Annotated in this window: 46 protein-coding genes and 1 pseudogene (2 of these 47 cut by a window edge); 11 read left to right on the top strand and 36 right to left on the bottom strand. The window is 36.3% G+C overall.

Annotated features, from left to right (window positions below; all coding sequences use genetic code 11):
• On the top strand, positions 1–1,585 hold the 3' portion of the coding sequence (locus IPM14_06515) for a copper-translocating P-type ATPase (protein ID MBK9097775.1). The gene continues 662 nt to the left of window position 1, outside the view; only the last 1,585 of its 2,247 coding nucleotides appear in the window; the start codon falls outside the window, past its left edge; it ends in the stop codon at positions 1,583–1,585.
• Positions 1,586–1,593: 8 nt separating this feature from the next.
• On the opposite strand, the gene IPM14_06510 is transcribed toward IPM14_06515, so the two are convergent.
• The 7 genes from IPM14_06510 to IPM14_06480 all read right to left on the bottom strand — a co-directional run bounded on the left by IPM14_06510 (position 1,594) and on the right by IPM14_06480 (position 8,134).
• Complete coding sequence (locus tag IPM14_06510) at positions 1,594–2,145, bottom strand: hypothetical protein (GenBank protein ID MBK9097774.1); 552 nt, start codon at positions 2,143–2,145, stop codon at positions 1,594–1,596.
• 134 nt (positions 2,146–2,279) lie between these two features.
• Positions 2,280–2,792, bottom strand: coding sequence for a bacterioferritin (locus tag IPM14_06505; GenBank protein MBK9097773.1), 513 nt, complete (start codon positions 2,790–2,792; stop codon positions 2,280–2,282).
• Between the two features lie 49 nt (positions 2,793–2,841).
• A complete protein-coding gene (locus IPM14_06500) occupies positions 2,842–3,858 on the bottom strand; it encodes a guanosine monophosphate reductase (GenBank protein ID MBK9097772.1) in 1,017 nt (338 codons plus the stop codon).
• Entirely contained in the window at positions 3,855–5,690 is a 1,836-nt protein-coding gene (gene pepF, locus IPM14_06495) for an oligoendopeptidase F (GenBank protein MBK9097771.1), read from the bottom strand. Before pepF ends, IPM14_06500 begins: the two co-directional genes overlap by 4 nt.
• A gap of 110 nt (positions 5,691–5,800) precedes the next feature.
• Positions 5,801–6,211: a hypothetical protein gene (locus IPM14_06490; protein MBK9097770.1), complete on the bottom strand. Its 411-nt coding sequence runs from the start codon at positions 6,209–6,211 to the stop codon at positions 5,801–5,803.
• A 66-nt stretch (positions 6,212–6,277) separates the two neighbouring features.
• Positions 6,278–6,616 carry a DUF4286 family protein gene (locus IPM14_06485; GenBank protein ID MBK9097769.1) on the bottom strand — a complete coding sequence of 113 codons (339 nt, stop codon included), beginning with the start codon at positions 6,614–6,616 and terminating at the stop codon, positions 6,278–6,280.
• 21 nt (positions 6,617–6,637) lie between these two features.
• Entirely contained in the window at positions 6,638–8,134 is a 1,497-nt protein-coding gene (locus IPM14_06480) for an SLC13/DASS family transporter (GenBank protein ID MBK9097768.1), read from the bottom strand.
• A gap of 151 nt (positions 8,135–8,285) precedes the next feature.
• Here IPM14_06480 and IPM14_06475 point away from each other — a divergent pair, with 151 nt between their 5' ends.
• Together IPM14_06475 and lepB are read left to right on the top strand one after the other, a co-directional pair.
• A complete protein-coding gene (locus IPM14_06475) occupies positions 8,286–9,560 on the top strand; it encodes a peptidoglycan DD-metalloendopeptidase family protein (GenBank protein ID MBK9097767.1) in 1,275 nt (424 codons plus the stop codon).
• A gap of 157 nt (positions 9,561–9,717) precedes the next feature.
• On the top strand, positions 9,718–10,689 hold the full coding sequence (lepB, locus tag IPM14_06470; GenBank protein MBK9097766.1) for a signal peptidase I: 972 nt from the start codon (positions 9,718–9,720) through the stop codon (positions 10,687–10,689).
• A gap of 52 nt (positions 10,690–10,741) precedes the next feature.
• Here lepB and IPM14_06465 read toward each other — a convergent pair whose 3' ends face one another.
• Both IPM14_06465 and IPM14_06460 read right to left on the bottom strand, forming a co-directional pair.
• Positions 10,742–12,820 carry a TonB-dependent receptor gene (locus IPM14_06465; GenBank protein MBK9097765.1) on the bottom strand — a complete coding sequence of 693 codons (2,079 nt, stop codon included), beginning with the start codon at positions 12,818–12,820 and terminating at the stop codon, positions 10,742–10,744.
• Positions 12,804–13,496, bottom strand: a complete 693-nt coding sequence (locus IPM14_06460) for a TonB-dependent receptor (protein MBK9097764.1) — start codon at positions 13,494–13,496, stop codon at positions 12,804–12,806. The genes IPM14_06465 and IPM14_06460 overlap by 17 nt, the downstream gene beginning before the upstream one ends.
• Positions 13,497–13,773: 277 nt before the next feature.
• Between IPM14_06460 and IPM14_06455 the strand changes: the two genes are divergently transcribed.
• Together IPM14_06455 and IPM14_06450 are read left to right on the top strand one after the other, a co-directional pair.
• Entirely contained in the window at positions 13,774–15,048 is a 1,275-nt protein-coding gene (locus IPM14_06455) for an insulinase family protein (protein ID MBK9097763.1), read from the top strand.
• Positions 15,038–16,405 carry an insulinase family protein gene (locus IPM14_06450; protein ID MBK9097762.1) on the top strand — a complete coding sequence of 456 codons (1,368 nt, stop codon included), beginning with the start codon at positions 15,038–15,040 and terminating at the stop codon, positions 16,403–16,405. The genes IPM14_06455 and IPM14_06450 overlap by 11 nt, the downstream gene beginning before the upstream one ends.
• A 7-nt stretch (positions 16,406–16,412) precedes the next feature.
• Here IPM14_06450 and IPM14_06445 read toward each other — a convergent pair whose 3' ends face one another.
• Together IPM14_06445 and IPM14_06440 are read right to left on the bottom strand one after the other, a co-directional pair.
• Positions 16,413–17,414 (bottom strand): hypothetical protein, encoded by a 1,002-nt coding sequence (locus IPM14_06445; protein ID MBK9097761.1) that lies wholly within the window; start codon positions 17,412–17,414, stop codon positions 16,413–16,415.
• A gap of 17 nt (positions 17,415–17,431) precedes the next feature.
• The gene (locus tag IPM14_06440; protein MBK9097760.1) at positions 17,432–18,214 is read right to left on the bottom strand and encodes an enoyl-CoA hydratase/isomerase family protein; all 783 of its coding nucleotides are present in this window, start codon (positions 18,212–18,214) and stop codon (positions 17,432–17,434) included.
• 483 nt (positions 18,215–18,697) lie between these two features.
• Here IPM14_06440 and IPM14_06435 point away from each other — a divergent pair.
• Positions 18,698–18,793, top strand: a pseudogene (locus IPM14_06435) (hypothetical protein).
• 49 nt (positions 18,794–18,842) lie between these two features.
• Here IPM14_06435 and IPM14_06430 read toward each other — a convergent pair.
• The 3 genes from IPM14_06430 to truA are packed head-to-tail and all read right to left on the bottom strand — an operon-like array spanning position 18,843 to position 20,827.
• Complete coding sequence (locus IPM14_06430) at positions 18,843–19,310, bottom strand: DUF2231 domain-containing protein (protein ID MBK9097759.1); 468 nt, start codon at positions 19,308–19,310, stop codon at positions 18,843–18,845.
• A 24-nt stretch (positions 19,311–19,334) separates the two neighbouring features.
• On the bottom strand, positions 19,335–20,090 hold the full coding sequence (locus IPM14_06425) for a 3-oxoacyl-ACP reductase FabG (protein ID MBK9097758.1): 756 nt from the start codon (positions 20,088–20,090) through the stop codon (positions 19,335–19,337).
• Positions 20,091–20,092: 2 nt separating this feature from the next.
• Entirely contained in the window at positions 20,093–20,827 is a 735-nt protein-coding gene (truA, locus tag IPM14_06420; GenBank protein ID MBK9097757.1) for a tRNA pseudouridine(38-40) synthase TruA, read from the bottom strand.
• Between the two features lie 125 nt (positions 20,828–20,952).
• On the opposite strand from truA, the gene IPM14_06415 reads away from it, so the two are divergent.
• A complete protein-coding gene (locus IPM14_06415) occupies positions 20,953–24,516 on the top strand; it encodes a PAS domain S-box protein (GenBank protein MBK9097756.1) in 3,564 nt (1,187 codons plus the stop codon).
• Positions 24,500–24,754 carry a response regulator gene (locus IPM14_06410; protein MBK9097755.1) on the top strand — a complete coding sequence of 85 codons (255 nt, stop codon included), beginning with the start codon at positions 24,500–24,502 and terminating at the stop codon, positions 24,752–24,754. Before IPM14_06415 ends, IPM14_06410 begins: the two co-directional genes overlap by 17 nt.
• Here IPM14_06410 and IPM14_06405 read toward each other — a convergent pair whose 3' ends face one another.
• From IPM14_06405 to IPM14_06375, 7 genes are all read right to left on the bottom strand, one after another.
• The gene (locus IPM14_06405; GenBank protein MBK9097754.1) at positions 24,755–26,119 is read right to left on the bottom strand and encodes an NAD-dependent succinate-semialdehyde dehydrogenase; all 1,365 of its coding nucleotides are present in this window, start codon (positions 26,117–26,119) and stop codon (positions 24,755–24,757) included.
• Positions 26,120–26,143: 24 nt separating this feature from the next.
• The gene (locus tag IPM14_06400) at positions 26,144–27,376 is read right to left on the bottom strand and encodes a serine/threonine-protein phosphatase (protein ID MBK9097753.1); all 1,233 of its coding nucleotides are present in this window, start codon (positions 27,374–27,376) and stop codon (positions 26,144–26,146) included.
• A 9-nt stretch (positions 27,377–27,385) separates the two neighbouring features.
• The gene (locus tag IPM14_06395) at positions 27,386–28,654 is read right to left on the bottom strand and encodes a peptidase M64 (GenBank protein MBK9097752.1); all 1,269 of its coding nucleotides are present in this window, start codon (positions 28,652–28,654) and stop codon (positions 27,386–27,388) included.
• Positions 28,655–28,839: 185 nt separating this feature from the next.
• Positions 28,840–29,415, bottom strand: coding sequence for an orotate phosphoribosyltransferase (locus IPM14_06390; GenBank protein ID MBK9097751.1), 576 nt, complete (start codon positions 29,413–29,415; stop codon positions 28,840–28,842).
• A gap of 2 nt (positions 29,416–29,417) precedes the next feature.
• On the bottom strand, positions 29,418–29,699 hold the full coding sequence (locus tag IPM14_06385) for a 4a-hydroxytetrahydrobiopterin dehydratase (GenBank protein MBK9097750.1): 282 nt from the start codon (positions 29,697–29,699) through the stop codon (positions 29,418–29,420).
• 91 nt (positions 29,700–29,790) lie between these two features.
• Entirely contained in the window at positions 29,791–31,677 is a 1,887-nt protein-coding gene (locus tag IPM14_06380) for a right-handed parallel beta-helix repeat-containing protein (GenBank protein MBK9097749.1), read from the bottom strand.
• Positions 31,678–31,802: 125 nt separating this feature from the next.
• Complete coding sequence (locus tag IPM14_06375) at positions 31,803–34,310, bottom strand: ATP-dependent Clp protease ATP-binding subunit (protein MBK9097748.1); 2,508 nt, start codon at positions 34,308–34,310, stop codon at positions 31,803–31,805.
• Between the two features lie 398 nt (positions 34,311–34,708).
• Here IPM14_06375 and floA point away from each other — a divergent pair, with 398 nt between their 5' ends.
• Genes floA through IPM14_06360 form a run of 3 tightly spaced genes read left to right on the top strand, consistent with a single transcriptional unit; the run spans position 34,709 to position 38,261 of the window.
• Complete coding sequence (floA, locus tag IPM14_06370) at positions 34,709–35,689, top strand: flotillin-like protein FloA (GenBank protein ID MBK9097747.1); 981 nt, start codon at positions 34,709–34,711, stop codon at positions 35,687–35,689.
• Positions 35,690–35,694: 5 nt separating this feature from the next.
• A complete protein-coding gene (locus IPM14_06365; GenBank protein ID MBK9097746.1) occupies positions 35,695–36,267 on the top strand; it encodes a hypothetical protein in 573 nt (190 codons plus the stop codon).
• Positions 36,264–38,261, top strand: a complete 1,998-nt coding sequence (locus IPM14_06360) for an ATP-dependent helicase (GenBank protein MBK9097745.1) — start codon at positions 36,264–36,266, stop codon at positions 38,259–38,261. Before IPM14_06365 ends, IPM14_06360 begins: the two co-directional genes overlap by 4 nt.
• A gap of 168 nt (positions 38,262–38,429) precedes the next feature.
• Here IPM14_06360 and IPM14_06355 read toward each other — a convergent pair whose 3' ends face one another.
• From IPM14_06355 to IPM14_06285, 15 genes are all read right to left on the bottom strand, one after another.
• Positions 38,430–39,800: a DUF1028 domain-containing protein gene (locus IPM14_06355; protein ID MBK9097744.1), complete on the bottom strand. Its 1,371-nt coding sequence runs from the start codon at positions 39,798–39,800 to the stop codon at positions 38,430–38,432.
• Positions 39,801–39,849: 49 nt separating this feature from the next.
• Positions 39,850–40,791 (bottom strand): hypothetical protein, encoded by a 942-nt coding sequence (locus IPM14_06350; protein ID MBK9097743.1) that lies wholly within the window; start codon positions 40,789–40,791, stop codon positions 39,850–39,852.
• On the bottom strand, positions 40,736–42,151 hold the full coding sequence (gene pbpC / locus IPM14_06345; GenBank protein MBK9097742.1) for a penicillin-binding protein 1C: 1,416 nt from the start codon (positions 42,149–42,151) through the stop codon (positions 40,736–40,738). Before pbpC ends, IPM14_06350 begins: the two co-directional genes overlap by 56 nt.
• Before the next feature lie 120 nt (positions 42,152–42,271).
• Positions 42,272–43,135, bottom strand: coding sequence for a hypothetical protein (locus tag IPM14_06340; protein MBK9097741.1), 864 nt, complete (start codon positions 43,133–43,135; stop codon positions 42,272–42,274).
• Entirely contained in the window at positions 43,096–44,106 is a 1,011-nt protein-coding gene (locus tag IPM14_06335; protein MBK9097740.1) for a hypothetical protein, read from the bottom strand. Before IPM14_06335 ends, IPM14_06340 begins: the two co-directional genes overlap by 40 nt.
• A gap of 41 nt (positions 44,107–44,147) precedes the next feature.
• Positions 44,148–47,375 carry a hypothetical protein gene (locus IPM14_06330; GenBank protein ID MBK9097739.1) on the bottom strand — a complete coding sequence of 1,076 codons (3,228 nt, stop codon included), beginning with the start codon at positions 47,373–47,375 and terminating at the stop codon, positions 44,148–44,150.
• Positions 47,308–47,688, bottom strand: a complete 381-nt coding sequence (locus tag IPM14_06325) for an Ig-like domain-containing protein (protein ID MBK9097738.1) — start codon at positions 47,686–47,688, stop codon at positions 47,308–47,310. The genes IPM14_06330 and IPM14_06325 overlap by 68 nt, the downstream gene beginning before the upstream one ends.
• 136 nt (positions 47,689–47,824) lie before the next feature.
• The gene (locus tag IPM14_06320; GenBank protein MBK9097737.1) at positions 47,825–48,397 is read right to left on the bottom strand and encodes a hypothetical protein; all 573 of its coding nucleotides are present in this window, start codon (positions 48,395–48,397) and stop codon (positions 47,825–47,827) included.
• A 29-nt stretch (positions 48,398–48,426) separates the two neighbouring features.
• Positions 48,427–48,990 (bottom strand): hypothetical protein, encoded by a 564-nt coding sequence (locus IPM14_06315; GenBank protein ID MBK9097736.1) that lies wholly within the window; start codon positions 48,988–48,990, stop codon positions 48,427–48,429.
• 29 nt (positions 48,991–49,019) lie between these two features.
• Positions 49,020–49,613 (bottom strand): hypothetical protein, encoded by a 594-nt coding sequence (locus IPM14_06310; GenBank protein ID MBK9097735.1) that lies wholly within the window; start codon positions 49,611–49,613, stop codon positions 49,020–49,022.
• 30 nt (positions 49,614–49,643) lie between these two features.
• Entirely contained in the window at positions 49,644–50,126 is a 483-nt protein-coding gene (locus IPM14_06305; protein MBK9097734.1) for a hypothetical protein, read from the bottom strand.
• 268 nt (positions 50,127–50,394) lie between these two features.
• Positions 50,395–50,823 (bottom strand): hypothetical protein, encoded by a 429-nt coding sequence (locus IPM14_06300; protein MBK9097733.1) that lies wholly within the window; start codon positions 50,821–50,823, stop codon positions 50,395–50,397.
• A gap of 258 nt (positions 50,824–51,081) precedes the next feature.
• A complete protein-coding gene (locus tag IPM14_06295) occupies positions 51,082–53,520 on the bottom strand; it encodes a T9SS type A sorting domain-containing protein (GenBank protein MBK9097732.1) in 2,439 nt (812 codons plus the stop codon).
• A 10-nt stretch (positions 53,521–53,530) separates the two neighbouring features.
• Positions 53,531–56,290, bottom strand: a complete 2,760-nt coding sequence (locus IPM14_06290; protein MBK9097731.1) for a choice-of-anchor D domain-containing protein — start codon at positions 56,288–56,290, stop codon at positions 53,531–53,533.
• Between the two features lie 112 nt (positions 56,291–56,402).
• Positions 56,403–57,671, bottom strand: partial view of a M28 family peptidase gene (locus tag IPM14_06285; GenBank protein ID MBK9097730.1) — the 3' end only. Its footprint extends 1,305 nt past the window's final position; only the last 1,269 of its 2,574 coding nucleotides appear in the window; the start codon falls outside the window, past its right edge; its stop codon occupies positions 56,403–56,405.

Here is a 57,671-nt window from a genome sequence, read left to right as displayed (position 1 = left end):
GGGAAGATGGCTCGAAAGTAAAGCAAAGTCAAAAACTAATCTGGCAATTAAAAAGCTGATAGAACTAAAACCACAAAAAGTTGTAGTCTTAAAAGATGGAGTCGAAAAAGAAATTTCAATTGAAGATTTATCTGTAGGAGATGTTGTAATTATTAAACCCGGTGGTAAAATCCCTGCAGACGGAAAAATTATGTCTGGTTATTCTGTTGTGGATGAATCAATGATTACAGGTGAATCGCTCCCGATCGAAAAAAGTGAGGGTTCAAAAGTAATTGGCGGAACAATTAATAAAACCGGAACATTCGAGTATAAGATAACTGCTATTGGTGATAATTCAGTTCTCGGCCAAATCATAAAAATGGTTGAAGAAGCTCAAGGCTCGAAAGCACCGATTCAAAAACTGGCTGATAAAATTGCAGCTGTATTCGTTCCAATGATAATTCTTACTGCGATAATTACATTCATCGGCTGGTTAATGTTCAGTTCAGAAGGATTTAACACAGCACTTATGAATTTTGTGGCTGTTCTGATAATTGCATGTCCGTGCGCACTTGGACTTGCAACTCCAACTGCAATTATCGTCGGGACAGGAAAAGGAGCCCAAAAAGGAATACTTATAAAAAATGCTGAAAGCCTGGAACTTGCACACAAAATTGATACGATAATATTTGATAAAACCGGTACCATCACAACCGGAAGGCCTGTTGTCAGTTCAATCCACACAAATGATTTAGATGAAAATGAAATTTTAAGATTAGCAGGTTCACTTGAACAAAGATCGGAACATCCTATTGCGAGTGCAATTGTACGATACGCAACAAGTAAAGGTATTGTATTGGATAGTGTCGACGATTTCACAAGTCTTACCGGTTCAGGATTGATGGGAAAAATCGACAGTAAAGAAGTGCTCATCGGTAACAAATCGCTGATGGAAAGCTATTCATTGAGTACGCAGAAACTTAGTTCTTTAATTGATGAATCAGTCAACCACAATAAGATTCAAGTTTTCATTGCTGTAAATAAAAGAGTTGAAGGATTAATTTTTTTGGAAGACGAATTGAAAAGCAATGCGAGTGAAGTTGTTAATAAATTAAAAGAGATGAAATTAAAGACGGTTTTACTCAGCGGTGATAATGATTCTGCTTCTAAAAATATTTCAGAAAAGGTTGGATTTGATCGATACAAAGCAGAATTACTTCCTGATGATAAACTTCATGTGATTACGAATCTTCAGAATGGAGGTAAAATTGTTGCAATGGTAGGCGATGGAATTAATGATGCACCCGCGCTGACAAAAAGCGATATTGGTATTGCCATAGGAACAGGAACTGACGTGGCTATTGAATCGGGCGATCTTGTTCTGATGAGTGGTGATTTGAACGGAGTTGTCAATTCTATCAAACTTTCCCGATTGACATTAAAAACGATTAAACAAAATCTTTTCTGGGCATTCATTTATAATATTATAGGAATACCACTTGCAGCATTTGGCTTGCTTAATCCAATGGTAGCCGCGCTTGCTATGTCATTCAGTTCTGTTTCTGTGGTGAGCAATTCTTTAAGACTTAAGAATAAGAAACTCTAAAAAAAATTTTAATCAATTCCGTACAGTGTGCAAAGATCAAAATAAGTTTTACCTGCAAATAGTTGTGAGAATCCTGCCGACAATTGAACCAAAAATGAATCGCCGGACGCAACACTAAAAGTATCCTGAATACTATAACTCTGCCAAATAATATCTTCAACTGTTACACTCGAAGATTGTACAATTGAACCATTTCTAACTAAAGATAGAATTGCCTTTCCATACACGTTGTTTGTAACTGCTGTGCTTTTGGACCAGAAAGTAAGTTTAAAATTATTATACTGTGTTTTTACTGGAACTGTAATTTGAGCATAAACTTCCGGAGGTTCAGTAGCTTCTAATACCAGCGAAAAATTTCCACCGCCGGAAGGAACAGCACTTGAAGAATCGCTAAGAGCAGGTAGAGTCCATCCGTCAGCAGAAAATCTTCCGTTGTTCTCAAATGAAGTATATAGCAGTGTATTCTCCTCAGTTGGTTCCGTTGGATCTTCTGTGCAGGAGACTACGATGAATGTCATGAGTAAAAGACTAAGTCCGGTGAAAAATATTTTCGTGTTCATATAAAACCTTTTTTAAGCAGTTAAAAATCGATATCAAAAACAGCATGTTATTTGAATATTATTCGTTTATAATCTATTCAGTTTCAATTAAATAAAAAAGGTCGGTTACCCGACCTGAAAATTTTTTGAATATCTTATTCCGAGGCCGGACCTCGTGCAGAAACGACTTTGCTTCTTTCAATTGCCTGGAGTGCAAAATAATTTTCTCCAAATCTTACCATATTTTCCATTTCAGTATCAAACTGGTCGAAGTGAGTTTCTTCATCAAGCACTAAATCTTCAAATATTTTTTTGGAAACAGAATCAGCATTTGCGGCACATTCATTCGCCCAGATATTATATTCCTTTGCACTTTCGTTTTCCATATCTGCAGCACATTTTAACATCTCTTTCGGATCTTTTATTTTCTTTACGCTGCCAATGATTTTCATCTCCACATCACCCTTCAAGAATAAAATTCTTTCCGAAAGGACTTCAACGTGACCCATTTCCTGGATAGCGGTTTTTTTAAATAAGCTGGCAAGCAAATCGTATCCCTGGTCATCACAATGAAAATGAAAGTACATATACTGGTGAATTGCAAGAAGTTCATCTGCGACTGCTTTATTTAACAAATCGATACTTTTGTTAATATTTTTTTTAGCCATAACATCTCCCTTTTTTTAAATATTGTTAACATAAATTTACAAAATATTACTATGGTTTTGGCAGACGTTCGAGAAATGATGAATTGCTGAGGACTGCAAATGTTTCAATTTTTCTCAAGTCTTCAATAGTTCGGCAATTCATATAGCTCATTGAACTTCTCAATCCATCTGAAATTGCGTTCACAACATTCTGCACCGCACCTTTATATGCAACCATTGTTTCCTCCCCTTCAATGAATTCGTTTTTCATTTTTACACCAAAGGAAGCTGAACCACGATATTTTTTCCAAAGTTGATCACTATATCTGATTACTTCGCCGGGTGTTTCTCTTGTACCTGCAAGCAGTCTTCCGAGCATAACTGCATCTGCACCGAGTGCAATTGCTTTCGCTACATCGCCGGCACCTTTAATTCCACCATCAGCGATGATCGCTATTTTTAATTTGTTTTCTTTTCGGGCAAAGAGAACATTCAGTATTGAAGAAACCTGCCCGATACCTATTCCTGTTTGAATACTTGTCGAACAAACACTGCCGCTTCCAATTCCCACTCTTACTCCGTCAGCTCCCGCATCAACGAGTTGTTTAAGTGAAGCACCGTGAGCAATGTTTCCAACAATCACTTTTATGCTAACATTCTTTTTAACTTGTTCAGTCTTTTTCAACACTTGACGGTTGCTGGCATTAGCAGTATCTATACAAATTATCCGCCTTCCCTCAGCAAGTTTTTTGACTGTATCGATTGGTGTATTGAGAGCGATCGATATGGCTGTAATTTTTCTGATTCCATTTTTATTCTTTAATAATTCATCGAGCGAGGAATCAAAACGATTTACAATTCCAATGCATCCGAGATTGTAAAGCTCTTTTGCCATCTCGATTCCGGTAACTGATTCCATTGGACTTGAGATTATTGGGACAGAAAGTTTTATCCCTAAAAAACTAGAAGTTGTATCAACTTCTTTTCTTGATTTTATTCCGGATATCTGAGTCGGAATAAGACTTATATCATCATAAGTTAACGATTGATGATAATCATTGAGTGTCTGTTTGCTGTATATTTTCATAAAAGTTCTTCCATTTCATTGAGGACTTTATTCATCCTGTCACTGACAGCCTGAACCGGCTCAGGAGAATTCATATCCACACCTGCCTTTGTTAGTATATTAATTGGATAATCTGAACTTCCCGCTTTAAGGAAATCAAGATATTTATTAACCGCTGATCCACCCTCTGTCTTTACTTTTTTTGCCAGCACTTCAGAGGCGGCAAATCCTGTTGCATATTGGTAAACGTAAAAGTTATAATAGAAATGAGGAATTCTCGCCCATGTGAATTTTTCTTCCTCAGTAATGAACATATCCGGGCCCCAATATTTCTGATAAATGTTCTTGTACATATCGCTAAGAATCTCTGCAGTTAATGATTCACCATTTTCAGTTCTCTGGTAAACTATCATTTCAAATTCGGCAAACATAACCTGTCTGTAAAAGGTTGCTGTGAGGTTGTTCAGATATCTCTCAAGAAGAAATAGTTTTTCTTCTCTTGAGTCTGCTATTTCAAGAAGATGATCTAGAAGAAGTGATTCATTAAATGTCGACGCAACTTCAGCCAGGAATATTGAATAATTTGCATACGGATAAGGCTGGGACTCGCCTGTATAATATGAATGCATATTATGTCCCATTTCGTGGGTTAGAGTAAAAACATCATTTAAAAGATCAGTCCAATTCAGCAGAACATAAGGATGAACTCCGAATGTCGTGCCGGAAGAGTAAGCGCCGCTTCTCTTCGATTTAGTTTCGTAAACATCTATCCACCTGTTACTAAATGCTTTGTTGAGAGATGAAAGATAATCATCTCCCATAATTTGAAGTGAGTTGCGAACTATATCTACTCCTTCCTCGTATTTATATTTTTTTTCATTTTTCGAATTAAAGATTGTAACATATACATCGAACGGACACAACTTGTCCAGACCGAGAAGTTTTCTCTTTAATGACGCCCATCGGTACATTGGCTGAAGATTTTTATTTGCAGATTCAATCAAGTTGTGATATACAGAGACAGGAATATTATTTCTGTGTAAAGCAGCTTCGAGAGCAGAATTAAAATTCCTTGCACGTGCATTAAAAATATTAGTCTTTAAATTTCCATTGAACAGAACCGAGAAAGTATTGATGTAGCTTCTGAAAGAACCAAGATATGCTTTAAACACTCTTTCTCTGTAATCTCTGTTTTTTGAATACATTGCAGAATAATATCTTCCATGAGAAAGTTCCGTCATCTCTCCATTTTCATCCTCGACCATTGGGAGCTTTAAATCAGCATTGGTAAAAATTGAAAAAGTATTATAAGGAGTTTGTGCCATCTCCGAACTCATCGCGAGGATTTTTTCTTCCTGGTTCGAAAGAGTGTGTTTTTTGGATCGGAGAAGATCTTCGATTGAGTGTTTATAAATTTTTAATTCTGTATTTGATTCAATCATCTCTAATAATTTTTTATCGGGGATTTGCAGTAGTTCCGGACGGATGTATGCACTTGCTGCACCGACTTTTGCATAGAGTGATTTTATACGATCATCCATTGAATGATATTTGCCTACTCTCATGTCGCTGTCTTTTGAAAGCATGGCATAGAGATGCAGCCTGTCGAGCTGAATGTTAATCTGCTCATCAAACTTGAAGCATGCTAATAATTTTTCCGAACTCTCTGCCAGTTTTCCTTCAAACTTTTTATACTCATCGATCTGCACAGATACAGAGTTGAAAGTCTTCTCCCAATCATCATCACTTTTATAAATATCGGTTAAATCCCACTTGTCTTTTGGATCAATAACTTCTCTCTCGGGAATTGTTTTACTTTCGGCTGTAATGGAGAATAATTTTATTTCGGACATAGTTGTGAGTTTTTAATTTAAATCAGAACAATCATGAATAAAAAAGTATTTTCGAATTGCAGCTAAAAGATAAGAAATTTTAATTTGATTTGTTTTATAAAACGCTGTGGCTACAGTGTTTTTCTGAATTCGATTTGAATTTTCCCTGTAAAATTATTTGTTCGGATATTGATTGTCGCCGGCACATAACCATCAAGCAACTCACTATGATAGGAAACATCTTCTGCTACAAAATAGCTGAACCTTTCAACCATATTAAAATCCTGCACCTCCACACTGGTATATCCGGATTCATAACCAGCCAGTTTTACATTAAACCGTGTCCTTGATGAGCTGAAGTAGAGCGGAGCGGAAATATTCATGGTGAGATTCTCTGCATTTAATAGAAATGTATAAGAACTGTTTTCCCTCAATTGAACAGGTTCATTAACTTTTTCCACAAAATTGCCGGGCTCGATTATCTCTTCCCTGCACGAATATGTAACACAGATTATGATGAGAATAAAAGCAAACTTTATCAAATCAGCTTTCCTTAAATAATCAGATAAGAAATGGATTATTTTCTGTTAGATATTATAAAATTGAAATCAAAATAACAAACCACGCATATAGTTTTTATTTTGAGATGGAGAGGTATACAGATGTGAAGCTTTAAATTTTCCATCGAATTTTTGTGTGTGTTCCTTCTGTAAACGCGGCGCTTCCTCTTCAATATATTTATAATATTTGTCGATTGAATCGGTTATGTAATTTATTACAAAAGCCGATTCTTCATTTCCCGGTTCGGGTAGTATCAGTTTTTTAATCTGCCAATCATTAAAAAATCCTGTTTTGATTACATCCTTTATATGAACTTCTTTCATCCATTTAAGCCACGAATCTTCGATTTCTTTCTTAACATTAATTGTCACACTATATGTTATCATCTTGATGCTTCCTTAAATTGATCAAGGTTTTGCCCACGATGGAAAGGTTTCAAGATCAAATAATAATCCGCCGAGAAAATAAACGCACAAACTAATTACTACAATTCCGGTTAAGTTCAGTAAGAAACCTGTTTTTGCCATCTCAATGATTTTTATTCGTCCGCCTGAAAAAATTATTGTGTTTGGTGGAGTTGCAACTGGCAGCATAAACGCCATCGAAGCAGATAAAGTTGCAGTAAACATCAGCAATAATGGATTTAGTCCAATTGCCACTGAAACAGATGCAACAATCGGAAGTATCATTTGTGTCAATGCAGTATTGGAAGTAAGCTCAGTTAAAAATGTTACAAGGGTCGCGGTAATGATAATTATAAATATGGGTGAGACTGAAGATAATCCTGTTAATTGATGCCCGAGAAATTCAGATAAACCGGTGGCGGTAAAACCTTTTGCAAGAGCAAATCCACCGCCAAACAATAGAATTACTCCCCATGGAATTTTTACAAAAGCAGCAGCATCAAGCAAGGCTCTCTTTCCGGATTTTGATGGAATTAGAAACAGAATAAATGCCATTGTGATAGAGACCGTACCGTCATTTATTAATTCAGAGTTTGGCAGCAAATTAGACCAGCCAGGAATTGTTGTAAATCCAAGAAAAATATCGCTTCTGAAAATCCAGAGGATGGCAGTTAAAACAAATATTATACTAACAGCTCTTTCTTCAAAAGATAGTTTTCCGAGCTGTTGATATTCTAATTTTATGAATTCACGCCCAAGATTAATTTTTTCATCAACTTTAAATAGAATTTTCGTTAGAAGAACACCAACTGAAATGAGCATCAGAAAAGAAATCGGCAATGCTAGTATCATCCAGTTCCCAAAAGAGATGGAGGGTGATTCAGGAAAAAGCACTTCAAGAGTTTTGACCATAACCAGATTCGGTGGTGTGCCGATTAATGTTGCAATCCCGCCTATTGAGCAGGAATATGCAATAGCTAATAATATATTTATATTGAAATTGTGAGTTCGCTCATTACCAAATTCAGCTTCAAGTTTTTGAATTACTGCCATCCCAATAGGTAAAAGCATTAATGCAGTTGCTGTATTTGAAATCCACATAGATAAGAAAGCACCGGCCGCCATAAATCCAAAAATTATTGACGAAGGACTTCCACCAAAAATCATAATTATCTTTAAAGCAATTCTCTTGTGGAGATTCCACTCTTCCATTGCGATGGCGATAAGAAATCCACCAAGAAAAAGAAAAATGATGGAGTTTATATATGAAGATGCGATTTCTTCAGTCGATAAAATTCCTGTAAGTGGGAAGAAAATAATTGGAATCAGCGAAGTTGTTGCCAGAGGAATTGCCTCAGTTATCCAGAGAACTGCCATCAGAGCTGCGATGGCAGACATTGTGTTGATCTGCGGCCGAGCAGGATCAAAATCTCCGACAATCATCAATGATATGAATGCAATTGTTCCCGCGATATAACCGAACAGTTTATGTCTTTGCATATTGTTCTAAAAGAATTAATGTCAAAATAAAAATTAATTTAACCAGAAGGAACTTTGAGAGATGACTGTTAAATACTTTTTAATTCTACGTTGCATTATTTTAAAATTGTGCCTAATTTTGTTAAAAATTTTATCAGTCATTTATCGATTAGTGAAAACAAACAAAAATACCAGCGCATATATTCGGTTTATTTATCTATTTATAGGTATTGCGTTTGTTCCCCTTCTCTTTTCTTCGTTGTTACAATGTTCTGACTCTAACAGCAAAATTGGTCAAGAACCCGCTCAGAAGAAAGTCCCGAATACATTTGGCTTTTATTCTGACTCACTTGAACAACAGACTTATTCCGTAGCAAAAAACGAAACACTTTCTGACATTTTACTAAAGCACGGTGTCTCTGCGTCCAATATAAATCAGATTGTCAACAAAGCCCAGCCATATCTTGATGTAAAGAGAATCGTTGCCGGTAATATTTATCATGCTTTTACATTTGACGATTCATCTAGTACACTTGCATATTTTGTCTACGAAAAAAATCCCAAACACTTTGTTGTTTTTAATTTGAAAGACTCCATCCAGGTTTATGAGAGCGAAAAGGAAATCATCATACGAGAAAATCAAAAATCGGCGGTAATTGATCAATCGCTTTGGGTTTCTCTGATAGATGTTGAAGCAACTCCCGAACTTGCAATAAAACTCTCTCAGATTTTTGCTTGGCAAATTGATTTCTATCATCTTCAAAAAGGAGATAACTTTAAAGTTATTTACGAAGAATTATTTATTGATGATAAATTTTTTGCTATCGGAAAAATATTAGGGGCCTGTTTTAATCATAATGGAAAAGATTTTTATGCCGTACCGTTTATGCAAGACAGCGTATCCCAATATTTTGATGAAGATGGAAACAGTTTACGAAAAGCTTTTCTCAAGGCTCCGCTGGAGTTTGGCAGAATCAGTTCTCGGTACAGCAAGAGCAGATTGCATCCAGTCCTTAAAACCAGAAGACCACATCTCGGTGTGGATTATGCAGCACCTGTCGGAACTCCGATAAGATCAACTGGAGATGGGGCAGTTGCAGAGATCGGATATAATGGCGGTGCAGGCAAGTTTATTAAAATCAGGCATAATTCTGTTTATACAACTATGTATTTACACTTATCCAGATATGCAAAGGGATTGAAAAAAGGCGCAAGAGTACAGCAAGGTCAGATAATTGGTTATGTTGGCAGCACCGGATTATCCACAGGTCCGCATCTGGATTACAGATTCTTTATTAATGGAAAAGCTGTTGATCCATTAAAAGTTGAAGTTCCACCTTCCCATCCGGTAAAAGATGAACTAAAAGTACAATATATAATTCAGAAGGACAGTGTTTTGCAAATGCTTGATAAAATCCACATTCCTGTTATTACAAATCCTGCATGATATGTTGATTTTGGTTCATTCTTATCAGAAATAATCCTTCTATTAAAATTTAACCTTCTTCTTAATTGTAAAGAGATTATATTTCACACCGTTTTTTTAATAATTCTATAAATATAAATCATCCAATTTTAGCAACACCATTTTTACAACTTAAAAAATGACAGATAAAAACACTTCCCCGGAAACAGAAAAGCAATTAAAAAAAATTTTATTCTGGAAAAAGAAAGAAAGAAAAAAACCGGAAACATTAACTGAAAAGTTTATTGAATTCTTCAGACAGTTATTCTGGGCAGCAATTGCAGCTTTCTTTATTATAACCTTTATTATTCAGAATACAAGAATCCCAACCGGCTCTATGGAAGATACAATTCTAGTTGGTGATTTTGTTCTTGTTAATAAATTTATCTATGGTGCTTCATCGCCAAAATATATTCCGTTTACAGAAATTGAACTCCCTTTTTTCCGTTTGCCTGCTTTCAAAGAACCAAAAGCTAAAGACATTGTTGTATTTGAATACCCGGGAGATCGTGATCAGCTTTTCGCTACAGAGCGCGGAGTAAACTATGTGAAAAGATGTATTGGAGTTCCGGGTGATACTGTTGAGATAAAAGATAAAGTTGTATTTGTAAATGGAAAAGAGTTTTGGAGACCGACTTTCATAAAATATTATAAAGGCAGGTACGGAAATTTTCTTAAACCGGTTCCAAAGGGAGTTGCTGAGCCGAGAATCTTTCCAAAAGGGATGCCATGGAATGAAGATAACTACGGACCTCTTTTCATCCCGCGGAAAGGATCAACAATTCCTTTGAACAAATACAACGTTGAACAATGGCGAACAATTATTGATCGTGAATATGGTAAGCGTGTTGTTGATATGAAAAATGGTGCTGTTACTATCGAAGGAAATCCTGTTTCATCGTATACGTTTAAAAAAGATTATTATTTCATGATGGGCGATAATAGGGACGATAGCCTTGACAGCAGATTCTGGGGATTGGTTCCGAGAGATATGGTTGTTGGCGAAGCTTTCATCACTCTTTTTTCCTGGGATAGAGATATTCCTTTTTCACAGTTATTTAAACTTCTCGGATCTATCCGGACCGATAGAATTTTATTACTTCTGCACTAATATAAAAAAGGCTGCCTCCTCTAAGGCAGCCTCTCTCTTAAAGTAATCAAGATTAGAATGCAGCGCTGAATCCAACGTTAAAGGAAGTTGGCATACCAGGATAGATTTCCGCATCATCAGCTTTGTGATTCTTCCCATCCACAGACCAAGCATTGAATTCACTGTTATCAATTGCATCCTGTACATACAACTCATTGGTCAAGTTAAATACGTGAGCAAAAAGAGTCACATCCAAACCGAGTACTTGGCTGGGTAAGCCATATGCAAAATGCAACTCAAGCAGGTTATAAGTAGGTATTTGCCAAGTTTGTTCTCTATCGTCCGGGTTGCTTCTGCTGACAGGATCGAACTGAGAATAATAATTACTATAAGATCTCCAGAGTAATTGGGCTTGCATACCCTGAACAGGGAAAATAGTAATCGAAGCCGCAAGTTGAGTCTGCGGGGCATCACCAATTTTCAAGTCTTTGATGTAAGCGTTTTGTTCAACTGTGGAATCAGGAAAATCATTAAAAATATATACTCCATTTACATCATCTGTGTACTCCCAAATGCCATAACTAAAAGCAGCATCGAGCCTAAAAAATCTAACCGGCTGCCAGGCACCTTGTAATTCAACACCCATATGCCGAGAGCTGACATCAAAAAGTCTTACTAAATCATCAGTCCCTGAGGGATTTCTATTATCAACCCTATCAGACCAATCTGTAAAGTATAAATTTCCATTTAATGTCAATTCCTTCTGCAGAAAATTAGTATTAGCACCTAGTTCGAATGATATAAATATTTCATTCTTGGGATCTTCAATTAATGTAGAGTTCCAATCGCTAATAACGCCATCAAATACAGGTACTTTTGAGACGTAACCGCCATTTACATATAATTGAACGTTATCTGATGTTCTAAAGCTTGCTCCACCTTTGAACTGATATCCACTTAACCAGTCAGGATCCAAAGTTAATTCGCCACCGGAATCATCCATTCTGAAATGATCAACGTAATCATATTTTATCATTGTATAACCAGCAGTACCATATACGGTATAAATATCCTTTGTCCACTCTGCTTGAATATAACCTCCAAGCCAACTAACAGTATTGGTATTGTCATAATCAATGCGATCACTTAATTTCTTAAAGTATTGAGTGCCACTTTCGAATTCATTTCCATTATAATGATAAAAATCGTTTCCTAATAAATCGCGTACCTCTCTATAATGATCTATGACGGCTCTTCGTACATCTATACCAAAAGATGTATTTAAAGTATTACTCGCCTTCCAGTAAGCTTTTGATATTGCACCCAGAGTCCACTGATTGTTCACACTGTTTCTCAGAATACCACTACGATTATAGTTTGGATCGTTTCTTCTATCAGTTGTAATTGCATAAAAAGATGAATCACCAGTGCCATAAGGATCGTCGAAAACAATGCTGTTCATATTTTCTTCAATTGTCGAATTCCAATCAACAACTCTCTGTAACAAACTTGTATTATAATTTAAGCTACCAAATGTTCCCGATCCACCGCCCTGTCCACCAGAATAATATACGGTTGAATACAAGCTGAAAACATCAGAAAATTGAGAGTACCAGTTCAGGTTAACCAAGGGTTTATGAAAATAGTTTACACTTTCATTTATCGAACTCGCGTCATAGCGTTGATTGATATCATTGTTCCAGTATGATCTTTGCCACTGCAAGCCATCATAAGCTGTACTAACACCAGCCCAGTTTGAATTATAAAGCAGACCTTGCTCTCTTAATCTTGGATCATTTAATGCTTCATCTGGAAAACCCAAATCGCTCGCCAGCTCATGACTAAAAGTCGCCGCGTTTAATGACCAACGTCTTTGTCCATGCTGCTGTGGTGCACCCATAGCATATAGTTCTAATCTGTTATCAGTGTTAACTTGATAAGCCATACCAAGATAATATGCCCAAGCATCCGTCCAAACTTTATCTGCATGTCCATCACCCACTTTTCGGACTCCACCAAAACTCATTGCAAACTTACCATCAACTAATCCTGTATGCCCAAATAATGTTTGCTTACTAAATCCACCGGTACCTATTTCACTTTGAAAGAATGCACCAGCTTTATGTTGAGTTGGATCAGTTATAATGTTCATACTGTACACCAATGGACGGAGTTGCAAGGTTGACAGCACTCAAACCCCGTTGCATTTCAATAGAAGATGTAGCATCACCCAAACCATCCCAATTAGACCAATATACCCAACCATTTTCCATATCGTTGATTGGAATACCATTAATCATTATTCCAATATTTCTTTGATTAAATCCACGAACATTAATTCTGGCGTCTCCTGCTCCACCACCCAAATCTGTAGCAAAAACAGAAGGAGTTGTATTCATAACTAAAGGAATATCACGAGAACCCAGATTAAATTTCATTTGCTCTTTACTGATATTTGTATAGGCGACAGGTGTTTCTCTTTCTCTGACCCTATCGGATAATACAGTTACACTAAGGGTGAACTGATATTCTTTCAGACTAAAATTCATGGTCATATCACCCATAAGATTGATATCCTGTTCAACCTTATCATAGCCGATATAGCTACAGGTGATTGTATATTTTCCAGGTTTTGCTACAATAGAATAATTTCCTTGTGCATCCGATGCAGCACCCCAGGACGTTCCCTGTAAAAAGATATTTGCTCCAATCAGAGGTTCTCCGTTCATTCCATCTGTAACTTTACCGCTTATGGTATATGTTTGAGCAAAAGCTAAAGATGAGAACAGGAGAAAGTTTGTTACGATGAAGGTAAAGAATTTACTCATACATCTTCTCCTATATTAATTTGTGAATGTGATTTATGGTTAGTTAAGAAATGAAATTGTATCAAATATAAGCCCTCAACATTTTCTTCCCACCCCGGATGAAAAAGTTTTAATTTACACCAACAAATATTTGGTATATTCCTGATGAATTCAAGTTTTTTCTGAAAATTAATATTTACTTAATACGTCATTTTGTTGTTTTTTTTATTTTATTAAGATTAATTTGAACTAAAAGAGGGAAATTTGCTGTTTATCAATCAATATTAAAAAGTGAAATATGAACCTGTTAGATATAAATTACGAAAAATTTAACCTTGCGAACGGACTTGAAGTGATCCTGAATCAAAATACTTCGATTCCATTTGCTTCGGTGAACTTGTGGTACAAAGTTGGCTCTGCAAATGAAGTCCCTGGCAAGACAGGACTTGCTCATCTCTTTGAGCATATGATGTTTCAAGGTTCGCAAAATGTTGCAAAAGAAATGCATTTCAAGTATATACAGGAAGCTGGCGGCAATCTGAATGCTTCAACCAGTTTTGACAGAACGAACTACTTCGAAAAACTTCCTGCTAATGAACTGGAACTTGCACTCTGGCTTGAATCAGACAGAATGGGATTTTTTCTTAACGCTCTTGACCAGGTAAAACTCGACAATCAGAAAAGTGTAGTTTTAAATGAAAGATTGGAAAGGTACGACAACCAACCATATGGTTTGGCCTGGGAAAAACTTATTTCAAATATTTATTCTGATGGTCATCCTTACAGTTGGCCGACAATCGGATATTCTGATGATATAAAGGGATATACAATTGAAGATGTGAGAAACTTTTTTAGAAAGTACTATTCTCCTTCCAATGCAACTTTGGTAATTGCAGGCAACTTCGATATTCAACAAACAAAAATATTAATCGAAAAATATTTTGCCGACATTCGGTCTAACGGTCAGCCGGGCATTCTTACAAAAACGTCTTCTCTGATCAATGAAAATAAGTTTATTGTTTACGAAGATAAAGTAAATCTTGAAAGAATATACATTGCATGGAATTCGGTGAAAGCTTTCGAACAAGATGACGCAAAACTGGATATCCTTTCAGATATACTGACCGGTTCTAAAAATGCCAGACTTACACGTAAACTTATTTATGAATTGGAGATAGCGCAGGATGTTAATTCCATGCAATTTTCAGGTAAATATGGAGGGCATTTTATGGTAGTTGCAACTGCCAAACCGGGCAGGTCTCTTGATGAAATTAAAAAAATTATTTTCGATGAAATCAACTCGATCACTGGAGGAACAATCAGTGAACAGGAACTTAAAAGATCAAAAAATGTTATCACATCAAATTTTATTTATTCACTTCAGAATATTGATACAGTCGCAGACTTGCTGAATCTTTATAACTTCTACCTTGCTGAACCGAATTCTTTCAATTTTGATTTGAACAGATACTTAGAAACAGAATTGCAGGATGTGACAATTGCTACTGAAAAATATTTAAAGAATAATTTTGTTGAGCTTCGCATAATTCCAGGAAATAAAAATGCAAATTGACAGAACTAAAAGACCCATAAGCTCTGGTAATATTGATTTCAAGCTTCCGAAGATCCACACTCAAAGACTAGATAATGGTTTGGATATTTACTCTGTTGAAAAAAATGAGCTGCCGATTATCCGGTTAAATTTGATTGTGAACAGCGGCAGTCGTTATGACCCGCTGCACTTGCAAGGATTAAATAATCTTCTGGCGATGTGCGTCGATGAAGGTGCTGGTGAATTGAACTCACTCCAGCTTGCTGATGAATTTGAAATGCTTGGAGCACAATTTTCAGTTTCTACAGATGCTGATGTGATTTTAATGTCACTTCAGGTGTTAACTGAAAATTTCAATAGAGCTCTGAAACTGTTTGCGGATGTTCTGACAAAACCACAACTCAATGAAGCAGATTTTAGGCGTGAGCAGAATAAGGTTCTCGTAAAGCTCAAGCAATTAAATGCCGAGCCAGATTATTTGGCGGATACAGCTTTTGAATATTTTCTTTTTAGTAATTCTTCACCATATGCTTTTCCAACGCTCGGTATTGATAAAACTTTGAATAAAATTAATATTGAAACTGTGAGAAATAGCTACTTCAATAATTTCATCCCATTGAATTCAAAACTTGTGGTTGTAGGTGACATTGATTCAAATAGCCTTCAATCACAAATAAATTCAGCAGTCACTGAATGGATTTCTAAATCCACAATGAAAGAGCAGGTGTTTGAATTTAAAAATTCAAGCAGCCGGCTTTTTATAATTGATAAAGCAGATTCGGTACAAACGGAAATCAGGATGGGGCATTTGACAACTAAAAGAAATCCTGACGATTATTTTCAAAAGCAGATTTTCAATCTTGTTTTCGGCGGTCAGTTTTCAAGCAGATTAAATCTTAATCTCAGAGAAAAGAACGGCTACACATATGGAATCCATTCAAGATTCAATTACTGGAAGGATGCAGGTTACTTTGGTATTTCAACATCAGTTGATACTGATTTGACACATCCAGCACTTAAAGAAATATTTTACGAAGTTGATAAAATAATTGATGGTATCACAGCTGATGAGTTAGAGTTTGCCAAATCATCGATGATTAAACGATTCCCTTCAAACTTTGAAACTTACCGCCAGGTTTCAGGAAATATTATCAGTAAAATCATGCATAATCTGCCAGATGATTATTTTGAAAGTTATGTTGATAGAGTTAATTCAGTGACCCTGGAAGAAGTAAATAAAATCGCAAAGAAATCAATCCGATCTGATGAATTAGTAACAGTTTTAGCTGGAGATTCAAATAAAATTTTGAATCAACTAAAAGGAGATAAATTTGGTGAGATTAAAGTAGTTGAATATGAAAAAATATTTGAGGTTTGAACTCAATTTAATTTTGCAGAATTAAGCTGCTCGCAATAAAACGATAACCTTGTTTTTTGAATTTCTTTATATCCGGCACAATTGAAAAATAAGAGTCTTCATTCATCAGGAATATTACTGAAGCACCTGGATTCATTGATTCAATTTCTCTATTAAATCCTTCGATCATTGTTTCATCGTTATTCAGATTCACAAAATCAGAAATAGTGAATAGTCTAATTTTTCTTTTCAGTAATTCTTTTTCAAATACTTCAAAGTTTGATGATTTATAAAAAGAAGAATTGTCATCAACTATAAAACAAACTGCCTTTTGAAAATCAGTGACTAAAGTTTTGATCACTGTCGTTATTCTTACTTCGGAATGAGATGGATCAAGTTCGTACTTTTGTTCCGCCAAATCATCATCAATCAGTACCGAAAACTGCTGACCATAATTTTGAATTTTCCCAAGCTGATTAAGCACACTGCTGGATGGTCGTAAAAGAAAATTTATTTTTTCTGATGATTCTAATAATTGTATTGACGAAGGATCACTTAGCTCAACATCTTTTATTAGGAATGAAACATACCCCTTATTGCGATAATAAGTTTTTGAATAGTCGAACTCGCAGTTCAGTAAAACATCTTTTCCATTTTGTAAAGAAACAATTGTTTTTCCGTTCTTGACTTTCTCTATTGAATTAATTTTCAGGCTGTCTATTACAAATGTCTGATAAATTTCTGAAAGAATCTCCGGAATTGTTAAATCTTTCGGCACTTGAATTTTATAACTTGAGATTTCCATTCCTGAAGATTTATCTACAACTCTTTTTTCCTTGATTAGTTTTTGCTCAATACTGAAATCATGAAGAATAGTACTGAACTTTTGACGAATTTCGTTTTCACTTATCAAATCGTTCGGACTTGATGATTCACTAATATTTTGCAATAATATTTTTACAGCAACTAATAGTATTGCCAGAGAAAGCAATGAAATGAGTAGTTTTCTTCTGAAGTCAAATGAAGTCATATTGGAAAATTAATTGATCAGCGGTTTTTAAAATCAGGTTTCCTTTTTTGAAGAAACGCTGAAGTTCCCTCTTTAAAGTCTTCGGTTCCGCAAGTCAAAGCAAATAAACTTGCTTCATAACTCAAACCTTCCGATAAAGACATATTATCTGTTGCTTTTACTGCTTTGAGTGCAAACCGAATTGCCTGCTGTCCTTTGGAAGCAATTTTATCTGCGAGTTCTAAAGTTTTACTTAATAGATCAGCTTGAGGATAAACTTTGTTAACCAGACCTATTCTGAGAGCTTCATCAGAAGTAATCATATCTCCGGTCAAAATCATTTCAAGTGCTCTCGCTGAATTAACAATGCGTGCAAGTCTTTGTGTACCACCATAACCCGGAATGATTCCGAGATTGACTTCCGGTTGACCGAATTTAGCATTTTCACTTGCAATTCTGATATGGCAAGCTGATGCTAATTCACATCCACCGCCCAAAGCAAATCCATTAACCGCTGCTATAACAGGTTTATCGAGCGTTTCAATTGTTCTGAATACTCTGTTACCTTTCTCAGAAAATTCTTTTGCAGAAATTACGTCAAGATTATTTAACTCAGCGATATCTGCTCCGGCAACAAATGCTTTCTCACCGCTTCCGGTTATTACTACAGTAAAAATTTCAGGATTATTTTTAATAGAATTGATTACATCTTCAATTTCATTAATAGTTTGATTATTCAATGCATTAAGTTTATCGGGACGATTTATTGTTACTAACCCTGTATGATTCTTAATTTCAAATAAAATGTTTTGATAATTCATTTATTAACCTCATAAGTTTACAATTAATGGAAGTCTGACATTCAGATTAAAAGATATGTACTGGTTTGAGTTGTAGTAATTATAATTAGCCATGATTTCAAGCATGAACATTGATACGCCGGCACCGATTGTTCCACCGAATTTCCATAGATTTTCCCTGAAGTTTGTTCTACCCGCATCAGCTTTAAATTCATTCAGAACATTGAAGTAAGTGTAGGAGACTGAACCTTCAACAATTGGCATTAAAAGAATAATGCTCTCAACCATCGGGCTAAAATAATATCTTACTCCGAGGGATATCGGAACTATTGTCGTGGAATAATTTGAGTAATCAGTCTGCTGATAAAAATCCTGCGAGCCCGGAAATTGCTCATACCCGAGTCTGGCAAAGATGAAGAATGGTAAATAATCACTGTCTGTATAAGATGCTTCGACATTCAAACCATAACCAAGGTCGGTTGAGTTTGCGAAATCTGAAATAGGAAGTCTTGCTCCAACACCTACTGCCATAAAAACACCAACAGCTTTACTTGCGGGTGGTTTTTCCGCGAACATTGTTGTGTGAAGAAATACCAATAAAACTAAAATGTATTTTGCTAATTTCATGATCAATACATCTCAAACTTAATTAATTTGAATCACTCTTAATTATAACTTCTGTTCCTACACCAAATTTTTTCACAAGATCGCCTCCGTAATTTCCGGTTTGATAAACCAGGAAGATTAACACTAATGCAAAAAGTACGAACAGGTATTTCGCCGGACCTGCCATTTTTTTCTTTATAACTAAAACTATTCTTAAGGCACAAACTAACAACGCAAACCATAGAAGGTAAGTTGCATGAGTTTGGTGTTCATTTAACAAAGCACTGCTTTCGTCACTCCAAAAAGTAAACTCAGTTGCAGCCTGATTACCCGTAAGTACGGCAAAGAAAGAAGTCACGACACCGATGCACAGAATTAATAAAGCTGACTTAATAAGAAATTCTTTTTTCAACAAAATCCCAACGATTTCCAGAAAAGCATAAGTTGTAAATAATGCAATCGGAAAGTGAACAACTTTTGGATGAATCTCTGCTAAAAAATTAGTTTCCATTAAAACACTAAATCCTTTTCAAGATTAGCCACATAAAACTGATCCACCGTTTACGTTAAGAATTTCTCCGGTTATATGTGAAGCCAGCTCAGATGCAAGAAATAGAACTGGTCCAGCAATTTCTTCAGGTTTTGCGATTTTATTCAACGGAATATCACCTAAAACTTTTTTGTATGTAGCTTCATCATCAAGTGAATCAGTGGTCATATCTGTAATTACCCATCCGGGTGCTACACAATTAACTGTAATGTTGTGCTTTCCTAATTCTGAAGCGAGTGATTTGGTTAATGAAATCATCCCACCTTTTGATGCAGCATAATGCGAATGAAATGCTTCTCCCCTTTGTCCGGCAGTTGACGCTATATTTATTATTCGTCCATAATTATTTTTTTTCATCCACGGAACAACAAATTTCGTTAACAGATATGTGCTCGTAAGATTTATATTCATTGTCTCATTCCACTGTTCAAGAGTCATTTCATCGATTGCAGCTTCCTTCCAGATTCCGCCATTATTCACCAGTATGTCGATATTCCCAAAATCATCTAGTATTGCTGTCAGTGATTTCTCAATCGAAGCAGGTTCATTAAGATTCATTTTATAATATTTAAGTTTTGAAGAACCGGTAAAACTCTCGGATATCTTTTTAGCCTGATCTTCTGCCAACTGAAATGTGAACGCAACATTTGCACCTGCATTCAGGAATAATTCGACACATGCTTTACCAATTCCACGGGAGCCACCCGTTACAAGCACATTTTTATTTTTTAGAGATATCATTTTTAATTTGAATATTTTACTTTAAATAAGAATAAACCTTTTGCAGGAACAGCATCAGCTGCAAAGCTTCTGTCCTTTTGACCAAAAATATTTTTCAAGTATTCAATTCCATTTTCTGATACATATGCTTTTATCAACGATCCGACAATAGCACGAACCATCCCGTATAAAAATCTGTCAGCTTCAATGTAAAAAATAAGTAAGTTTTTTTGTCTTCTCCACCGAGCTTCAAAAACCTCACAGATTTTATTTTTAACATCGGGATTATTTTTACTGAATGATGAGAAATCTTTTTCTCCAATAAAAACGGAAGAGAGCTCATTTAGCATTTCTGTTTTCATTTCTGAAAAGTATGTATACGCAAACCTATCAAAGAATGGTGATTTCTGCCCTGAAATCAGATAAATGTAGGATCTTTTCTTCGCACCGAATCTCGAGTGAAAATCCTCGTCGACCGGTTCAATGTTACTTATTGAAATATCGCGAGGTAAAACAGAATTTAATGAGTAAAGGAATTTCTGAAGGTCTAATTCTTTGTCGGACATAAAATTTGCTACCTGCCCAATAGCGTGAACACCAGAATCAGTTCGACCTGCGCCAACCAAGCTTATTTCTTCTTGTAATATTTGCTTGATTGAGTTGCTAATTACCTCCTGGATAGTAAGTGCATTCTGCTGAATTTGCCAGCCGGCATACACCGTTCCCTCATATTGAATAGTCATTTTATAGTTAAACATTGGCACAAAATTAGTGATTTTATCATACTTCTCTTAGCGATCTGAGGCTGGCACCGGGGAAGATAAAAGTTTATGATGGAATATTCAGAATTATATATCAATTTTTTGCCTCTTAATAGATAAAAATGAACCCGCTCCATAAAAGTATTTTTGAAGAATCACCTGAAATAAAATTAGTTGTTGATTGTAAAAACTTTAAAATTATTTCAGCGAATAAAGCTGCCCGAAAATATTTTAAATTCTTAAAGCCGGAAAAAAAAGAACAGTTTCTTACTGATCTTCTCTACGAAAAAAAATCACAAAAACTTAAAAAACTTCTCTCAAAGAATTCTTCAGTTTTAAAATCGATTCAACTTGATAATAAAAAAAATAAACCGGCTGATTTCAAAGTTTATGCTATCCGAATCAAACTGAAAAATAAATGTGTTGCTGAATGCACACTTACAAAAAATTCAAGTACAAAATCAATTCCGAAAACACAAAATGATCCTCAAGTAACTGAAAGCAAGTTAAAAACAATTTTCGATAATAATCCATTGATGATTTTCATTTTGGATAAGGCCGGAATAATAAAGGAAGTAAATTCACTCGGAGCAAAAGAACTCGGCTATGAAATAAAAGAATTAGTTGATCAACCGGTTATGCAAGTTTTTCATAAAGAGGATTGGCTGACTGTAAAAAATCAAATCGCTGATTGTCTGAATAACCCAAACAAAATATTTACATGGGAAATTAGAAAGGTTAAGAAAACCGGAGAGACTATCTGGGTCAGAGAAAACGCAAGTTCGATCAATTCAAACGGAAATGGTCCAAACGTTCTGATACTCTGCGAAAACATCACAAGAATTAAAGAAGCGGAAGAATTAATAAATGATTCATCAATGAAAATTAAACAGATTGTAAATGCTTCGCCATATGGCGTGCATGTTTATGATTTGAAAGATGATGGAAGGTTAATTTTTACTGATTTCAATTCTGCCGCCGACAGAATCCTGGGTATGAATCATTCCCAGCTTTTAAATAAAGAGATATTGGATGCCTTCCCGAATCTTGCACAAACAAAGATACCTGATGCTTACAAACTAATAGCAAAGAATGGTACTAAACTGGAAAATGAAATTATTGAATACGAAGACCAAAATCTTAAAGGTGCTTTCGAAGTTTCCGCATTTCAAATTTCTCCAAATAAAATAGCAGCTTTTTTCAGCGACATCACCGAAAAACGTAAAGCCTTTGATAAACTTGAGAAAAGTGAATTAAAATTTAAATCCTTGTTCGAACTTGCTAACGACTCAATTTTTTTGATGGATGAAGAGATATTTATTGATTGTAATCAAAAAACTCTTGACTTATTCGGATGTAATAAATCAGATATTATCGGTAAACCTCCGTATGAATTTTCCCCTCCCTTTCAGCCGGATGGCAGACATTCCGATGAAAAAGCACTTGAAAAAATATCGGAAGCAATGAAGGGAAATCCACAGCGATTTGAATGGAAGCATAAAAAATTAAACGGTGATCTGTTTGATGCCGAAGTCAGCTTAAATAAAATTTTTCTCGGTGATGTTGTACTGATCCAGGCTATTGTCAGGGATATTTCGGAAAGGAAAAAATCTGAAGAGCAAATTTCTATGCTTGCTCATGCTGTAAAAAGTATTTCCGAGTCAGTTTGTATTACTGATACTGATGGGAAGATAATTTTTGTCAACAACTCATTCTGCACTTCGTATGGTTATATGTACGATGAGATAATCGGGAAAGATATTTCTTTAATGTATTCTGAAAATACTCCTGTAAATCTTTTACGAAAGATAATACCTGCTACTTTGAAAAGCGGCTGGAGTGGTGAGTTAATAAGTAAAAGAAAAGATGGTTCTGAATTCCCAACTTCGGTATCAACCTCAGTTATCAGAGATGAAAACGACAATCCCGTTGCTTTCACTTTGATTGCCCTGGACATCACCGATAGGAAGCGATCTGAAAATGAACTGCGTAATTCCAAGCAGATGCTTCAGCTGATTCTGGATAACATACCTCAGCGTATTTTCTGGAAGGATCTTGATTCAAGATATCTTGGATGCAATAAAAATTTTGCTAATGATGCTGGCGTTATAAATCCTACTGATCTGGTTGGTTTTAGTGATTATGACATGCCCTGGAAAAGTGCTGAAGCCGACTATTACAGATCAGTCGATAAAGAAGTAATGAAAAAAGATGAGCCTATATATAAAATTATTGAACCACAGACACATCACGATGGAGAGGTTGCGTGGCTTGAAACAAATAAAGTACCTCTGCACGATGAATGCGGTAATGTTGTTGGAATACTTGGTACTTATGAAGATATCACAGAAAGAAAGAAATCAGAAGAAGCATTAAAAGAAAGTGAAGAGCGTTTCCGATCATTGATTGATAATATGATCGAAGCTGCATTAATAATTGACTGGGATGGAGAAATTATATTCGCAAACAACAGCGCAGCAAAGTTAGTTCATCTAGAAGATACAGCACACGGTATAGGCAAAAAAGTTTTCGAATTCCTGCACCCGGATTTCAAACCTCAGGTTTATGCGGCTCTCAGACGACTGGAAAGAAACCCTGCTCCATTTAAAGATGAATACATTATCAAAACTGTGCACAATGAAGAATTATGGGTTGAAAGTCTTGGAATCAATATTATATTCTCTAACAAAAAGTATATCCTGGTTACGTTGAGAGATATTACGAGCAGAAAAAATGCTGAGAAACAGCTGCTCGAAGCAAAAGAGAAAGCTGAAGAATTAAGCAGAGTAAAATCCAACTTCCTTGCAAATATGAGTCACGAATTGAGAACTCCTCTTGTTGGTATTCTGGGTTTTGCTGAATTACTTCAGGAAAAGCTGAGAGATGATCATACAAAAGAAATGGCTGAACGAATTCTAACCAGCGCTAATCGTCTGATGGATACGCTTAACCTGTTGCTTGATCTTTCAAGAATTGAAGCGAAGAAGGTAGATATTAACATGCAGCCGAACAGGATCTCTGAATTAGTTGAATCACAGGTTCAATTATTTGAAGCTGTTGCGGAAAGGAAAAACCTGTTTCTAGAGACTGAGATAATCAATCATAATTTATATTCAAATGTTGATGAACAAATCTTTAGACAAATAATAAATAATCTAGTTAACAACGCTCTTAAATATACTTACACCGGCGGAGTGATGGTTTCAGTAGATATGCTCGTCGAAGATTCAAGAGAGTTTGCAAGAATAAGTGTGAAAGATACCGGGATTGGAATTCCAGCTGAAAGTCTGGGGCTCATTTTCCAGGAGTTCAGACAAGTAAGCGAAGGATTCAACCGGCACTTTGAAGGAACCGGATTGGGCTTAACAATTACCAAGAATTTTGTTGAGTTGATGGATGGACAGATAAGTGTCAAAAGCACTGTTGGGTCAGGCTCAATGTTTACTATAATATTCCCGCTGCTGAAGGATTATAAACAGATTGAAGTCAAGAAAGTTAAGGAATCAGATAAAGAAAAAATCTCAGAAAAAGAATATAGAGCAGGATTTAGACCAAAACTTCTTGTTGTTGATAACGATGAATCAAGCAGGGATATAATTAAATTGTTTCTTAAAAATATTTGCGAAACAGACTTTGCCGACAGCGGTGAGAAAGCATTCAGACAAATAAATGAAAAAAAAGTATGATATCATCCTGATGGATATTAATCTTGGCAAAGGTATGAGCGGAGTCGAAACTACGAGAGAGATAAGAAAAATCGAAAGTTACAAGGATGTACCGATTGTTGCGATAACGGGATTCGCAATGAGAGGTGACCGTGAAGAATTTATCCAGGCGGGATGTACTGACTATCTTTCCAAACCCTTCACGAGATCAAAATTATTAAAATTAATAAGTGAAATTGCATCAACCAGCAGAAATTGATTATTTGACATAAACAGTTTTGATGTTTACAAATTCTCTGATTCCAAAAGATGACAGTTCCCTTCCGTAACCTGATTCTTTGATTCCGCCAAATGGTAATCTTGGATCTGACTTTACAAAAGCATTTACAAAACAGCAGCCAGCCTGCAATTTTTCTTTTGCAATCATCTCTCCCCTTTTGATATCACGTGTAAAGATAGCAGAACCGAGACCAAAAATTGAATCGTTTGCTATTCGAATAGCCTCTGCTTCATCCTTTGCCTTAATCAAAGCCGCTACCGGACCGAATAATTCTTCATCATAAGCAGGCATACCTTTTTTAACGTTTGAAAGTACAGTCGGCGGATACCAGGCACCTTCCGCTCCGGGAATTTTTCCACCAAGTAAGAGTTTTGCGCCAAGCTCAATACTTCTTAAAACTTGCTGATGAAGTTCATCTCGCAATAAAACGCTTGCCTGTGGTCCCAAATGATTTGTTTCATCAAACGGATCGCCCATTTTTTTTGACTTCATCTTTTCAACAAAAAGTTTTTCAAATTCATTATAGACTTTATCAACGACAATAAATCTTTTTGCGGCAATACAACTTTGTCCGCCATTAATTAATCTTCCGGTAACGCAAGTCTCAGCAGCTAATTCCAGATCAGCATTTTCAAGAATAACATAAGGATCGCTTCCACCTAATTCCATTACTGTTTTCTTTAAAACAGATCCGGCCGTTTTTGCAACAGATTTTCCAGCGGGAACACTTCCGGTCAACGTTACTGCTCTAATCTTTTCATTTTTAATAACTTCTTCCATCTCTGACGAAGGAACCAGTATTGTCCTGAAAAGATTTTCAGGGAAACCTGCTTCGCGGAAAACTTCCTCAATTGCAAGTGCACATCCTGAAACATTTGAAGCGTGCTTCAGTATTCCTGCATTTCCAGCCATCAATCCCGGCGCAGCGAATCTGAATACCTGCCAGAAAGGAAAATTCCACGGCATCACAGCTAATACAATTCCTGATGGTTGAAATGTGACAAAACTTTTTGAAGCATCGGTAGAAATAATTTCATCAGTAAGAAACTTTTCGGCATTATCAGCATAGTATTCGCAAACCCAGGCACATTTATCAACTTCAGCACGTGATTGTGCGATTGGTTTTCCCATCTCAATCGTCATCAATCGGGAGTACTCTTCTCGTTTCTTTTTGAGAACCTGAGAAGCATTCATCAGTAATCTTGATCTTTGATCGAAGGATGTCTCTTTCCATTTTTCGAATGCTGCATCAGTTAAATCAATAATTTTTTTTACTTCTGAGGAAGTCATTTGAGTATAAGCTTTTACAACCTGAAGGTTTGCCGGATTGATTGACGTTATCATTTTTTCCCTGCTCAAAATAAATTTTTATTTTATTTTTTTTATGACGACTAAAGTCATGTCATCTGAATATTTTCCATTTTTGGAATGCTTCACTACTTCATCTAAAATGCCCAGTGCGATTTCTTTTGCGCCAAGCTTCGATAGAGATATTAGTTTGCTTACCAGTTCATCATCACCGAAGGCTTCAAAATTTTCATTTGCAGTTTCAGTAATTCCATCAGAATAAAGCAGGAGGATATCGCCTTTTGAAAAATTGATACTATCTACATGGTACTTTGCATCAGGTGCAGGACCAAGCACAGGACCGGTCGGTTCAAGATATTCCGCTTCTTCCGTTTTAGATTTATAAAATATCGGGGGATTATGTCCTGCATTTGCATATAAAAATAAACCACCGCGATGTGTCGTAAGCTCTCCATAGAATAAAGAAGTGAATTTATCATCTTCAAAAATCAGATTAACAAGCTGATTCATTCTTCTCATCAATGCGGCAATTTTTAATTCGAATCCGCTTGCCATTCTTAATGCACCGGAAATGTACATTGCTTCGGCTGCAGCACCGACACCTTTGCTGGCTGCATCACCAATCGCAATTCCAAGTCTTTCACTCTCGGCACCATGCTGCAGGTAATCAAAAAAATCTCCGCTTACAATTTCAGCAGGATTAGTTATTCCATACAGATCATAATCGTGAAATTTAAATTCGTGCTCAGGTAAAATGCTTTTTTGCAACTGACGGGCTTTGTCAATATCAGCCTTTAGATGATAGACACTGTCCGATGTTCTTCTCTGTTTGATCTGTGCTGTTAACGTAGTGGAAATAATATTCAGATTTAATCTGAAGTCTTCGTTTAACTTCTCGCTATTCATTGCGAGGAGATATTCGTAAAATAATTTATCTTTTATTTTCTTTCGTCCGCCAACACCCGATGCAGAATATTTAAATATTCCTTTCTTCCGCAAAGTGCTGATTGTTTCATTCCCGACTATCGTGCGCTGTTTAGCGATTAACTCGAGGATTGGATACCTATGAATGTCAATTTGAAATTTCGGATCGATCTTTTCAATTTTTCCTGTTTGATATAACAGGTGATACGATTCTGTTTTTATGTTTAGCTTCCACAATCTTCCGCCTGTTACATCAATTGCTTCATTGCCGACAATCTCATTCAATGTTGTAATGAGCATCTCTTCTTCAGATTTATACTTGCCTGAAGCGATCGATTCAACCAGTCTGTGTAATTTCTTTTGATCTATCGCCATACTTTATTCCGAATAAAAATCTATCATTTGCTGAATTGCTCTTTTACAGACCGGACAGAAACCATCTACTTTGATTGATTTCATAGAACAATCGTACACCGGTCTGTATATTCCTTTTTCCATATAACCACCGCCTTCAAAAGCACCAACTTTATCTTTAAACTCATCTGTATCAGGTGTTGGTATTGGTGTTCCTTCTTCGACAAGATCTTTCCACTTTGAATCAAAATCAACAAGTGTGGTAAGATTTGGATCGGTTGGTTCAACATCAAGCGGATAAAAATCCTGGTAAGCAACATCCGATGTATAGTACTCATCAGCCAACGAAGCAAAACCATGACCAAATTCGTGAGTTACAATAAATTCAAAATATTTATTATTTGTAACCGACATTGAGTAATGATTGTAAATAGCACCACCACCATATTTATCAGAGTTGGCTAAAATATAAATCTGATCGTACGGAGCGTTTGATGCAACATTGCGCAATGATTTATTATCTGCTGTCATTAAGTAACGCTCAAGATCAAACGTATAAAATGTGGAATTGACAAGTGTCTTTTTCCAGATATCTTCCTTTGGAATATCTGTTCCTGATTCGAATGAAGGAGCTTCGATTCCCCAGATGTTGAATTTATCTTTATTTTCTTTAAACGGTGAAGAGTTGAAGAGATAAGTAGCAAATCTTTCACAGTCTTTTTTGAATTTATCCATTTCATCAATCGTATAGCCCTCAGGAACAATTACTATATCTACTTTAACTGCAGGATCGCCTGAATTTACGACTTCAAAATTTTTGAATTCATTAACTCTCTCAGGTTTTATAAAATAGTTTTCTGGATCAATTCTGTACTCAAACTTTTTTATCAATTCATTTTTTCGGTTATGAGCATAAAATTTTATAACGACAGGATTTTGGGGAAATGGAAATGTAACTGTCTCACTAAAAGTTTTGTATGTCTGTTTTGCTTCTTCAGTAGTTTGCCACTCACTGAAAAGTGTTGAATATCCTCTTGAATAGATTAAAGAGTTCGATGCTTCATCGTAGACTTCAAAACGATACTTGCCGTAATTGAATTTATCAATTAGATTTACTTTTGATCCGCCCCAATATGGTTCCTCAATTAATTCATCGAAGGAATAGGAATCGTTGTCTTTATTTCCTGTGTGGAAGTAATCAAAGCGAAGGGTTTTATCCTCGAAGTAATCTTCAAAGTTTACCTGTGAATAAGTTACGGTAATTAGAAGAAGAAAAGAGAGAAAAAGCTTCATTAGCGCTCCTTGAATATCGGATGAAAAATTATATTACAAAGATAGGAGTTTTAGATGAAGTGATAAAGATAAATTGGGTCAGCATTACGAACTCTTTGATATTCAACATTCCTTTTTTGATGTTCATTATTCAAACAGAATATCGAATAATGAACAAGGAATATCGAAGTCAGAAGTTTTTATAATTATTTCACTTTCCGAGAACCCGGTTTTACAAGTTCAATATCTTCTCTGCAAAGAGGACATTCATCAGGCAAATAAGAAACCACTTCCATCTTCAGAGTACTGAATTGCGGGTAACCAAAACTTACTTTGCCATTACTTCTGTCAACGATGAAACCAACACCAGCAATGTGTGCATTGTTACTTTTAACTATGTCAATTACTTCAAACACTGAACCGCCGGTTGTAACAACATCTTCACAAACTAAAACTTTTTCATTTTCATCGAGCGTGAATCCTCTCCTGATGGAAAGTTTTTTGTCTTCTCTTTCTGCAAAGATGAATCGTTTATTTAACTGACGAGCAACTTCCTGACCAACAACAAGTCCTCCCATTGCCGGAGCGATAACTGTATCAATCTCAAATTTTCTGAAATTGTCAGAAATCATTTTGCAAAGAGTTTCTGTGTGTTGAGGATATTGAAGAACTTTTGCACATTGAAAATATCTGTCGCTGTGTCTTCCTGATGTTAGAAGAAAGTGTCCGGTAAGTAATGCGCCGGTTGATTTGAATATGTTTAGAATATCTGATTCTGTCATAATTATTTAAGTCCTTCAATTTTTTCCGCAAGTTGAAAATCTTTTTTTGTAATTCCGCCTTCACTGTGAGTTGAGATTGTAATTTTAACTTTATTCCAGGAATGAATAAAAATATCCGGATGATGATCCATCTTTTCTGCTTCAGAACCGACTTTATTTACAAATGTAAGTGCCTCAGCAAAATCTTTGAACTGGAATTGCTTTGCAATTTGTTTTTCTTCCTGCATCCAATCTGATAAGGAAGAAAGGTTTTTTATTATTTCAACTGGTGATAATAGTGACATAGCTTTTTAATTTTAATTGATGATAGTTAAAAATAAAAAAATCCCGATTAAGATTAGTCGGGATATAAATCAAATTAACAATGTTAAACGCTTATTTCAACAATATCATCTTCTTAATATTACTGAAAACAGGTATTCCCTTTTCACTCTGAATTATTATCTGGCATAAATATACTCCGCTCACAAATGGATTCTTCACTTTTATCAATTCTGTCTTTCCATCTCCGTTGAATTCTACTTCGTAATACCCAGCTTCCTGAACTTCATTAACCAACACCGATACTAACTCTCCTTTTACATCATATACATATAACTTTACGTATCCTCTCTCCTTTAGCTTGTATCCTATTCTCGTCGTTGGATTGAATGGGTTTGGATAATTCTGATAAAGTATGAAATTGTTTACCGGTTCCCATTTATTCTCTATTGACACAATTATTATTGCTACTTCCTCTGAAGGATTTGAAACGTTTCCCTGGTTATCTACTCCCGTTAGCTTGTAATATAGACTTTCTACTCCCACCGGTATTGTCTGCTGGTAGATTGTATCCGTTAATACACTTACAAGCTTTGTTGAATCTATCTGGAAGTTACTTGTTGTATCCCTGTATAGATTATAATAACTAAAGTCTGCTTCTGTGTTTCTTTTCCACGTTAATGTTATTATACTGTCTGCTACCTCTGCTAAAAGACCTCTTGGTGGTTTGGGGGCAAGATCCTGGTAGGTATAGCTTTCTCCGTATGGTCCTCCATAAAGTCCAATATCACTTCTGCTTCCGTCTCTGTCAAAAATAGTTGGGTCTCCTGCATCTATCATTGGTGAATATGCTTGAAGATGAAAATCTAAATCTCCCTGTGTTGCGTTGTTATTTAATACCATTGGATCTACTGTCAGGTTTGTGCTGTCTGGCGTGAAATGTATATAGGTTATTTCACTATTCCAGATATTATTGTACTGGAATATCATTTCGCTGCATCCATAGCATAGACTAATATCTCCTTCTGCATTTACGACAACATTGTTTTTTACATCATCGTAAGAGCCCACTCCTAATACATCATAGTAATAGAACCCGGTTAGATAATTGCTATATATCTTAACATATTGTGTCCCACCCACTCTAATTCCATCTGAAGCATACTCGGATATAATTAAATTATTAAATACTTTTGCTGAATCTGAAAGACTTAAAGTAATACCTGAACCTCCGCGTAGTTTTATTGTATTATTCTTTATTGTTGGATTCGACCCGATTGACTTTGCTATTCCCCTGCCACCCTCTGTAGTTTCAATATAATTTGAATCTATGAGCGGTGTCGTGTTTGTGAATGCTGAGATTTGTATTCCATCACAAATGGGATCATTTGTGTAAACAACATTTTTTCTTACTATTGAACTTGAACTTATCGCAGATATACCAACAATGTTATTAATGGTTATATTCTTATACACCATTGGGCTCGATCCAACAAGAATACCATTAAGAGCATTTGATGCTTTATTCATTGTTATCAGACTATTTCCTCCTCCTGCGATTCCGTCTCCCATATCTGTGTTATACGATACTATTACGTGGAATCCCTTAAATAAGCAACTGTCTACAACTTCAACTGCGTGAAAACTTGTTGTTACTATATTTCTTGTATCAATTACACAACTATCCATACCTGAACCTATCAACGATAAACCCCGTATCATAATTATCTTCTCCTCGTAAGTTCCGTTCGCTACATAAATAGTATCTCCAAACACTGAGATGTTAATACATTTCTGTATGCTGTCGGCTGCTGTTTCCCAACTCGTGTATGGTGGTATGCTGCTGCCGGTGTGTGAGACGTAACGGACTGTTGCGCTTCCTTCGGCAAAGGATACAAAATAAAAGGACAAAGTAAAAAGCATAAGGGACAAAGTGTGGCATTGGTGGAGAGTGGTGCTTCTGAACGTAGCTTTGTTAAGAGAACATTTTTTCGGTTGCATAATGTTTCCCTTTTTTTTTGCAAGTTATGAAATTATTTTGAGAAAGGCGAGGGGAATATTTAAAACAAAAAAGCGCATCAATTAGATACGCTTTTCGAAAATTATTTTATTCCAGAATTTAGATTTTAGTTTTCCACCTGTCCGGGTGCTTTTGTTTCTTCACCAGGTTTAGCGACTTCGAGTGATTCATCATAAAATACAAGATCTTCTGCACCGTCAACGTGCTTTGCAACTATCTTTGTTCCTTCCTTAAATGAACCACGAAGAATTTCTTCAGCAAGCGGATCTTCGACATATTTCTGAATTGCTCTTCTCAAAGGTCTTGCACCAAATTTTTCATCAAAGCCTTTGTTGACTAAAAATTCTTTTGCTGTTTGATCGAGAATTAAATCCATCTTGTTCTCTTCAAGATTCTTGTAAAGATCTTTTATTTCGATGTTGATGATCTGCATTATGTCTTCTTTATCAAGATTTCTGAATACAATCGTATCATCAATCCTGTTCAGGAATTCAGGATTGAATAATTTCCTCATTGCTTCTTCAACTGTGTCCTTCATCTTATCATAATGATCTTTTGGTTTTGAATCACCAAATCCAAACGAGCTGATATCTTTTATATCTCTTGTTCCGACATTGGAAGTCATGATGATTATCGTATTCCTGAAATCAACTTTTCGTCCAAGACTATCAGTTAATATTCCATCATCAAGTACTTGAAGCAGAATGCTAAAAATATCCGGATGAGCTTTTTCAATTTCATCAAACAGCACAACTGAATAAGGTTTTCTTCTAACTTTTTCTGTTAATTGTCCGCCTTCTTCATAACCAACATATCCCGGAGGTGCTCCAACCAATCGTGATACAGAAAACTTTTCCATATACTCACTCATATCAATTCTTACAAGAGAATCTTCAGAATCAAAAAGATATCTTGCGAGTGCTTTACACAATTCAGTTTTTCCAACACCTGTTGGTCCTAAAAAGATAAAACTTCCTATCGGACGATTTGGATTTTTCAATCCTGCTCTAGTTCTTCTGATTGCTTTTGTAAGTTTTTTAATAGCTTCATCCTGACCAACGATGAACTGTTTTAAAGCTTCATCCATCTTTAAAAGTTTCTCGGATTCAGTTTGTGCAATTCTGTTAACTGGAATGCCTGTCATCATTGCAACGACTGTGGCAATATCTTCTTCGTTTACATCGTGAACGATATCTCTTGTCTTTGCATCCCATTCTCTCTTTGTGGATTCAAGATCAGCCTGAAGATTTCTTTCTTTATCTCTGAGTCTCGCTGCTTCTTCATAATCTTGTCTTTTAACAACAGCAGCTTTTTCTCTGCGAACCTGTTCAATCTCTTCCTCAAGATCAAGAATTTCTTCCGGAACTTCGAAATTTCCCATATGCACTCTTGAGCCCGCTTCATCAAGAACATCAATCGCTTTGTCTGGTAAATGACGATCTGTTATATATCTATTGCTAAGCTTTACTGCGGAATCAATTGCAGCATCAGAATATTTTACGTGATGATGTTCTTCGTATTTAAATTTTATTTTCTCAAGTATTTGTCTTGTTTCATCGTAAGATGGCGGATCAACCATTACTTTCTGGAAACGTCTGTCGAGAGCACCATCAGTTTCAATATGTTTGCGATACTCATCAAGTGTTGTTGCACCAATGCACTGAATATCACCGCGTGATAATGCTGGCTTGAACATATTCGATGCATCAAGTGAACCTGAAGCACCGCCAGCACCAACTATTGTATGTAATTCATCAATGAAAAGAATGACATCTTTTGCTTTTTCGAGTTCGTTCATCAAAGCTTTCATTCTTTCTTCAAACTGACCGCGGTATTTTGTACCGGCAACGAGTCCTGCTAAGTCAAGAGTAACGACACGTTTATCCTGTAATATTCTCGGAACTTTCTTTTGGACTATACGAAGAGCAAGTCCTTCAGCGATTGCTGTCTTGCCAACACCTGGTTCACCAATTAGTACGGGATTATTTTTCTTTCTTCTGCTGAGTATCTGTGCAACACGTTCAATTTCTTTTTCTCTTCCAACAACCGGGTCAAGCTTATCGTCAACAGCAAGTTTTGTTAAGTCTCTTCCAAAATTATCAAGCACAGGAGTTTTTGTTTTTTCGGTTTTTCTATCCGGAGGTGTAACTTTAGTCGGACCAGCATCTCTGTTTCCTTTGCTGGTCAACAATGAATTCAATTCTGATCTTGCTGAATCGTACGTAACGTTAAACTGATGAAGTATCTGGGTTGCGATATTATCTTCATCTCTTAGAAGCGAAAGAAGTAAATGTTCTGTACCAATTACATCTGCTTTATAAATTTTAGATTCAATTTGAGTTATCTTTAAAACTTTTTCAGCTTGCTTAGTCAACGGAATGTTGCCAATCGTCAAAGTTCCGCCCGAAGTCCTGACGGTATCTTCAATAGCTTTCTTCAATTTTAGCAAATCGCAGTCAAGATTTCGCAGGATTCTAACGGCAACACCCTGTCCTTCCCTGATAATTCCCAGCAGGAGGTGTTCGGTCCCGATATAATCGTGACCTAGCCTTAAAGCTTCTTCACGGCTTAATCGTATCACATCCTGCAATCTATCTGAGAAATTTCCATCCATTTATCGTTTTCCTCTCTGAATTTTAGTATAAAAACTACTTTTTCCCTCTAAAAGTTCAACTAATATAAACATAATATTTAATATTCTTTCAAGTACTTTATTAAGTCACACACAATAATATCCGTGTTCAAAAATATTCGCAATGCACTATTTCAGCCAAATGATTAGGATTGGCAAATTGAGTGCCACCTGTGCTGGAAGAAATTTCATCGATATGGGTGAAACAGAAGCGGTTATTTTAGAATATGTAACTTCAGTCTGGACAATAAGGCAGATAATACCTCAGAAGACGTAAAAGTCCGTCACTACGTCTGAACTTTTTGATTTTCTACAGCAAGAATTTTGTTTTTGAAAGACCTATATTGCCTACGTAAAAGAATAAAAAATTTGGAGAAAAAATGGAAGCAGTAACAGGTTTATCCTTAGTAATAATAATAGCAATAATATTATTTCTGATATTAATTCTTTATTTCGTTCCGGTAAGATTGTACATTGCCGCAATCTCATCAGGAGTGAAGATCAGAATTTTTCGTGACTTAATCGGAATGAGATTGAGAAGAGTCCCACCAAGTGTTATCGTTGACAGTATGATTAACGCTCAGAAAGCAGGATTGAATTTACAGCAAGGAATGCTTGAGGCTCATTACCTCGCCGGCGGAAATGTTAAGAAAGTTGTAGCAGCATTAATTTCTGCAGACAAAGCAAACATAAACTTACCATTCGAGCGAGCAACAGCAATTGATCTTGCAGGTCGAGACGTTTTGGAAGCAGTGAAGATGTCAGTCATTCCAAAAGTAATTGAAACACCGATGGTCGCTGCAGTAGCAAAAGATGGAATTCAGTTAAAGGCAATCGCAAGAGTAACTGTAAGAACAAATATTGACAGGCTGGTTGGCGGTGCAGGCGAAGCAACAGTCCTTGCAAGAGTTGGAGAAGGAATTGTTTCAACAATTGGTTCGAGTAATTCTCATAAAGAAGTTCTTGAAAATCCTGATAAAATTTCTAAGAGTGTTCTTGCAAAAGGTTTGGATTCAGGAACAGCTTTCGAAATTCTTTCGATTGATATCGCTGATGTGGATATCGGACAGAACATCGGTGCAATGTTACAAACAGACCAGGCAGAAGCTGACTTGAAAGTAGCAAGAGCAAAAGCGGAAGAAAGAAGAGCTGCTGCAGTTGCGAGTGAACAGGAAAACATTGCAGAAGTAGCAAAACAAAGAGCTCGTGTTGTTGAAGCCGAAGCAGAAGTGCCAAAAGCAATGGCAGATGCATTCAGGAGTGGGAGACTTGGTGTGATGGATTACTATCAGATGAAAAATATTCAGGCAGATACGGATATGCGCGATTCGATTTCTAAACCACAAGATCCTAAAAAATAAGTCTGATGGACAACTTTTTCGAAATATTAATATATTTGATAATAATTATCAGCTTTCTGAGCAGCATCTTTAAAAAGAAGAAACAGCAGCCTCAGAAAAAACCTCCTGTGCAGCAACCACAGAGAGATGATTATTACCAAGCTGAACAACCGGAAGTTTCCATTCCTCAAACTCAACAAAAAGAAGAATATGATATTCTTAAAGAGCTTGAGGATTTCTTTAAAGTCGGTGATGAACAAACAGAAGTAAAAGTACCAAGACCGCAGGAGACTTATTCAGAAAATATACCTACAGCTGATGAACACGTAAGCACTGAAACCTGGAAAGAAGATTCCATTTCAGAAAACATCAGGAGTGAATGGGAAAGAAAAAAAGAAGAAGTTTCAAGGAAGCTAGCAAAAGTTGATTCTGTTATTGAGAAGCAAGCTGAGATGTTTGAGACTTCTCTCGAAAGGAAAGAACTGGTTTTTAGTAATCTGGCAATTACTGTCAGATCGAAGTTCAGTCATCCCGACACATTAAAAGAGTACATCCTCTTCTCAGAAATATTGGGCAAACCAAAAGCGCTTCGCAGATGAATCAAAAAAAATATATACTCACACGAGTTGGTAAAACGGGATTCGAAAGAAAGATTGACGAATCCCGTTTTGCTATAAATTATCAAAAGGAATTGAACCCATCTCAGTACGAAGCTGTGTCTGCAGTAAATGGTGCTTACTTAATTATTGCAGGCGCAGGAACCGGAAAAACGAGGACACTTGTTTATCGTGTTGCAAGATTAATTGAGTCAGGTTACGATCCGAATTCTATTTTGCTTCTAACTTTCACCCGTAAAGCTGCAAACGAAATGATGAAGCGCGCTTCCGTTCTTCTTGATGATCGCTGTTCAAAAATTCGAGGTGGGACATTTCACTCTTTTGCAAATGTAACTTTAAGAAAATATTCAAAAGCTGCCGGGCTTGATTCCAACTTTACAATACTTGACCAAGGCGACAGTGAAGACATAATTAATCTTATCAGATCTCAATCAGGGTTAATCAGCAAAGAAAGAAGATTTCCTAAGAAGGAAACTTTGAATAAGATTTACAGTCTTTCAGCTAATACAGAAAGACCGATTGAGCATATTATCGAAGAAGAATATCCTCACTTTCTTCTTGAGCTTGATGAGATTTTAAAGGTTCATAAAATTTATATTGAATATAAAAAGAGAAACAACCTGCTTGATTATGATGACCTTTTAATTTATCTGAGAGATTTTCTTGCAAGTGCAAATACAGCGGCAAAAAATCTTCTTTCCACAATTAGTTTTGTTATGGTTGACGAATACCAGGACACAAACAAGCTTCAGGCTGATATTGTTAAAGGATTAGTTCAGCATAACGGAAATGTAATGGTTGTTGGAGACGACGCGCAATCAATTTATTCGTTTCGTGGTGCAAATTTCAAAAACATAATGGAGTTTCCGAAACTTTTTCCAGATGCTCAGATCATAAAAATTGAAGAAAATTACAGAAGCGTTCAAAGCATTCTTGATTTTGCAAATCATATTTATGAAGGTGCTGTTGAAAAATACACCAAAGCCCTTTACACAAGACGACAGGGTGGCGATTTACCATTTATCGTGGCAGCAGCAAATGAAAATATGCAATCAAAGTTTATAGTTGAAAAAATACTTGAGCTGGCTGAAGAAGGAGTTAATTTAAAAGACATCGCTGTGTTATTCCGGTCGTCATTTTTTTCATTCGATCTTGAAATTGAACTCGCAAAAGCAGGAATCCCCTTCCAAAAATTTGGCGGAATAAAATTCATTGAGACTGCACACGTGAAAGATGTACTTGCATTCCTTCGCATTGCATCAAATCCAAAAGATATTGTTAGCTGGTACAGAGTATTACTTTTACACGATGGAGTTGGACCTAAAACTGCTCAGAGAATTTTAGATGAGCTAGCGACAGCGAGATTAACCATTGATGAAAATCCTGGCACAAAGAAACAATTCGCTTACGAAAAAATTAAAGAACTGTTTGTTTTTCTTTACAAACTAAGAAATTCTCAAGCTCCTCCTTCAGAATTAGTAGGAATGGTTTTCGAATACTATCAACCTATTTTCAAATTAAAGTATGACGATTTTAATAAACGAAGCAAAGATTTAGAAACTCTTCAGAATATTTCTGAAAATTACAGATCGCTAGATTCTTTTCTTGCAGATATGGCAATCGAACCGATCATAGATAGTGTTACGGATTTAAATGCAACTGATAAGGAAGATGAATATTTAACTCTTTCCACAATTCACTCAGCTAAAGGATTGGAATGGCATTCTGTTTTTGTAATTCACGCTGTCGAAGGTTACTTCCCTTCCGTACGAGCAGCAGAAAGTCTGGAATCTTTAGAAGAAGAAAGAAGGTTGATGTATGTTGCTTCAACAAGAGCAAAGCAAAATCTTTTTGTTACTTACCCGATGCATATGTATAACCGAATTGATGGAATAACCCTTTCCAAGCCATCAAGATTTATTTCAGAAATGTCAACCGACAAAGCACAAGGCTGGTTGGTTGAGGATGAGTTTTAGTCCCCACTCCTAAATCCTCTCCCCAAGGGGAAGAGGACTGCAATGATCATTTTATTCAGTTCTTTGCAAGTATTAGCTACTGTTTTTACTGATGATCAATCATCAGTTAAAAGAAAAATTTTTTTCTATGTTTCCCTTCCCTTTGGGAAGGGATTAAGGGATGGGCCATTATCTCAATAAAATCATCTTCTTAGTATCAACAAAGTTTCCTGCTATTAACTTATAAAAATAAATTCCGCTTGGCAGATTCCGGACTTCGCCGGAATGACTGATTGCATTAAATTCAACTTCATAAGTACCGGGTCGCTTTTCCTCGTTAACCAGTGTCGCGATTTCATTCCCTAAAACATCATATACTTTTAATAACACAAATCCGAAATCCGCAATCCGAAATTGGATATTTGTTGTCGGATTAAACGGATTCGGTGAATTCTGATAAAGGTAAAAACTGTTTGGTGAAACAGGATTCTCAGATACCGAAACAGGATTTGCATAAGCGATCACCGCTTTCATAAAAACAGAAACGGTATCTGTTCCTGAAATAACTGTTGCAGAAATGGTATCACTTCCAACTGCAACTGGTGCTGTAACTGTGGCTTCGTAAGTTCCATCACCTAAATCAGTGACACTGCTTAAAGTTCCTGCACCTGTGTTTGATAAAATAATTTGTTTGCCACTTGTGAGAAGTGTATCCGAATTGTTTTTTGGTGAAATAGTTATTACTGCTTGCGAAGTTCCATTTGCCGGAAGTGTGTCAGGATCTATTTCAATTTGTGATAGAAAAGGATCTACGATACTGAATTTTGAAGCCTTCCAGTTGTTGAACATAGTTTGAAGAGAATCAATCGGATCTTTACCTACTGGTGTGTCCGGCACAACAATTTGCAAATAAGGAGTTCCACCGTCACCAATCCTTACAACTTTTACAAATCCTGATTGTGATGAAGTGCCTCTTGCAGCACAACGACTATCAGCACCAAGAATTTTTGCAGCCTGAAGTGTTGCCATCAGTCTGTCAGCAAGCGGACCGGGAGTGTTAAGAAAAGTTGAGTGCATCGTGTCTATGATAACCTGTCCGAGTAAAATATTTCCTTGTATTGCATAACCCGGACCTGTTACATGGTTTTTGTAATTAGTACAATTTGCGCCCGTGTAAGCAGCACTTTCCCCATTTCGCGTTAGATCAACAATTCCATATTGTCTTATTGATGGATTATTTTGTGCATCATTCGCGACAAGCCAATCAATAATTTGCTGCGGCGATAATCCTTCAAGCATCCTTGCTCGCGCATTCTGTTGATTCTGTGCCAGGTAGGATGCTTGAGTATGAATGCCTCCTATTCCTTCAATCACATCACTGAGAATGAAAGCTCCAATTCCACCGATCGGTCCGACACACGAAGCCCCGGCACTTCCAATCTCACCAGTGATTGTATCGACAGCCACGATTGAGAATGTATCCTGTGCTGTAAGATTTATATGAAATAAAAGAATCAAAGCAGGAAGGATAAATAAAAATTTCCGAATAAGATTTTTCATGGTTATCTCATATTTTTTTTGAATTCATTTTCAAATTAAAGATTATTTATTAATAATACTTAACACTTACTCTAACTGTTTCATCTCTTCCTTTATCATCGAGACAGGTAATCTTCAAATCTTTTACATCAGGATTGAAGAAAATTCTTTCACCGGGTTTACATTTTTTGTAAAAAGAATCATTGATGTACCAGTAATGAGTTTTTACTCTGCTATCGGATGTGGCAAGTAATAGTATTTCCTGTCCTGAATTTTTTTCAAGAAAATAATCATAATCTCCTGACGGAGATAAAATTTTCGGACCACCTTCAGCGAATTTTGCAGTACAGTTTGGATTATGCGAAGGAGGATTATGATAATAGTAACTATTTTTTGATAGCCAGACGGTCAATTCGGGTTGATATATTGAATACACAACCTTTTTATAATCTGACGATGGTAAACAACCTGTGCAATATTGAATGCTTTCATCAAGATTTACATAAACCGGCATATGAATATCGCAGGATTGATTGTGAGATTTATTTTTGATTGCAAAATCTGTAACTGTATACGCACAGTACTGAGTTGGAATCATTCCGCTTTCACTGCAGACTTTTCGAGTGATCAAATCTTCGGGTGGCTCAAACCATTTTACATCTGAGTCATAATCAATTGCATTGAACAGATCGAATAACAAAGGCACCGCAGCTTCTGCTCCCGAAAGATTTGGTGAGCCGATACCATTAAAATTTCCCATCCAGACTCCAATTGTATAATCCGGGTTGAACCCAATTGCCCATGCATCTCGTTTGCCATAAGATGTTCCTGTTTTCCAGGCGAACTTTGGCAGTTTTGAGTACTGTGATAGATCAGCAATGTCACTTCGATTAATTCCAGAAAGAATGCTTGCAATTAAATATGAAGATGCTTCACTGAAAATTTGTTCCTCATCATCATCTTCTTCTTCCGATATAAAATGAAGAGGATATAATTTCCCTTTTTCGTGCAAATGCCGTAAACAATCTTGTCAGCTCCTGCAGATTCGTTCCGCATCCGCCAAGTATCATTGAAAGTCCAAGTCGATTTTTTTGCTTTTGTATCTGGTTGAATCCGCATCCTTTAAGAAAATTTGTGAAGTTGTTCAGTCCGACTTGTTCAATTAATTTAACTGCAGGAATGTTCAGTGAGTTAACAAGTGAAAACTCGGCTGACACATTTCCGTAAAATTTCAAATCGTAATTTTCCGGTTGATAACCGTGAAAGTCGGTCGGAATGTCTGCGAACTTCATCTGAGGAGTTAAATTTCCTTCATCAAAGGCATAAGCATAGAGTGGTGCTTTTAATGTTGAACCGGGCGAACGAATTGCAGTAATTCCATTTACCTGTCCGAATGATCCTTCATCATAAAAATCGGCAGAACCGCAGTATGCAACAACGGAAGAATTCCGATTGTCAATTACGAGAACAGCTCCATTTGTTATTCCTTTGTAAAATACTTTTTTGACATTTCTTAGAAGAATAATTTCTGCTGTTTGCTGAATTGAAAGGTCAATCGTTGTGTTCAATATATCTCCTTGAAAATTATCTTTAACGTATTGACTGAAATGTGGTGCAATGACAGGCATCTGATAACGATTACGTTCAACCGGTTCATTGAGTGCATCATTTAAATCTGAGGAAGAAAATGTTTTTTCTTGCTTGAATTTTTTGATCCAGTAATTCCTATTATAAATGATTTCTTCATTTGATCTATCCAACCTCAGATAATTAGGATCATTTGGAATTACAGCAAGAGTAATTGACTGAGCAAGACTCAATTTATTCGGTGGCCGGTCGAAGTAAATGTATGAAGCTGATTTTACTCCTTCAATGTTTCCACCAAAAGGCAGAAGACTTAAATACAACTCGAGTATTTCTTCTTTGGAATATTTTACTTCAAGCTGAATTGCACGGAACATTTCACCAAGTTTATTGAAATATGTTCGCTTCTTTGGTTCAAGCATTCGTGCAACCTGCATCGTAATCGTTGATGCACCCGATTCAACTTCACCTGAAGTAATGTTCCTGTAAAGTGCACGAACCAACGCAACAGGATTTATTCCCGGATGCCAGTAAAACCAGCTATCCTCTTTCTCAATAATTGCTTTTATCAGTTCAGGAGAAACTTCTTCGAGTTCAGTTCGAAGTCTCCATTTATCATCGCTTGTTAAATATGCAGTTAGAAGAGTTCCGTCTTTTGCATGGATTTCTATTGAGAACTCTTTTCTATCAGGAAGAGGAAAGATTAAATCCAGAACAACAAAGCCCACAAGGATTGTGAGAACAATCTTTACCGTTCGATTATATTTTTTTATTAGTTCAAAATGCATGGTCTTCACTTACGATTGTCATTGCGAGGAGCAGAGCGACGAAGCAATCTTTAAACTGAGATTGCTTCTCCCGACCTGTCTGCCTGACAGTCAGGTCGGGATCGCAATGACATTAAAAAGTTATTCTCCCAATCGCTGTTGAACTTTCACATTACCAGCACCGTGATATGAATGATATTCCTGATCATACATTGCTTCTGCACCGATTACCGGAAGCTGGTATGTTCCCTGGTTTACAACACGAAGCAAATAATAAAATTCATTTGTCTGGTTTCGATTAAGATTTGTAACAAGTAACAACCTGTCCTCACGAATATCCCTATACTGAACATTCATCGGATTTTTTGGAATCCATTTTAACTCTGTCGCAGGATTGAGTCGTGGATTTTCAATTTCGAACCCTGCAGGAATTAAATCAGTGATCACAATATTCTCAGCATTCCTGTCAAATCCGGTTAATTCAATTTTGCAAACGATGAGTTCTCCCTGATAAAATCTTCTGTCGGGAATCAATCTACCTGTTTTATAACTGTAAAATGTTCTTCTCACCTGTATATATGAATCTTCTTCCTTCACTTTTTCATTCAACTTAACACCTTCAGCACTCCAGAAATAATAAACTTCGCCGTTTCCTGTCGCTTTCAAAGTAATGTTCGATGCATTCAGCTTTTCATTTGAAATAGTTAAATCCTTCCCCGAATATTTATCAATTGATTTTCCGTTGACGATTATATCAACATTAACATCAGCATTTGCATTTAAACCTGCGGCTTTACCAAGTGCAAGAAATGCAAAAGATCTTTCCTGTGTTGAATACATTCTGTCGGCGTTTTGAGTAAGATATTTTATGATCACCTGCACCTGTTTATTCGCCGGCTCAACTTCGAGCAGCACGTTCAGCATAATCGCATTTGCACGAATATCCGAATCAAAGCTTCCTCCAGTTAACCTGTCTGTTCTCTCAGGAGTGAAAGCATTCGGCACAATTTCATGCAGTACGAATTCCAACTTCCCATCAATGCATACGCACCTGCAAGCAGATAACGCATATCCTCCGAAACGAGATGGGGACGGGCTTTGTAGTAATTCATCGTTGCAATATCTCCTTCACCATACATCGCTAGAACGTAAAGTGAATAAAGAATTTCTTTGTTCGCAATCTTTTTTATTGTTCTCCCGGTTTGCGTGTAAGTAACATAATCGAACGTGCTTTGCTCTTTTGCTTTCTGAGAAAGATATTTCATTAACTTGTTGAGCACATTTTCTGATACATTAAATCCGGCTTTCTTTGCTTCAACAAGAAAGTGAGCAGCATAAACCGATCCCCACCAGCTTGTTTCGGTTCCTCCCTGCCAGTAAGCAAGCGAGCCATCGTACAACTGCATCGATTCAATTTTCCGGATTCCTTCTTTCACATAATAAACAGGATTGGTAGTTCTGTAATAGTCTGGTGCAACGACTTTTGCGAGATCTTCAAAATATAATTGAGGGAATAATCTTGACACAGTCTGCTCTATGCATCCGTGGGGATAACCGACTAGATATTTCAGATGCTTTGCAAATTTAACCGCTGGAAACTTGCTGATAGTTAGTGTAGTTGTTTGAGTTCCCTTCAGAAAATTTTTAGGGATATCAATTTTAACTTCCTTCCCTGCTGCAATTGTTCCCGATCCCGTTTCAACTATCAAGGGAGAAACCGGACGAACAGCTATATCAATTTCCTCTTTTACTTTTGCCAGACCGCTCGTTTCAAAAATTATTTTTCCCGCACCGACCTGTGACTGTGCAAGTATTCCAAACGTAACACTGCTTGTTGAATTTGGTTGAATCTGAATTGATTTTTTTGTCGAAGAGGTAATTTTCAAAGGTCCATCAACTTTTAAAGAAACTTCGACATTAGCCGTTTTATCAGTTGTATTAACAATGGAAACAGGCACAACGAGTGAATCATTCACCGCAAGAAATCTTGGGTATTTGAGGCTCCATTATCAGATCATCAGCAACCTTTATTTCGTTGCTCAGCAGAACCAAAACGTGAACCTGAGTAAGCAGCTGTCATCAGTCTTACTTCGCCATTGAACTGCGGAATATTAAGAGAAACTGTAACTGTTCCGTCACCATTTGTTTTTTTTATTCCACTCCAATATGAAAGAAGCTTGAATCTTTTTACAGAAATTGGATTTGTTCTTTTCTGTAATTGCTTCTCCATCATTTCTCCGCCACCAGTTGAAGAACCTATTTTTACAATTTCCGGAAGAAGCAGTTTATAGAGATCAAAGCTCTCGACCATCAACGGACGTTTTGCATACATAAACTTAAACGGATCCGGAGTTTCATAATTTGTTATCTGAAGTATTCCTTCATCAACAGCAGCAACAGTTACATAAATATCTTGTTGTGAATCTGTTTTAATTGTGATCTGCTGAGTAGTATTCGGCTTTATTTTTTGAGGAGCAGAAATGGAAACCGGAAGCTTGTTTTTATTTTTCACAACTTTCATCGATGCAAAACCATGTCCAACAAGGAATGGAGCAGTGTCATCTTTACTGTGCTTTTTGAAAAGAGTTGCAGTCACGTAAACATTCGGCATATGTTCATCACCAAGTGAAAGAGAAAGCTCAGCTGATTTACTTTCAACATCTACATACTGATATGAATAAACTCCTCCTCTTTCAAGAGTGATAAGCATTTTTCCGGAGAAAGGACAGGTGAATAAAATTTTTGCTTTCTCACCTGGCTCGTACTGCTCTTTATCAAAAACAATCTCAATTCTTCCTTCTTTATCAACTTCAAAAGAACCTGCTGTTGATGTTCCCCAGCTGTAAGCGTAGAAGGTTGTGCGTTCGTAATCGCCGTTGCCTTTCTTCGAAATCCTCAGTTCATACTTTCCGGATTTTGAGACGATAACGTTAAATTTAGTGGGACCGTTTATGGTTACATCTTTTTCCCATTCGGTAAATTCTTTTTCCTCGGATGCATAGTAGTAACGATTGCTGTAATCCTTCTTCAATACTGTCTGCCATTCGTATCGTACTAATTTTGCTGTTGCAGAAAAATTATTGATCTGTTTGTCATCTTTATCAACTGCAACAAGATTAAAGTTAATATTCTGATTCACGCCGTAGTAATATTCAGTTGATTTTATCCCAATGAAATATTCTTTCGGGTAAACATCAAAGCTAGCAGAACGTGTAATGGTTCTTCCCGTCAGATCGAAAACGCTCACATAAGCAGTTCCGTTTATTATTCCTTTGCTCTGTAATCCTTCCGGAATGCTGAATTCTATTTTTGCTTTACCTTCTGCATCAAGCTGACCTTCAAGAAAAGTATTCTGGATTTCGGAATTCGTTATTGAAGAATTTGAAAATGTATACCCGGCAAAATTTTTACTCGTAAATGATCTGTGAGTTAACTGGATATCTGCTTCGTATTTCATATCTGCTGCAGGTGCACCGAACAGAAATTCTGCGGAAACATCAAATGTTACTTTGTCACCGGGTTTTGTTTTGTCTTTATCGGATTTAACATTCACCCGGATTTTATCCGGCACAAATTCTTCGACACTGAATTTGTAAGAACCAACAATCTGTTTGCTTCCGGTATAAACATCTGCCGAGTAACTGCCTGTTTGTGCATATTCCGGCAGCGTGAATGAAAGCTCGAATGAACCCTGAGCGTTCAGATCGTTTTTAAACTCTTCAAAAACTTTTCCGGTTGGAGTAACAATTTTTGTAATGAGAGGAATATCTTTTACTATTTGAATTTTGTCATTCCTAACGATTGCGGAAAGATTAACTTCTTCACCGGGACGATAAATATTTCTCGGTCCGTAAATGAACACATTAAAATCAGAAGCATACTGAGTAAGTCCTCCAACATCAAACCGGGAAGTTTCAATTGTTGTTTCTCTCAAATCGATATAATTGAAGTCAGCATCTTTTTCAACAGTTACTAATCTCGGTGAAAAACCTTCCGTTTGTTTTTTAACATCTTTGAAAACTGCAACACCATCACCATCGGTCTTTGACATAAGAAGTGTCTGGTTATTAGTTGAAATGATACTTACTTCAGCACCGGCAACGGGCTCAGTACTGCTGATTGAGTTTACGAAAACGTAAATTTCATTTTCAGCTATTTTGGTGATTATACCGAGATCGGAAATCGCTACTACCTTTGAATCGCTTCTCCATCTTTCATCTTCCGAGCGGACTGATACTGTAAAGATTCCTTTATACTTTTGTCCCAGAGCTTTATTGAGATTGACAGTAAAACTTTTCAGCCAATTCTGTCCCTGTGGCAGTTTTAATTTTTCTTCATAAAGAATTTCACCGAAATCTCCGACATAATATTCAGGATTATAACCGTAATAATATTCATCGTAGTAATAATAATATCCGTACTGATTAAGGAAATGCAGGATGTTGTTTTTAAAAACTTGCGATACTTCAATCTGAACTTCATCTATGTTAACAGCATTAACTTTAATGTTTTCCTCTCCACCGAGCATCAGGTATTTACCTTTCTTATCTGCAAAGTTGATCGAGGGCTCAACATTCACCATCGAAACTTCCTGCTCGTAATCATATTCAAGTGTTCCTCCGTATAAACCGGGAAGACCTTTTTTAATTTTCAGTTCGACTGTTTCAACATTGCCAAGATCAGTTTCAATTCTGAATGTGTTTCCGCTTACAGAAAAATTCAGCTTCTTTTCCGGATCAGTTGTCACAAAATCTTTTAATCTTTTTTCATCAACTGCCTGGGTTGCAGCAACTTCAATCCAGCCGGTCGTTCCATCAAATCCTGCAGTTACATTTGTAATTGCAAGACGGGTAATCGGAGGAAGTTTAACTTCAAATGTTCTCGGTTCTTTCAATCCTTCTTTACCTAAAACCGAAACAAAATTTTCTTTTACTTTTACTGAGAATAATTGCTCTTTATCGGTCTGCTGCACTTCACCGAAATTAATTGCGATTACATCAGCACTTTGCTCTGAAACTATCTGAAAATTATTAACTTCAGCACCGGCTCGTTTAATCTCCAGAAAATTTTTTAGCGATTTTGGATCAACAGGATAGTTGAAATAAATATTTGCCTGCACACTCAGCTTGTAATTTTGGTAAGGAATATTCGTCCAGAAGAAATCAACTTTTGTTACATCAAAATAAGGTGTGTGAAAATGTATACTCCTCAAAATCAGGAGAGAAAGTTGTTTTGAACAAAACATTTTTGTTGATCGTTGCAGAATAACTTTGCATCGGTTCAAGCGGGGCATCGGGAGAAAACACAAGTGTGGTTGGTGATGCCCATTTAAATTTTCCGGGAATCTTTGGAGTGAACGTAACAAACTCCTCCTCAAGCCATTTATCCTGAACTTCAGCCGGTGCAAGATCTTCAGAAAATTCTATTACGAAGTTAGAAACTTTCTCAACTTCACCCGCTGGAGAAAAAGATTCAACTTCTACTGTGTTGCTCGGTCCACAACTAAATAGAAAAATGATTGAAATAAATATGGAAAGTGAGATTAGAAGTGAACGCATTTTGTCCTCCTGAAAAAGCAAATAATTGTTTGGTTAAAATTATTTATTTCAAAGGAAAGAAAGAATTGGACTTAAATAAAAAACCCTGCCTTGATCAGAAGGCAGGGTTAGATTATACCTGACATAAATAATACTCCTATTGACTAATCGGATCCCCAACTGGCAGAATCGTGTTATCCACTTTAACAAGTCGCATTGATTCAAATGATAAATACTGATCGCATAGTTCAAGCGTAAGTAAGAGATTTAATTTGCCACCGCAAGTATTATGAACTTCGAATTCTTTTTCTATATATCGTAAAAATTGAGATGATGAATTATTAGGAACAACTACTTCTGCTGCTTGCCTTACTATCCAGAGTGCATTATTACCTGGATAATCTCCCTTTAATTCTGCATTTACGAACAAGCTGACTTTAATACCAGTGTAGGGAGGAACAGTGTCTAAGTTTACATCATCAATCCTATACTGTACAACGCCACTAATTTGGAAATAGCTATTTAAGCGATGAATTGGATCTAGAAGAATTCCTTCAAGCTTAATTACACCGGTATAGAAGCTTAATGCATCCTTATCCAGAGTATTTTGCATTGGAGTAGAATGCTGCATTCCACTGTCATCAGTTATAGGATTTGTTAAGGAATTTTCATGGCATCCAAAAAAGAATGCAAAGAAAATAACAACTAGTGCGACTATTAGAGCTTTCATTTTAGTACTCCTTTAATTATTAATATTAATTAATTATAGTTTAGTGCTTTGGTTTTAATTCTTTTATCTGCCAAAGCAAGCCACATTGTATTTAACTCGACTCTGTAATTTGTAACTGTAAATCTTATTATTAAAACCATTCCATCTTGACGGCCTGATATTGTATAAGCTTTTTCCAAAAATGAAATTGAGCTTCCACTCAAAGGAACCAGCTCCTCCGAAATATTTGAAATAAACCCTACCACACTATCTTCTGGGGAGGATGAGCAGACTGTACACAGATATCTGAATTCCGCTTCAGTGGTTAAATATATTGAAGCATAAAACTGCTGTGCCGGGGAGCTTCGTTCGGTTCGAAATACTCGTAAATCATAATCGATTTGTCCTTTTACAATGTAGAAAGAGTTCATAACCGGATATGGATCTCTCAATGCTCCTTCCAGTCTTATAGTTTCGTGTAAGTATGTATCATCGGATTTATTGTCATACTTTTTTGCGTTTTCATTTGTAACAGGATTCGTGATTGAATTTTCATGGCAGCCGACAATAAATGTTAAAGAAATTATCATTAGTGAAACAATCAGATTTTTCATTTTAGTGCTCCTTTAATTAAATTTTTTATTTAATAATTATCTAATTCTGTAACTCCGATACTGGCTGATGGTAAAGCCAACCGCATTGTGCATAATTCAACTCCGCTATTAGAAATTATAAATGTCAATTTTAGCATCATTCCATCATCGCGTCCCTGGATGGTATAGGTTTTTTCAAGCAGTGATACACTGCTACCTGCAAGTGCAACCCTGTCATCAGATACCTCTGATAAAAATCCGGATAAGTCATCTTCCGGTGAAGGAGAACAGACTGTGCAGACATATTGAAGATCTGCACTGGCAACCAAATGGATGTTTACGATTTGCTTTGATAAAACAGGCATTGAATTAGTGAGAATACTCTGCATTTCAAATTCTATCTCACCGGAAATTCTGTAAAAAGAATTTACAATCGGGTATGGATCGTCAAGAACTCCGTCAAGTCTTATGATTCCCCGGAAAAAAGTGTCAGCCGTTCCTTTCTGCTCTTTATCAAAGCTGCTAACAGGTCCGGCTATATCGTTTTCCTGGCATCCAGCCAGGCTGATAACTGCCACCGCAAATAGCCAATAGGCAGAAAAAAACACCACAGTTTTAACAAAAGGAATAAATAACTTTTTCATCTTAGTGCTCCTTTAATTATTGTTAATAAATTATTTCTCTAACGAAACAAGATTTGCATCTGCAATACCGATTCCATTTGTCGTCACAAGGTATTTAACCAATAAAACGACATCATTTCGGTTAGTTATCCAGTAACTTTTTTCTAGAAGTACGATACCGTCTTCGCTTACATAAACTATGTCTTCAGTTCTGTCTTCTGCACGCCATTCAAGATGAACCATACCAAGCTTATCACAGAGAATTGTATTCATATACAATTTTACTGATACCATATGTATAGCCCTCGGGTGCATAGCTTCCCTGATTATCTCAAGAGTGAAGTCAACACAGCCGTTCAGGTTACAGACTCCATATCTTGGATCTTTGACTTCGCAGCAAATTTTTATTGAATTAGTTAAAGGCAGGTTGTCTTTCTGAATTTGTGAGGTTTCTGGTTGATTTATTAGATTTTCTTGACAACTGAAAAAGAATACTGGCAGGCAAGCAACCAATACTAAAATTAAAGATTTCATTTCGTCCTCCTGATTTTTTTGTTGAAAATGTTGTTAAATAATGACAACTCAAATAAAATAAATCAGGGAGGTCGGTAGTTATTGACTATGTTGCTAACGCTTGCACTAATTAAGAATTAGTTTGACTTTATGTTGCAGAGATATGAATCTATGTTGCATGTTTTGATTTTTCGCAGTTTTTAATGTAAAGTAAAGTTTACTCTAAGGAACTAAGCTGCTCTACTTATGGAATTCAAAAAATTAGGGCGAGAGTTAACTCGCCCGTTTATTACTGAGATACAATAATTATTCGTGGCGGTGCATCGGGCCAACTATTTGAAGTAACACAGTAAATAGAATATATATATTCAATTTCGTCAGTTGCTGTCTTCACCAAATAGATTTCGCTTACCGGATTCTTAGAATTAACCCGTGCTTTTAGATCTTCATCTTTGATTTGGAGAAAACTAATTGCATTTATAACATAAATAGCAAAGTCGCCATTTACACTTTTAAATTGGATCGAATCACCAGGAGATACATCCAGACGTAATTCATTTACAAAATTCTCTTTCTCCTTATCCAGTTCTATTATATATAAATGCCCTTGTGTATGAACTGGTTGAGCCAATACTGTACAACAAAAACTTGTTGATAAAAAAAACAAAAGAAATAATACACTTTTTTCTTTGTTTAGGTATTTCAAGAAACTTGACATAGGAACCTCCTATTTAAAGATTGATAAATTATTAATTAGTGAACCGTTTTATCTTTTAAGAACACAACCTCACCCTCTTTCCCTCTCCTTACTAAGGAGAGGGATTAAGGGAGAGGTTTTTTTATTTAAATAAAAGCATTTTCATTTCATACATTCCCGTGTAGGGAACGGACTACCGTCCGTTCCGCTTTTAGTTCGCATCAATATTCCGGATCGGTCAGCTTGTCAGCCTATGGTTGAGAGACAGATCCCAAAATTTTATTTAATTAAAATCATCTTACGTGTTTGTATAAAGTCACCTGCTCTTAATTGATAGAAATAAACACCACTTGGTAAAGAAACCGCATCAAACTCAACTTCATACCTGCTTGATGGTTTGTATTCATCAACAAGTGTCGCAATTTCATTCCCAAGGACATCATAAACTTTTAGCGTTACATCACTGCTTACAGGTAACTGATAACTGATTATTGTGCTTGGGTTGAAAGGATTCGGATAATTTTGTAAAAGCAAAAACTCTGTTGGCGATGATATTTCATCTTCAACTCCAACAATCACCAAAATCGAATCTTCCCAAAAAGGCCAATTATCGCAGCCAATATGAGCTTCAAAATTGAAGTATGCTGGGAATAAGGTATCAATCACGCTCACTATCAAAGCTCCAACTGAAGGTGTAGAAACATCAGGTGGTAGATTTTGTATCAACCAGGTTGATGGATTTATTGTGGTTACCCAAGCATCATTACTTATAAGCTTACCTGAAATATTGTGGAGACTGGAATCTCCTTTATTTGTTATATACGGTCTACAGAAGTATTTGCCAAAATTCTTTGTGTAAGTAACGCTATCCAACACTACGGGACCAGAAGTAGCAAAACGAGTTGCATTTGGTACTGTGAATCGCTCTGATGCCGTTTCATCGAATACAGTGAGGGCTATTTTGAATATTTCCTCAAAACTTGGTTTACTAATGCGTGCTATCCAATTTTCGCTGTCTGAGTTTAATGTTTGTTTTTCAAGATTGACAGAATCAATCAGAACACCTTCAATTGTTTTGAGATATGCACGTGCTGATAGCTGATGAGAATTCGGATTCTCAATAATTGTTGAAAAATGAATCGTGTCATCCGATGGAGAATAATAAGTTTTATCAGTTACATTATCATGCGGATAAACCAAATTATTTATCCACCAAAGTGCTTTTTCTACAACAGCATCTTTACCTACGGCAACATCATCACGATTATGCCAAACCGGGTAGTCAATTGGGAATTCTCTTCTTTGCAAATAATATCCGGGATTATTTGTATGAAATGCATCTCCAGTAGAGTGCCTCATATACCAAGTACTGGTACTAAAGTCGATATCCCAACCAGGAGTTCCCCAAGTTGGTTTCCCAAATGTTTTTACATTATACAAGTATTTTAATCTGTAAGCATTTCGATCACCTGTGCTTATACAAGTTGGACCTAATAATACTGCTATTGGTCTGTCATATTTTGTTTGTGATCCATTTACAAAACAAGTGCCTACATTGCCGTTCGGACACAACGTAAAGTCTGAAGGACTGCATCGCATAGCATATTCAAGAGTAGGGAAACTCTCATTCGCTAAAATGTTAAAAGCTCCTGACCAACTTGTTGTACCACCTTCATTCCATCGCATATCAATTATTAGCGCATCGGTATTCTGCAATGAAGCAACAGCTTGGTCAAAATTTGAATTGCCTGTACCAGTTTCTGATAGCACATAGATATAACCAATATTTGTGTTATTCAGGATTCCATAGCTTACATATTGACCATTGAAATAATTCGGGAATGGAATGTTTGGAATTTCTATTTGCTCATTATTTAACATCGAGGGGACGTTCAGATTCACTAAGGGTGCGACTGATAAATGTACCGTATCACCAGTTGAGTATTTCAGTATATCAATTGTATCAAATAAATGCCAATTCATTCCAGCACCTATGAATAAATGATCTGTATAAGTACCTTCATAAGCGCCCCACCAATCATAATTTGGAAGCTCGGCATTCATTAATTCAACAATCAAATCCTTCCAGGGAACTCCTTCATATCCAAGAATAATATCTCCGGGCACAAGATTGAGCGGATGATTATTGACAACACGTAAAATCATAACATTACTATCGGGTAGAATAGTTGTCACGGCTCCAAAATGTTCTACATTCCTAATATTACCACTAAACATAAAAAATGGGACACCAGGATTTAATGGGGTGCTATAAACACCAATATCATCACAATAAGTATGACCATCTCTTAGCTTAGAACATAAATAATTCATTATTGCTGAAAATCTTCCCCGACTTGTTGTCGAGTTTATTTTCGAATAATAATAGTTTCTTAATGTATCCCAATCCTCAATTGTCATTCCGAGAGAATTAAATCCATCAAAAGAATTGTGAAGACTATTGGCGAACATATTGAATATCTGCTGCTTCTGCGCAAGTGGTAAGCCGGGTCCCCATGTAGTATCAATTATGTATTGCCAATCTTCTTTCTGTTTATAAAATGATTTTTCCGGAAAAGATTTGAGATTGGGATTGTGAGATTTCATCATAAATTTTCTGGATTTATAATCTTGCTGATTGTTTGAATTGAAATCTTGCCCAAAACAAATCTGCGTTGTAAGTATAAAGAAAAACAGAGTTTGAATTAAAGTTTTCATAATGCCTCCATTACTTTATTAAAATCATTTTCTTAGTGTCAACAAAAGAACCAGCTTGTATTCTGTAAAAATAAACTCCGCTCGGCAATGATGCCGCGGAAAATTCAATCGAATAATTTCCTGCAACCTTTTCTTCGTTAACTAAAGTTGTTATCTCTTCACCCAGCAAATTGAAGAGCGTTAACTTTACTTTGCTTAATTCAGGTATTGAGTATTTTATTGTTGTGTTGGGATTGAATGGGTTCGGATAATTTTGATCAAGATTGAAAACCATTGGAGTATTCAATCCATCACCAACTCCTACTGAAGTTGAAACTTTCATATGAATCGGAACTATAACCGATGGTGTAAAAGGATCGTTACTTTTTACAATTACGGCAGCATAATAATCACCGGTATCAAGTTCCGTTGCATTAAACAGTAGTTCGATATCCATTGATGTGTGTGGTAAACAAACTCCTGAATCCGTACTCATAAGAAACCAACCAGGCTGCAAAAGCGGTGCAACGTCCGTCCATTGAACACCTCCGTTAAGTGTCCCATTGTTCGCATTTGCAGTTTTATCGTAAGTAATAGTACCGGTTCCTTCATCAAACTGCCAGTAAGCTACAAGTCCTGGTTCGATGTTATTAAGTTGCTTATACATAGAGTTTTGAATTTCGAGTTGGCTTCTTGCAACATTCCAAATTCTTACTTCATCAATGAATCCATTAAACCATTGTTGTATATTTACGACGCCGCCTATAGCTAGATTTAGATCATTTGACAGTATGGATGTTACATAATCTGGACTAGTATTATCCAGAATGCCGTCTATATATATGCGTAATTTCACCCCGTCAAAAGTGCCAGCAAAATGGTGCCATGTAAAATCATTGAGTCCTGTTGTTAAACTTGAAACATAACACCAATTGGAATTTAGATCTCTGAACTCTAGTGTCATTGGATTATTGATATACGAAAAAAGGTTGAGAGAATATCCAGATATTGGATGAATATATTTGCAAACAATTGCGGGGTTTGTATAAAATTGTTGATAATCAACCTTTGCCCACGCTTCAATTGTCAATTCAGTTGAAATATCAAGACTAGCATTATCTTGAACTTCAACAAGATCATCAACTCCATCAAACTGCAACGCATAATTAGTTGAACTAAAACCACCGATAATGTTGAAGTAAAGATTGCTCTCGCCTTGGTTACTAATAGTTAGTATTTTTGTTCTTGTGGAACCAGGTAACACACCGACTACCAATGAGTCAGGAGAAACAACAATTATCGGTGGCTCTACTCCCTGTCCGCTCAGGTCAACTACATAATTGTCGTACAATGGATCGTTATTAGTCAGTGTTAATGTACCGGGATAGTTCCCAGCTTGAGTTGGCAGAAACGATATTGTAAAGATTTCACTCCCTCCCGGATCAATACCTGCAAACGCGGGCGATACCGTATACTCGGTTGGTTGAATAGCTGAATTTATTATCAGTAAGTCCTGTGAGCCAATGTTTCTTACTTCAAGGTAAAATGTATCAGATACTCCAAGGAATACTTCACCGAAATTAATATTATCCGTATTTGTCCAAATTGCAGGTGCATCTGTAATAGATAAGTGTGCAGGAACAATCAGCTCAGGTGTAACGGGATCGTTACTGGATATTTTTATATTGGCATTATATTCACCACCAGTTAAACCTGCGGCATTAAATTTCATTGTTATGTCCATTGATGAACCTGCGGTAATCGTTCCATTATCAGGCTCAGCAGAAAGCCATCTGCAGCTGCCAGCCCAGAAAGCAGCATTGTGAAGAAGTAAAGGAATATCACCAGTCCAATAACCCGGTTCTGTTACATATATGTTTACTGCAACAACATTTTTTCCCTTGGTTGCCACGAATGGCCATCCAGTATCCCAGCTTGCTACTAACTCCGCACCATTAGCAACCGTTAAATCTACAAGTAAATCTCCATAAGCTGATGTTACACCCTGCATAATCGGATGAGTTGGATTAAATGTTCCAAGTGTTGCTCCTCCAACGGGACCATAACCAATGTTGAATGGAAAATACTCATCTTCCAATAGACGTCCCGTAATTTCCCATCCAGAAGCAAATGTTGCAACAGTTAGTATAAGTCCTCTTCCGGCATCTACATAATCAGCCAATATATTACCCAACTCGACGGGATCAGAATATGGAGTGTTGTCCATTGCTATTACTGTGTGATAAGGGAGTAATTGATTTATAGTTGGAGTTGAACCTGATGCATCGAAAATATCAACCTGCTGAATATCCGGAAAACTTAGTAACGCATCTTTTATTTCACTCGGCATACCGCCGCACGTGATTAATAGTATTTTTAATCCTCCCGCCAGCGATTTATCTTCATAAATTTTTTCATTTTTTTCGAGAAGAAATGTCTTTCCCGTAGATGAACTATTTCCACTATAACTCTTGTAGTCGGTTACCGGTATATTAGCTACTTCTAAAGGATCAGTTGAACTAACTATAGAATAATCGTCGGTTGAATTAAGAAGAAATAACTCAAAATTATCTCTGACATTTATCTCAAACGTCAGATCACTACTCCCATTGTTAAATATGGTAAGTGTTTGTTCACTTGTTTTACCTGATAACAAATCTTCGATTAAAGAGTCCGGTGTGACTGAAATTACTGGTGCTTGTGCAAAACAAATCTGCACAGCAATTAAAAAGAAAAACAAAGTTTGTAGAGAAGTTTTTCCCGCGTTGCGGGATTTCGTATAACTCAACATTTTATCCTCCTAGTTATGGATTGATAAATATTTATTTAGAGTACCATACCATTTTAATTCTCACATTAAATTTGTAGAGACAGGTCGCGACCTGTCTCTACGGTTAATTATTTTATTTCAACAATATCATTTTCTTCACTGCTGTATATTCACCCGCACGCAATTGATAGAAATAAACACCGCTTGGCAGTAATGTTGCGTTGAATTCAATAGAATAATTTCCCGCAATTTTTTCTTCATTCACTAAAGTCGTTACTTCTTCACCCAGCAAATTGAAGAGTGTTAACTTAACTTTGCTTAACATCGGTATTGAGTATTTTATCGTTGTACTGGGATTGAACGGGTTTGGATAATTTTGCTCAAGATTGAAAACCAGTGGATTATTTAATCCATCCTCAATTCCAACGGACGATGAAACTATCATATGAATTGGAACTACAACAGATGGTGTAAAAGGATCATTATTTTTTACAATTATTGAAGCGTGGTAATCTCTGGTATCAACTTCGGTTGCATCAAAGAGCAGTTCAATATCCATTGATGTGTGTGGAGAACAGATTCCAGAATCTGTACTCGTGAAAAACCAGCCAGGCATTAATGGTGCTGAGGAAGTAGTCCACTGCACACCACCGAAAAGTGAACCATTGTTGGCATTTACTGTTTTATCGGATGTAATATCACCTGTTCCTTCATTGAATTGCCAGTAACCAAGTAAACCTGTTTCACTTCCTGATAATTGCTGATACATATCTTCCTGAATATCACTTTGAGTTCTTGCAACATTGCAAATCCTGACATCATCAAGTAAACCTTTAAAGAAAGACCATGAAAAATCATAAGCGCCAATAAAAAATGATTGATCAGTATCCCGGTCCATAATAATCGTATTTGTATTCGCTTCTCCCTCTAATATTCCATCTCCATAAACTTTTAATGAACTAATATTAGCATCAAATACTACTGTGATGTGCTTCCAGATTTGTGGTTGAATAGGGTCAGAAAACACTTCTGCTTTAATAGTTTGACCTGTATTACCTGAAATACCTATACCGAGAATTCCAGATGGGTCGATGCATATAGCGTATTCATCATCTTCTATATATCCATTACCCCATTTTCCTAATACTTCTCGTTGAATATTTGGGTACGAGTCTATTTTTATCCAGAATTCAAGAGTAAAAAATGATCCGATGGCACTAAGTTCTGGATTATCGGGCACTTCGACATAATCATCCATACCATCGTACAACAGTGCATAATTAGTTGAGCTAAATCCACCGATGATATTAAAATTTAGATCCGTTTCTCCTTCATTACTGATTGTTAATATTTTTGTTTTAGTTGAACCGGGCAATACACCAACAACAATTGAATCAGGTTG

It is taken from the genome of bacterium (genome assembly GCA_016716565.1).
Lineage (GTDB): Bacteria > Bacteroidota > Ignavibacteria > Ignavibacteriales > Ignavibacteriaceae > IGN2.
Note: the sequence above shows the minus strand (reverse complement) of the source record. Positions and strands in the feature narration are given on the sequence as shown.

What these genes read in the sequence shown, in the direction of transcription:
- IPM14_06510 (MBK9097774.1), bottom strand. Translation starts at nt 2,145, where the DNA reads ATGAACACGAAAATATTTTTCACCGGACTTAGTCTTTTACTCATGACA.
- IPM14_06505 (MBK9097773.1), bottom strand. Translation starts at nt 2,792, where the DNA reads ATGGCTAAAAAAAATATTAACAAAAGTATCGATTTGTTAAATAAAGCA.
- IPM14_06500 (MBK9097772.1), bottom strand. Translation starts at nt 3,858, where the DNA reads ATGAAAATATACAGCAAACAGACACTCAATGATTATCATCAATCGTTA.
- pepF (MBK9097771.1), bottom strand. Translation starts at nt 5,690, where the DNA reads ATGTCCGAAATAAAATTATTCTCCATTACAGCCGAAAGTAAAACAATT.
- IPM14_06485 (MBK9097769.1), bottom strand. Translation starts at nt 6,616, where the DNA reads ATGATAACATATAGTGTGACAATTAATGTTAAGAAAGAAATCGAAGAT.
- IPM14_06480 (MBK9097768.1), bottom strand. Translation starts at nt 8,134, where the DNA reads ATGCAAAGACATAAACTGTTCGGTTATATCGCGGGAACAATTGCATTC.
- lepB (MBK9097766.1), top strand. Translation starts at nt 9,718, where the DNA reads ATGACAGATAAAAACACTTCCCCGGAAACAGAAAAGCAATTAAAAAAA.
- IPM14_06465 (MBK9097765.1), bottom strand. Translation starts at nt 12,820, where the DNA reads ATGAACATTATAACTGATCCAACTCAACATAAAGCTGGTGCATTCTTT.
- IPM14_06460 (MBK9097764.1), bottom strand. Translation starts at nt 13,496, where the DNA reads ATGAGTAAATTCTTTACCTTCATCGTAACAAACTTTCTCCTGTTCTCA.
- IPM14_06455 (MBK9097763.1), top strand. Translation starts at nt 13,774, where the DNA reads ATGAACCTGTTAGATATAAATTACGAAAAATTTAACCTTGCGAACGGA.
- IPM14_06450 (MBK9097762.1), top strand. Translation starts at nt 15,038, where the DNA reads ATGCAAATTGACAGAACTAAAAGACCCATAAGCTCTGGTAATATTGAT.
- IPM14_06445 (MBK9097761.1), bottom strand. Translation starts at nt 17,414, where the DNA reads ATGACTTCATTTGACTTCAGAAGAAAACTACTCATTTCATTGCTTTCT.
- IPM14_06440 (MBK9097760.1), bottom strand. Translation starts at nt 18,214, where the DNA reads ATGAATTATCAAAACATTTTATTTGAAATTAAGAATCATACAGGGTTA.
- IPM14_06430 (MBK9097759.1), bottom strand. Translation starts at nt 19,310, where the DNA reads ATGGAAACTAATTTTTTAGCAGAGATTCATCCAAAAGTTGTTCACTTT.
- IPM14_06425 (MBK9097758.1), bottom strand. Translation starts at nt 20,090, where the DNA reads ATGATATCTCTAAAAAATAAAAATGTGCTTGTAACGGGTGGCTCCCGT.
- truA (MBK9097757.1), bottom strand. Translation starts at nt 20,827, where the DNA reads ATGTTTAACTATAAAATGACTATTCAATATGAGGGAACGGTGTATGCC.
- IPM14_06415 (MBK9097756.1), top strand. Translation starts at nt 20,953, where the DNA reads ATGAACCCGCTCCATAAAAGTATTTTTGAAGAATCACCTGAAATAAAA.
- IPM14_06410 (MBK9097755.1), top strand. Translation starts at nt 24,500, where the DNA reads ATGAAAAAAAAGTATGATATCATCCTGATGGATATTAATCTTGGCAAA.
- IPM14_06405 (MBK9097754.1), bottom strand. Translation starts at nt 26,119, where the DNA reads ATGATAACGTCAATCAATCCGGCAAACCTTCAGGTTGTAAAAGCTTAT.
- IPM14_06395 (MBK9097752.1), bottom strand. Translation starts at nt 28,654, where the DNA reads ATGAAGCTTTTTCTCTCTTTTCTTCTTCTAATTACCGTAACTTATTCA.
- IPM14_06390 (MBK9097751.1), bottom strand. Translation starts at nt 29,415, where the DNA reads ATGACAGAATCAGATATTCTAAACATATTCAAATCAACCGGCGCATTA.
- IPM14_06385 (MBK9097750.1), bottom strand. Translation starts at nt 29,699, where the DNA reads ATGTCACTATTATCACCAGTTGAAATAATAAAAAACCTTTCTTCCTTA.
- IPM14_06380 (MBK9097749.1), bottom strand. Translation starts at nt 31,677, where the DNA reads ATGCAACCGAAAAAATGTTCTCTTAACAAAGCTACGTTCAGAAGCACC.
- IPM14_06375 (MBK9097748.1), bottom strand. Translation starts at nt 34,310, where the DNA reads ATGGATGGAAATTTCTCAGATAGATTGCAGGATGTGATACGATTAAGC.
- floA (MBK9097747.1), top strand. Translation starts at nt 34,709, where the DNA reads ATGGAAGCAGTAACAGGTTTATCCTTAGTAATAATAATAGCAATAATA.
- IPM14_06365 (MBK9097746.1), top strand. Translation starts at nt 35,695, where the DNA reads ATGGACAACTTTTTCGAAATATTAATATATTTGATAATAATTATCAGC.
- IPM14_06360 (MBK9097745.1), top strand. Translation starts at nt 36,264, where the DNA reads ATGAATCAAAAAAAATATATACTCACACGAGTTGGTAAAACGGGATTC.
- IPM14_06355 (MBK9097744.1), bottom strand. Translation starts at nt 39,800, where the DNA reads ATGAAAAATCTTATTCGGAAATTTTTATTTATCCTTCCTGCTTTGATT.
- pbpC (MBK9097742.1), bottom strand. Translation starts at nt 42,151, where the DNA reads ATGCATTTTGAACTAATAAAAAAATATAATCGAACGGTAAAGATTGTT.
- IPM14_06330 (MBK9097739.1), bottom strand. Translation starts at nt 47,375, where the DNA reads ATGTTTTGTTCAAAACAACTTTCTCTCCTGATTTTGAGGAGTATACAT.
- IPM14_06325 (MBK9097738.1), bottom strand. Translation starts at nt 47,688, where the DNA reads ATGCGTTCACTTCTAATCTCACTTTCCATATTTATTTCAATCATTTTT.
- IPM14_06320 (MBK9097737.1), bottom strand. Translation starts at nt 48,397, where the DNA reads ATGAAAGCTCTAATAGTCGCACTAGTTGTTATTTTCTTTGCATTCTTT.
- IPM14_06315 (MBK9097736.1), bottom strand. Translation starts at nt 48,990, where the DNA reads ATGAAAAATCTGATTGTTTCACTAATGATAATTTCTTTAACATTTATT.
- IPM14_06310 (MBK9097735.1), bottom strand. Translation starts at nt 49,613, where the DNA reads ATGAAAAAGTTATTTATTCCTTTTGTTAAAACTGTGGTGTTTTTTTCT.
- IPM14_06305 (MBK9097734.1), bottom strand. Translation starts at nt 50,126, where the DNA reads ATGAAATCTTTAATTTTAGTATTGGTTGCTTGCCTGCCAGTATTCTTT.
- IPM14_06300 (MBK9097733.1), bottom strand. Translation starts at nt 50,823, where the DNA reads ATGTCAAGTTTCTTGAAATACCTAAACAAAGAAAAAAGTGTATTATTT.
- IPM14_06295 (MBK9097732.1), bottom strand. Translation starts at nt 53,520, where the DNA reads ATGAAAACTTTAATTCAAACTCTGTTTTTCTTTATACTTACAACGCAG.
- IPM14_06290 (MBK9097731.1), bottom strand. Translation starts at nt 56,290, where the DNA reads ATGTTGAGTTATACGAAATCCCGCAACGCGGGAAAAACTTCTCTACAA.